This window comes from Acinetobacter seifertii (genome assembly GCF_000368065.1).
In the GTDB taxonomy this organism is placed as follows: domain Bacteria; phylum Pseudomonadota; class Gammaproteobacteria; order Pseudomonadales; family Moraxellaceae; genus Acinetobacter; species Acinetobacter seifertii.
This window is the reverse complement of sequence record NZ_KB851203.1, coordinates 173,015-230,685: the sequence shown is the minus strand read 5'-3', so window position 1 is coordinate 230,685 and position 57,671 is coordinate 173,015. Positions and strand designations below refer to the sequence as shown.

The 57,671-nt window shown below is 37.8% G+C and carries 46 protein-coding genes, 2 pseudogenes and 1 other annotated feature (1 of these 49 cut by a window edge); of the genes and pseudogenes, 15 read left to right on the top strand and 33 right to left on the bottom strand.

From position 1 onward, the window contains the following. Window positions 1-903 carry the 3' portion of a MocR-like pyridoxine biosynthesis transcription factor PdxR gene (gene pdxR / locus F985_RS21120; protein ID WP_004705035.1) on the top strand. It extends 597 nt beyond the left edge of the window, so only the last 903 of its 1,500 coding nucleotides appear in the window; the start codon falls outside the window, past its left edge; the stop codon is at window positions 901-903. A gap of 94 nt (window positions 904-997) precedes the next feature. Here the strand turns inward: pdxR and F985_RS21115 are convergent, their stop codons facing one another. The 3 genes from F985_RS21115 to F985_RS21105 form a co-directional block, all read right to left on the bottom strand. Beyond that, the gene (locus F985_RS21115) at window positions 998-1,699 is read right to left on the bottom strand and encodes an IS1-like element ISPa14 family transposase (protein WP_001223318.1); all 702 of its coding nucleotides are present in this window, start codon (window positions 1,697-1,699) and stop codon (window positions 998-1,000) included. A 65-nt stretch (window positions 1,700-1,764) separates the two neighbouring features. Next, on the bottom strand, window positions 1,765-3,207 hold the full coding sequence (locus F985_RS21110) for an amino acid permease (RefSeq protein WP_004705034.1): 1,443 nt from the start codon (window positions 3,205-3,207) through the stop codon (window positions 1,765-1,767). Between the two features lie 305 nt (window positions 3,208-3,512). Beyond that, complete coding sequence (locus tag F985_RS21105; protein WP_002117406.1) at window positions 3,513-4,061, bottom strand: helix-turn-helix domain-containing protein; 549 nt, start codon at window positions 4,059-4,061, stop codon at window positions 3,513-3,515. 68 nt (window positions 4,062-4,129) lie between these two features. On the opposite strand from F985_RS21105, the gene F985_RS21100 reads away from it, so the two are divergent. Continuing rightward, entirely contained in the window at window positions 4,130-4,825 is a 696-nt protein-coding gene (locus tag F985_RS21100) for an AzlC family ABC transporter permease (protein WP_004705032.1), read from the top strand. Beyond that, the gene (locus F985_RS21095; protein WP_004705030.1) at window positions 4,822-5,145 is read left to right on the top strand and encodes an AzlD domain-containing protein; all 324 of its coding nucleotides are present in this window, start codon (window positions 4,822-4,824) and stop codon (window positions 5,143-5,145) included. The genes F985_RS21100 and F985_RS21095 overlap by 4 nt, the downstream gene beginning before the upstream one ends. A 215-nt stretch (window positions 5,146-5,360) precedes the next feature. On the opposite strand, the gene F985_RS21090 is transcribed toward F985_RS21095, so the two are convergent. From F985_RS21090 to F985_RS21010, 16 genes and pseudogenes are all read right to left on the bottom strand, one after another. Beyond that, window positions 5,361-7,625, bottom strand: a complete 2,265-nt coding sequence (locus F985_RS21090) for a KAP family P-loop NTPase fold protein (RefSeq protein ID WP_004705029.1) — start codon at window positions 7,623-7,625, stop codon at window positions 5,361-5,363. A gap of 279 nt (window positions 7,626-7,904) precedes the next feature. Beyond that, complete coding sequence (locus tag F985_RS21085; protein WP_001988464.1) at window positions 7,905-8,930, bottom strand: IS30-like element ISAba125 family transposase; 1,026 nt, start codon at window positions 8,928-8,930, stop codon at window positions 7,905-7,907. Between the two features lie 159 nt (window positions 8,931-9,089). Then, window positions 9,090-9,794: pseudogene (locus tag F985_RS21080) on the bottom strand (reverse transcriptase domain-containing protein); the annotation flags it as partial. 43 nt (window positions 9,795-9,837) lie between these two features. After that, a protein-coding gene (locus F985_RS21075; protein WP_085945696.1) for an IS3 family transposase occupies window positions 9,838-11,057 on the bottom strand; the annotation gives its coding sequence in 2 pieces (ribosomal slippage) (window positions 9,838-10,781 and window positions 10,781-11,057; 1,221 coding nt in all). Further along, window positions 10,666-10,782 (bottom strand) — a sequence feature (AL1L pseudoknot). It overlaps the preceding gene by 117 nt. A 43-nt stretch (window positions 11,058-11,100) precedes the next feature. Then, window positions 11,101-11,601 (bottom strand): annotated as a pseudogene (locus tag F985_RS21065) (reverse transcriptase domain-containing protein); the annotation flags it as partial. Window positions 11,602-12,286: 685 nt separating this feature from the next. Next, window positions 12,287-13,747, bottom strand: a complete 1,461-nt coding sequence (locus tag F985_RS21060) for a hypothetical protein (protein WP_004705022.1) — start codon at window positions 13,745-13,747, stop codon at window positions 12,287-12,289. 1 nt (window position 13,748) lies between these two features. After that, on the bottom strand, window positions 13,749-14,813 hold the full coding sequence (locus F985_RS21055) for a nucleoid-associated protein (RefSeq protein WP_004705021.1): 1,065 nt from the start codon (window positions 14,811-14,813) through the stop codon (window positions 13,749-13,751). 239 nt (window positions 14,814-15,052) lie between these two features. Then, complete coding sequence (locus F985_RS21050; protein WP_004705018.1) at window positions 15,053-16,291, bottom strand: tetratricopeptide repeat protein; 1,239 nt, start codon at window positions 16,289-16,291, stop codon at window positions 15,053-15,055. Window positions 16,292-16,316: 25 nt separating this feature from the next. Beyond that, window positions 16,317-16,925, bottom strand: a complete 609-nt coding sequence (locus tag F985_RS21045; protein WP_004705017.1) for a sortase family protein — start codon at window positions 16,923-16,925, stop codon at window positions 16,317-16,319. A 564-nt stretch (window positions 16,926-17,489) separates the two neighbouring features. After that, window positions 17,490-17,906, bottom strand: coding sequence for a hypothetical protein (locus F985_RS21040; RefSeq protein ID WP_004705014.1), 417 nt, complete (start codon window positions 17,904-17,906; stop codon window positions 17,490-17,492). A 1-nt stretch (window position 17,907) separates the two neighbouring features. Beyond that, entirely contained in the window at window positions 17,908-20,031 is a 2,124-nt protein-coding gene (locus tag F985_RS21035; RefSeq protein WP_004705013.1) for a hypothetical protein, read from the bottom strand. After that, the gene (locus F985_RS21030; protein WP_004705011.1) at window positions 20,024-21,580 is read right to left on the bottom strand and encodes a site-specific integrase; all 1,557 of its coding nucleotides are present in this window, start codon (window positions 21,578-21,580) and stop codon (window positions 20,024-20,026) included. The genes F985_RS21035 and F985_RS21030 overlap by 8 nt, the downstream gene beginning before the upstream one ends. Then, entirely contained in the window at window positions 21,573-22,799 is a 1,227-nt protein-coding gene (locus tag F985_RS21025; protein WP_004705009.1) for a site-specific integrase, read from the bottom strand. Before F985_RS21025 ends, F985_RS21030 begins: the two co-directional genes overlap by 8 nt. A gap of 155 nt (window positions 22,800-22,954) precedes the next feature. Beyond that, window positions 22,955-23,542: a single-stranded DNA-binding protein gene (gene ssb, locus F985_RS21020; protein ID WP_004705007.1), complete on the bottom strand. Its 588-nt coding sequence runs from the start codon at window positions 23,540-23,542 to the stop codon at window positions 22,955-22,957. 50 nt (window positions 23,543-23,592) lie between these two features. Next, window positions 23,593-24,957, bottom strand: coding sequence for an MFS transporter (locus tag F985_RS21015; RefSeq protein WP_004705005.1), 1,365 nt, complete (start codon window positions 24,955-24,957; stop codon window positions 23,593-23,595). 146 nt (window positions 24,958-25,103) lie between these two features. Further along, window positions 25,104-26,186: a DUF475 domain-containing protein gene (locus F985_RS21010; RefSeq protein WP_004705003.1), complete on the bottom strand. Its 1,083-nt coding sequence runs from the start codon at window positions 26,184-26,186 to the stop codon at window positions 25,104-25,106. Window positions 26,187-26,448: 262 nt separating this feature from the next. Between F985_RS21010 and tenA the strand changes: the two genes are divergently transcribed. The 3 genes from tenA (at window position 26,449) to F985_RS20995 (ending at window position 28,469) form a co-directional block, all read left to right on the top strand. Next, the gene (tenA, locus tag F985_RS21005; protein WP_004705001.1) at window positions 26,449-27,123 is read left to right on the top strand and encodes a thiaminase II; all 675 of its coding nucleotides are present in this window, start codon (window positions 26,449-26,451) and stop codon (window positions 27,121-27,123) included. A gap of 64 nt (window positions 27,124-27,187) precedes the next feature. Continuing rightward, window positions 27,188-27,559: a MerR family transcriptional regulator gene (locus tag F985_RS21000; RefSeq protein WP_004704999.1), complete on the top strand. Its 372-nt coding sequence runs from the start codon at window positions 27,188-27,190 to the stop codon at window positions 27,557-27,559. 103 nt (window positions 27,560-27,662) lie between these two features. Next, window positions 27,663-28,469: an SDR family NAD(P)-dependent oxidoreductase gene (locus F985_RS20995; RefSeq protein WP_004704997.1), complete on the top strand. Its 807-nt coding sequence runs from the start codon at window positions 27,663-27,665 to the stop codon at window positions 28,467-28,469. Between the two features lie 43 nt (window positions 28,470-28,512). On the opposite strand, the gene F985_RS20990 is transcribed toward F985_RS20995, so the two are convergent. The 4 genes from F985_RS20990 to F985_RS20975 all read right to left on the bottom strand — a co-directional run bounded on the left by F985_RS20990 (window position 28,513) and on the right by F985_RS20975 (window position 30,909). Next, the gene (locus F985_RS20990) at window positions 28,513-28,854 is read right to left on the bottom strand and encodes a GlpM family protein (RefSeq protein ID WP_004704995.1); all 342 of its coding nucleotides are present in this window, start codon (window positions 28,852-28,854) and stop codon (window positions 28,513-28,515) included. A gap of 52 nt (window positions 28,855-28,906) precedes the next feature. Next, window positions 28,907-29,260 carry a DUF1304 domain-containing protein gene (locus F985_RS20985; protein WP_002053763.1) on the bottom strand — a complete coding sequence of 118 codons (354 nt, stop codon included), beginning with the start codon at window positions 29,258-29,260 and terminating at the stop codon, window positions 28,907-28,909. A gap of 65 nt (window positions 29,261-29,325) precedes the next feature. Continuing rightward, window positions 29,326-30,303 carry a zinc-binding dehydrogenase gene (locus F985_RS20980; RefSeq protein WP_004704993.1) on the bottom strand — a complete coding sequence of 326 codons (978 nt, stop codon included), beginning with the start codon at window positions 30,301-30,303 and terminating at the stop codon, window positions 29,326-29,328. A 3-nt stretch (window positions 30,304-30,306) separates the two neighbouring features. After that, window positions 30,307-30,909 (bottom strand): TetR/AcrR family transcriptional regulator, encoded by a 603-nt coding sequence (locus tag F985_RS20975; RefSeq protein WP_004704991.1) that lies wholly within the window; start codon window positions 30,907-30,909, stop codon window positions 30,307-30,309. A 297-nt stretch (window positions 30,910-31,206) separates the two neighbouring features. Between F985_RS20975 and uvrA the strand changes: the two genes are divergently transcribed. Further along, window positions 31,207-34,038 (top strand): excinuclease ABC subunit UvrA, encoded by a 2,832-nt coding sequence (uvrA, locus tag F985_RS20970; protein ID WP_004704989.1) that lies wholly within the window; start codon window positions 31,207-31,209, stop codon window positions 34,036-34,038. 37 nt (window positions 34,039-34,075) lie between these two features. On the opposite strand, the gene F985_RS20965 is transcribed toward uvrA, so the two are convergent. Further along, complete coding sequence (locus F985_RS20965; protein WP_004704987.1) at window positions 34,076-35,782, bottom strand: GGDEF domain-containing protein; 1,707 nt, start codon at window positions 35,780-35,782, stop codon at window positions 34,076-34,078. Window positions 35,783-36,778: 996 nt separating this feature from the next. On the opposite strand from F985_RS20965, the gene omp33-36 reads away from it, so the two are divergent. Further along, on the top strand, window positions 36,779-37,681 hold the full coding sequence (gene omp33-36 / locus F985_RS20960) for a porin Omp33-36 (protein WP_004704985.1): 903 nt from the start codon (window positions 36,779-36,781) through the stop codon (window positions 37,679-37,681). Between the two features lie 58 nt (window positions 37,682-37,739). Here omp33-36 and F985_RS20955 read toward each other — a convergent pair whose 3' ends face one another. The 4 genes from F985_RS20955 to F985_RS20940 form a co-directional block, all read right to left on the bottom strand. Further along, window positions 37,740-39,707 (bottom strand): BCCT family transporter, encoded by a 1,968-nt coding sequence (locus tag F985_RS20955; RefSeq protein WP_004704984.1) that lies wholly within the window; start codon window positions 39,705-39,707, stop codon window positions 37,740-37,742. A 166-nt stretch (window positions 39,708-39,873) separates the two neighbouring features. After that, window positions 39,874-40,566, bottom strand: a complete 693-nt coding sequence (locus F985_RS20950) for an ion channel (protein WP_004704983.1) — start codon at window positions 40,564-40,566, stop codon at window positions 39,874-39,876. 170 nt (window positions 40,567-40,736) lie between these two features. Then, window positions 40,737-42,452, bottom strand: coding sequence for a cation acetate symporter (locus F985_RS20945; protein WP_004704982.1), 1,716 nt, complete (start codon window positions 42,450-42,452; stop codon window positions 40,737-40,739). A gap of 1 nt (window position 42,453) precedes the next feature. Further along, window positions 42,454-42,786 (bottom strand): DUF485 domain-containing protein, encoded by a 333-nt coding sequence (locus F985_RS20940; RefSeq protein ID WP_000372818.1) that lies wholly within the window; start codon window positions 42,784-42,786, stop codon window positions 42,454-42,456. Between the two features lie 183 nt (window positions 42,787-42,969). Between F985_RS20940 and F985_RS20935 the strand changes: the two genes are divergently transcribed. After that, window positions 42,970-46,467, top strand: coding sequence for a hybrid sensor histidine kinase/response regulator (locus F985_RS20935; protein WP_004704981.1), 3,498 nt, complete (start codon window positions 42,970-42,972; stop codon window positions 46,465-46,467). A 371-nt stretch (window positions 46,468-46,838) separates the two neighbouring features. After that, window positions 46,839-47,606, top strand: a complete 768-nt coding sequence (locus F985_RS20930) for a hypothetical protein (RefSeq protein WP_004704980.1) — start codon at window positions 46,839-46,841, stop codon at window positions 47,604-47,606. Between the two features lie 42 nt (window positions 47,607-47,648). Here F985_RS20930 and F985_RS20925 read toward each other — a convergent pair whose 3' ends face one another. Beyond that, entirely contained in the window at window positions 47,649-48,299 is a 651-nt protein-coding gene (locus tag F985_RS20925; RefSeq protein ID WP_004704978.1) for a response regulator, read from the bottom strand. Window positions 48,300-48,675: 376 nt separating this feature from the next. Here F985_RS20925 and msuE point away from each other — a divergent pair, with 376 nt between their 5' ends. Together msuE and sfnG are read left to right on the top strand one after the other, a co-directional pair. Further along, window positions 48,676-49,413, top strand: a complete 738-nt coding sequence (gene msuE / locus F985_RS20920; RefSeq protein WP_004704976.1) for an FMN reductase — start codon at window positions 48,676-48,678, stop codon at window positions 49,411-49,413. A gap of 43 nt (window positions 49,414-49,456) precedes the next feature. Beyond that, window positions 49,457-50,569 carry a dimethylsulfone monooxygenase SfnG gene (gene sfnG, locus F985_RS20915; protein ID WP_004704974.1) on the top strand — a complete coding sequence of 371 codons (1,113 nt, stop codon included), beginning with the start codon at window positions 49,457-49,459 and terminating at the stop codon, window positions 50,567-50,569. Between the two features lie 92 nt (window positions 50,570-50,661). Here sfnG and F985_RS20910 read toward each other — a convergent pair whose 3' ends face one another. After that, window positions 50,662-51,075 carry an Lrp/AsnC family transcriptional regulator gene (locus tag F985_RS20910; protein WP_004704972.1) on the bottom strand — a complete coding sequence of 138 codons (414 nt, stop codon included), beginning with the start codon at window positions 51,073-51,075 and terminating at the stop codon, window positions 50,662-50,664. Between the two features lie 105 nt (window positions 51,076-51,180). On the opposite strand from F985_RS20910, the gene F985_RS20905 reads away from it, so the two are divergent. Further along, the gene (locus tag F985_RS20905; RefSeq protein ID WP_004704970.1) at window positions 51,181-51,723 is read left to right on the top strand and encodes a cysteine hydrolase family protein; all 543 of its coding nucleotides are present in this window, start codon (window positions 51,181-51,183) and stop codon (window positions 51,721-51,723) included. A 40-nt stretch (window positions 51,724-51,763) separates the two neighbouring features. Here F985_RS20905 and acs read toward each other — a convergent pair whose 3' ends face one another. After that, the gene (gene acs / locus F985_RS20900; RefSeq protein WP_004704969.1) at window positions 51,764-53,713 is read right to left on the bottom strand and encodes an acetate--CoA ligase; all 1,950 of its coding nucleotides are present in this window, start codon (window positions 53,711-53,713) and stop codon (window positions 51,764-51,766) included. A 294-nt stretch (window positions 53,714-54,007) separates the two neighbouring features. Here acs and F985_RS20895 point away from each other — a divergent pair, with 294 nt between their 5' ends. Together F985_RS20895 and F985_RS20890 are read left to right on the top strand one after the other, a co-directional pair. Continuing rightward, window positions 54,008-54,583 carry a DUF805 domain-containing protein gene (locus F985_RS20895; RefSeq protein ID WP_004704967.1) on the top strand — a complete coding sequence of 192 codons (576 nt, stop codon included), beginning with the start codon at window positions 54,008-54,010 and terminating at the stop codon, window positions 54,581-54,583. Window positions 54,584-54,697: 114 nt separating this feature from the next. Then, window positions 54,698-55,669, top strand: coding sequence for a mechanosensitive ion channel family protein (locus tag F985_RS20890; protein WP_004704965.1), 972 nt, complete (start codon window positions 54,698-54,700; stop codon window positions 55,667-55,669). Here F985_RS20890 and F985_RS20885 read toward each other — a convergent pair. Next, on the bottom strand, window positions 55,658-56,365 hold the full coding sequence (locus tag F985_RS20885) for a 16S rRNA (uracil(1498)-N(3))-methyltransferase (RefSeq protein ID WP_004704964.1): 708 nt from the start codon (window positions 56,363-56,365) through the stop codon (window positions 55,658-55,660). The two genes, F985_RS20890 and F985_RS20885, sit on opposite strands and share 12 nt — an antisense overlap. Further along, a complete protein-coding gene (locus tag F985_RS20880; RefSeq protein WP_004704962.1) occupies window positions 56,362-57,654 on the bottom strand; it encodes a 3-deoxy-D-manno-octulosonic acid transferase in 1,293 nt (430 codons plus the stop codon). The genes F985_RS20885 and F985_RS20880 overlap by 4 nt, the downstream gene beginning before the upstream one ends. Between the last annotated feature and the right edge of the window lie 17 nt (window positions 57,655-57,671).

Here is a 57,671-nt window from a genome sequence, read left to right as displayed (position 1 = left end):
ACCGAAGGCATTCACCAAGCGATTGATTTGGTCTCACGTGCACTCAGTGATATTGGTGATCGAATCTGGCTTGAAGATCCCGCTTATTGGGGAATGCGTAATACCTTACGAATTAATGGCCTCGATATTCAGCCCATGCCTGTCGATGCAGAAGGTATTATTCCTGAAGAAAATCCGGCAAAGCCGCCTAAACTCATTTTTGTCACACCATCACATCAATATCCGCTAGGTTCACATTTAAGCCTAGATCGACGACGCAAACTGATTGAAATTGCACGCCAGCATAATAGCTGGATTGTAGAAGATGACTATGACAGTGAGTTTCGTTTTTCAGGTCAACCGTATCCGTCTTTGCAAGGCTTAGAAAATGATGCGCCTGTGCTGTATATGGGCACGTTTAGTAAAACCATTTACCCCTCTTTAAGAATTGGTTATTTGGTCGTACCTAAACCACTTTTTTCACCACTACGTATTGTGGCAGCCGAGCTTTACCGTGGGGGCCATTTGCTTGAGCAAAAAGCCTTAGCTGAATTTATTCGTGAAGGCCATTACGAAGCGCATATTCGCCGTATGCGCCTACTCTATGGCAAGCGCCGCGACTACTTGGTGAGCTTAATTCAACGCTACCTTGGCCCCGAATTTATTCATGAATATGATGAAGCCGCAGGGTTACATCTGGTTTTAAAACTACCGAACGCTTGCGATGATGTCGCGATTGCGGCGACTGCGCTTGAACGTGGTGTCAAAGTTCGACCACTGTCTCAGTACTACATGCAGTCGCATGCACATGCCGAACGTGGATTGCTCATGGGCTTTGCTTGTGTAAATGAAAAGGATATGGTGATGGCTTTTGGTGTGTTACTTCAATGCTTACGTGAAGCAGGCGTCCCTACGCTGAATTAAAGATTCTTCCGTATTAAGACAAATAAAAAAGAGCCTCACAGTGAGGCTCTTTTTTATTTAAAAATTTGGTGGTGTTTCAAAAAGTATGCTGACATTAAATGAAGCCATTATTGATGTAAAAAAAGGTTAAGTCGAAAGCTTTAAAATGGTTTTCAATCTTTTTTGAAAAATTACAACTCCTTCTAAAACCACGCCTAATTCGATGCCTTATTTTGCAATTATTACCTTCAATACCTACAGTAAAAAATTTACCAATACTTTGCTTGCAGTTTTTAAAAGCAGTTATGAAACTGTCCCAATGATCACTTGCAATTCGGGTGTAGTGAATACCTAATTGTTTAAGCTTTGTTTTCAATCGTTGAACTGTAGCTAAGTCTCTTTTACCCCAAACATAAGCAACAATCTCACCTGTTTCTCGATGGTAGGCGTAAATAAGCCATTGTTTATTATTTTTATTTCCCACAAAAGTCCAAAACTCATCAACTTCAAGAGACTCATAATGACTTTGTTTAGGCTGAATTTGGTAGGTCGATTCGGTTAAAGTACGTAAAACTTTACCGATACTGATTCGCTCAACTTCAGCGATATCTCGTATACCACTACCTCTGACCATCAACTGTAATATTTTTCGAGTAATGCCTGAATTACATCCTAGATAGCTCAGAGCATGGTCACCAATAAACTGACGTTTACAGTCTTTGCACTGATAGTTTTGTTTCCCATCTACTTTGATGCCATTTTTCTTTATACTGTCACTGAGGCAGGTTGGACATTTGATTTCTAGAGTTATTCGCATTTCTCTATTTTATCAAAATTCAACCTGCTTTGTTTCAGCATACTTTTTGAAACACCACCAAAAATTTAAACTAACTTTTCTTCATGGCTATGAGTTAAATGAGTCGCTCTACGCTCTTTCCCCCATCCCAGTTTTTCAGACAGCAAACCGAAGAACACAATAATGCCGAACAATGCTGTAGTGTAAATCACTTCTTTAAAATAGGTGCCTTCAATCAGCATGGTAAGAATTGCACCAATAATTGCAAAGATCACCACGTAAGTTAAGTAAGGGAACATCCACATTTTAAAGTCAATTTTCACGCCTTCAGCTTCTAACTTCTTACGCATACGAAGCTGAGAATAAGCAATCGTCAGGTATACATACAATGTTGCTGCACCTGTTGTTAGCATGAAAAAGTCATACACATCCATACTCTTGGTTGCAGTTAAAATCACGGCAATTACAGAGAAGAAGCATGACACAATCACGCCAACCCACGGACTACTTTTACTGTTTACAGAGCCAAAGCTTTTCGGTGCATCACCACGTTTAGATAATGAGAACAACATACGTGAACACGTATAAAGCGCTGAGTTAAAGCAGCTACATACCGAGGTTAGAACCACAAAGTTTACGATATGACGCGCGCCCGGAATACCAAGAGCAGACAACGTAACGCTATAAGTTCCCCAAGTCGAATCTTTCAAAAGTTCATTGTTGTGAGGAATTAAACATACCGCCACAAACATTGAACCGACGTAGAATAAAATAATTCGCCAAACCACTGAGTTCGAAGCTTTACGAATTTCTTTAGATGGGTTTGCAGACTCTGCCGCCGCTACAGTCACAATTTCAGCGCCAATATAGGCGAACATCACCCCAAGTAAGGCGGTAATAACGGATGAACCACCATTAGGCATAAAGCCTTGAGAGGTTAAATTACTGATACCAGATGCAGCAGGATTACCCCAAGGCCACAAATGCATGATGGCTAAACTACCAATCACCAAGAAGATCACAATCGCAATCACTTTGATGAGAGCGAACCAGAACTCGAATTCACCATAGTTCTTTACGTTCTGCAAATTGACAGCAACCAGTGCACCAATGACGACAGTCATATAGACCCAGATCGGTATAAACGGGAACCAGTTATTTAAAATTTTACCTGCCACATAAGCTTCCCACCCCATGAGCATTGCCAGCGTACACCAGTACAACCACCCAATTGAGAAACCTGCCCAACGACCAATTGCGCGGTCCGCATAAGTTGAAAAAGAGCCACTGTCGGGGTTTAAAACGGCCATCTCGCCTAGCATACGCATGATGAACCAAACGAGTAGTCCACCTAAAGCATAGGTTAAGAAAACCACAGGACCTGTGTTGTAGATGATACTGCCTGAGCCAACAAAGAGAGAGCCACCAATAACCCCTGCTATCGAGATCATGGTTAGATGGCGTGATTTGAGTCCATGTTTTAAACTTTGGGAGTGATTGGCTTCAGAACCATTTTGATGAGCTGCCATATCATTTTCCTTAATATATGGAGGATATCGGCTAGACTCGGAAATCCTCCGAAGCCAAAAAATATCCCCTAAAAATTTAGCCGTTTTGCTCAATTCCTAAAACAGAAAATTCACTGAGCTTATCCGGCGCTTCCGTATGCATACTTCCAATGGCTTTAATTTGTCGTTTCGGCACTCAAGAAACGAGAGCCATTTTTGTAATAAAAGAGAGAGCCAATTGCAAAATTTATACGCAAAATTGGCCCTTTTTATATTGGATGAGGATAAGTAAATTTTAGTTTTTATTTTAATGAGCTTGAAATTCTTTAGTTTTGTTCAGAAATTAATAACGCTTTTGTTCCTGTTTCTAAGGCTCTAAATATATGCTTTTGATCGGCTGGATAACAAATATAGTCTCCAACTCCAAGCTCAACCGCCTCATCAATTAAACCCACTAAAGCTTTGCCTTCGACCACAATAATATGTTCTACAGAACCAACTGGATGTGGCTCTGAAAGACGGTCTTCACCCGGCTCCACAATCAATAAATATACATCACGGCGCGCATGCGGTGGACAAGTCGCCAACAAAATTGCTTTGTAATTGGCAATCTCGGAACTCACCGTTGGCCCATCGCCACAGCGAATGACTTGCACTTGATTACTCGGCTCTTCCATCAGGCGTGCAAATGGAATATTGAGCGCAACACAAAGTGCCCATAAGGTTTCAATGCTTGGGTTACCTTGCCCGGCCTCTAACTGCGAAAGTGTAGATTTGGCAACACCTGCACGACGAGCAACCTCTGCCAATGAAAGCCCTGCTCTTTGGCGTTCACGCGTTAAACCTTTGGCAATAATTTCAATTGGCTGAGACATTCACCACATCCGTTCTATAAAAAAAACGATCGTTCGTTTTGACAAAACAATCAGACTTATTCATTATAATGGAAAATCGTTCGTTATATCATGCTATGTCCACATACGCTCTCATTAAGAAACTTAGTAAAGACACCACCCGCTCGATTTTCTTTGTATGTCTAGCAACAAGTGTTGTTGGTATGTCTTTAGGTTCACTCGCTGCAAGCTATGGCTTAGCACTCTGGATTCCGCTTTGCCTATCTGTCTTTGTGCTTGCAGGAACTGCTGAATTTATTTTTATTGGCTTCTTGGCTGTAGGTGGTAGCCCAATTGCGGCTGCGATTGCAGGACTACTCGTCAATTTAAGGCACTTACCTTTTGGTATTGCGGTCAATGAACTGATCCGAGGCAAATTCTCTCAGTATTTCGGGGCTCATATCATGAACGATGAGAGCGTTTTGTTTGGTATGGCACAGCCTGACTTCGAGACAAAAAAGGCTGCTTACTGGTTATGTGGTATAGGCATTATGCTGACTTGGCCACTGGGTGTCACGGCGGGTTATTTTATTGGAAGTGCTATTCCAGACCCGAAAACATTTGGCTTAGATGCAATTTTCCCTGCCATTTTAATTGCACTGACTTTTAATGCTTTAAAGAATAAATCTACACGAAAAGCTGCATTTGCAGGGTCAACTTTAGCACTGATGACTACACCCTTTTTGGCCTCAGGACTTCCAATTCTGATTTCGCTTTTTGGCTTGATATGGGGTAGAAAGAAATGAGTCAACAGTTACTTATTATTGTAGGAATAGCTCTACTTGCACTTGGAACGTACAGTATTCGTTTTGCTGGCTTTCACTTAGGTGCCAAGTTTTCGTTTTCTGAAAAATACCAAGTTTTACTCTCAAATGGCGCAACCGTTTTGCTCTGTGCCATTGCGGTGACCACTACATTTTTTGAAGGCCAACATTTCGCAGGTTTCGCACGTATATTCGGTGTTGGCTTAGCACTGTTCTTGGTTTGGAAAAAAGTTCCTCTGTTATTGGTGATTTGTTTGGCCGCTGTTGGCACGGCACTTCTACGTTTGCTAGGAATTGAATAATAAAAAAGGCGAGATAAACTCGCCTTTTTTGCAACTTTGATTAAAACGGATATATCCACCAATAAAAAATAAACTATTTAATTACAACTAATTAAGCAATAATGTTAAGTAATATGTTAAATTTAAAAACTAAAAATTAACAAAAACTTGTACTCACAAAATAAGTTAGCCCACAATTGACCTTTCTTAAATTTATTTGATGTATAATTTAGTCCTCACCAATTATCTTCATTACCATTACTAAATTTCACGATACCTTCATTGAATAGCTTTATCGTATATATTTCTTCCGTACTTAATTTCGATTTATCAGCACTATTGATTATTTGTTCAATTTTTTTAACATCATAGAAATCATTTATATTACCAACTTTAATGTAATAATGCTTTTTACTAACTTTACCATCAAAAGATGTACTATACTGAATGCATTGAGATAAGAATTTTAATAAATCTTGAAAATTGGTTGAGATTAAATCTATCCAATTATTTATATCCTGTACTTCTCCCCATTCTTTCCAACGATATAAAAGCGTTAAGAGTGCCTTATTTTCCAATAAACTCTCTTTATTAGAAAATGCAAACACCTTTAATTTTTTCACAAACAGCTCTTTAATTGAAATATAATGAAAATCATCTAATAATATTTCTTTATTTTCATTCCTTTTAGTTTGCTCGGATACAAGTAATTTTGCAATCATCACAAATTCATTTGATTTTTTAAAACATTCTAATATTATTTCACCCCGTTTTTCTATGTTATCAATACGACTAAGAAAGTTATAAATTAGTCGATATATAAAAGATTGAGCACCGAATATATCAAAAAAACTTGTATCATCATCATTCACTAAATCTCCTACGTCTATTAATGTTGATATATAAGGAATAGCTGAATCTTCAACCACTTGATTTTCATAAGACTCAAATTGTGAAAGGAACTCTTTCAACTTATGGCTAGCATTTAACTCTAAAATCTTACTTTTCATTAAATTTTCATTAGCTGTTAAACCAATAAAATCAACCAAATCAGACTTAGTAATATCATTTTCAGATAAGGATAATTGAAAATAATTTTCAAAATTTTTTTTATGACATATTCTACCTTCTGAAAACCAATTATTATATGAAGAATATTCATAGTAAGAATTACCCGTAATCCAGTGAATTGTCGGAAATAATTCATTCAATATTTTCTCTACTCCCTCTCTATTAATTTCTGATGTTTTTGATATTACGGAATTAATTGTTATTTTAAAGGCCTCTTTATTATTTTCCCTACTACTTCCTACTGATTGAAATTGTGTAAATGCATGTTTAGAAATTGACAATTCATTATAGACCTCTGGCTCAAACACACGCAAACATTCTACAGCTATTAAATCTACTGGATTTGCCTCAAAAACAGTTCGTCCCTTTAATAAAGAGAAATGGAATGCTAACGTAGAAGTATATCGATATACATTTCTTAAATTTTTAAAATAATTTTTCAATCCGGCATGATAAAGCTGTGTCCATCGATCCTGATCAAATTGTAAATTAGAATTTTTATCTAATTGTAGAATTTTATTTAAACGATCAAACAAAACCTCATGTACTTGTTCTTGTGAGACTTGAGGAATATTAAAAGGAACTTGAATAATTTTTTCTAAGTAATCTTTTCCAGATTGAGTAGCATCTGTGAGTCTCTGCTCTACAATATTTCTTTGAAATAACAATAGAAAAGTTACATTTGGAAATTCAGTATTTGCTTTTATAAGTTGAAAAATCATTCTTAATTCTGAAGAAGTTAATCTATCTAAGTCATCCATAACTATGAGAATAGGATTTTCAAGCTCTTGTAATTCAACCTTTAATTCACTTCGTATTTCCGTCAAACTTTTTTCACTGTCTTTAGCTTTTTCATCAAAATACCCAGCTAATCTTTTTAAATTTTCTACCCCCCATTTCAAAAAAGGACTTATGGCAACAAATCCTGTAGTGATTAAAGTAATTATTTTTGTGTCATTTAGGAATGCACTGAAAAATCCTATTCCTGCTATTGCAGATACAATAAATGGGAGTGAATTGGATGTAGATGTCAAAATAACTTCACTTGCAGCAAGATAATTACCATATTTTTTGAATGAATCTGCTAACTTTTTATTCTTCTCCGAAGAGCTTTCTTTTCCAATCGATTTAGAAATCTCATTAAAAAATGCTTTTGTTATTTTTTCTTGCGCCGCCCATTCCCATGGTGAAAACTCAATAACTATTGGCTTTGAAGACTTATCCTTAATATATGTTAAAGCCATATTTTTTACTGATGATTTTCCTGCACCCCAATCTCCATACAACGCAACGACAAGGCTATCCTTACCATTCCAGTTACTAATAGCTTCGGCTAAATTTTCCGAAAATTTTGCTCTTCCTAGCAAATCCTCATCAATTTTATGAATTGGACGGTCAGCAGAGAAGTTAAATTTATCTATATTATTCATAAGTAGTAAAATTAAATTTATTTATTTCATATAATATATACCTAAAATTTAACAATGAAACAATCTAAATTTATAAATTCAATATATTTTAAAAATCAATCAATTAAAACTACCTCTTATACAAACATGTAGAATTTTAGTGTTTAATATATTTTGGAACACTCGATGAGTTTATTCAACTTAATTTTTTAAATAATCACATCCGATTTTGACACGACCAAAACAGATAGATATAAATATGAAAATGAGTATTCAATCAATGTCAAAAAAAGGGCGAATTCAAACATGAGGTGCGACAGTTTCAAAAGCCATATGATAATCAACAAGCTGAGCAAATTTCTCTAATGGTGTAAGCCAATCTAACGCCTTTCTAGGACGAGTATTCAGTGACATGGCAACTTGATTTAAATAATGCTGATCTGCCTGATTTAAATCAATCCCTTTAGGTAAATATTGCCTAATTAAACCATTCATATTTTCGCATGTGCCTTTTTGCCAGGGTGAATGTGGGTCACAGAAATATACATCTATGCCTAAATCTTCTTCGAGTATTTTATGTTCTGACATCTCACGTCCACGGTCATAGGTCAACGTTTTACGCAGTTCTGCAGGTAAATATTTCAGAGCTTCAGTTAAAGCCTTGCGCACTGATTCTGCCTTTGCATCAGGTAATGTTGCCAAGATACAGAGCCGTGTATTTCGTTCAATAAGTGTTGCTATCGAACTTTTATTGTCTTTACCTTTAATTAAATCAGCTTCCCAATGACCCGGTATTTTTCTTTCTTGAACTTCGGCTGGGCGCTCATGAATAGTTTTAATATCCTGTAATATAGAATCTTTTTTAGGTTCACCGTTAGCTTTTCGCTTTTTATTTTCATGACGTAGACAGGATAATAAGTCTTTTTTCAACTCACCCTTGGGTAATGCTCGTATCGTTGAATAAATCGTTGTATGGCTTACATTCATTGTTTGATCCAAATCAGGAAATGTCTTTAAACGCTTTGCTATTTGCTGAGGAGACCATAAACAACGGATCGCTTCAACAATAAATTTCCAGAGGATTGAATCGATTTTGAGTTTTCTGTGACCACGTCTACGTCTAGCAAAAGTGTTATCAGAAGCATATTGAGCTTGATAAACGTCATTGATGCTATTTCTTTTAAGCTCACGATAGATCGTACTAGGATGTCTTTTAATAAGTTCAGCAAATTTTCTGGCTGAAAAGCCTTCTTTTCTTGACTCAAGCATTAATGCAGTACGATCTTCAAAGTTAAGATGATGGTATGACAATTTTATATACTCCATAAACCCTTTAAATTAATTAGGTGGTTTATGTCGCACTTCAAGTTTTACTCTGCCAAGGATTAAACTATATTAAAAGATCACTAAAGCAGAAATCATAAAAAAATTTCGAGTAAGCCAAGTAACGTTGAGTAATTCACTGAATAAATCTTAAAATTTTTCTTAGTTACTATCCAACAAGAATTTCATATATTGGGGATGTATTTTCTTAATATCTATTCCTAACCCTTGGAATAGTGAACTAATTGCATCTTCTTTTTCTATTTGTAGTCTATTATTAAAATCATTTAAATTTTTGGAATCAGCATCACTATAACAATGCTGATAGCCTGAAACTATCTGCTCCATCCTAGTGATAGTTTTACTAAAGTTTAGTTTCATTTTAATATTACTTTTGATATCCGTCAGAAAATTTAGATTATCTCTAACATTTTCAATAATATGAGGAGGAATGTACCAGTCATATTTTGAATTTTCATATCGTAAGTCTAATCCTAAAAAATTTACTGTTTCCTTTTCATAAATAATTTGTGTTTTTGACTTTGCATCAATTTCCGGAAGTGTTAAACCTAGGTTATTCAATTCTTTGAAAACTAATTCAAATACCTCTTTACATTGCTGCTCGGAATCAAGAAAAAATATCAGATCATCCGCATAACGGACATGTTTATATTTTTTCTTAATAAGCCAGTTATCAAAATCATTTAAGTAAAAGGATGCTAGTAAAGGTGATAATGGCATCCCTTGCCTGACACCTTTCCCAATCTTAGATTCAATTAACTTTTTATGTGTCTTCGCATATTCATGAGGAATACTTGGGTCACAGCAAATTATGGATTCAAACAAATATAGTATGTCAGTTGGTATATTTTGAACCGTACCGGGTTTGTCGGAGACTTTTTTATTTAAGTTAGGCCACCTGACCTAACGGGTTAATCTTATCATAGTACATTGCTTCAAACTCAAAAGGCGATACATAACCCAGTGCACTGTGTACACGCTTTTTATTGAACCAATCTACCCAGTTTAGTGTCGCAAGTTGTACATCTGCTAAACCTTGCCAATCTGCTTTTAAATATTCAATCACCTCTGTTTTGTATAAGCCATTCACCGTTTCAGCCAAAGCATTATCGTATGAATCACCAGTTGTACCGACTGATGCTCGTAAATTTGCTGCTTCCAAACGATGGGTGTAACGAATAGAAAGGTATTGCACGCCTCTGTCGGAATGATGAATTACATTCTTTGGCATACCGCGAGCATGTAACGCTTGTTCCAGTGCATCAAGGACCATGTCTGTATTCATCCGTGTTGATACTTTCCAGCCAACAATTGCCCGTGAGAAAACATCAATCATAAAGGCGGTATACACCCAGCCTGAATGGGTTTGAATATATGTGAAGTCTGCGACCCACAGCTGATCTGGATGATCAGCACTAAAATTCCGTTTCACCAAGTCGGCTGCTCGTTTTTGATCATCTCTGCTACGTGTCGTTTGTTTGTTCTTACCACGCCAAACACCTTGTATTCCTAGCTGTTGCATCAATCGAGCAACTGTACAGCGCGCAACAATATAACCTTCCCGTTTCAGTTTTTGCCAGACTTTACGTACACCATACCGACCTGAACTTTCCTGCCAAATTCGTTTAATTTGTTCAGCATGATGCAGGTCATGTAGATCTCTTTTCGCTCGATGTTCTGGATTGTCCGCAAGATCTAAAGTTCGATAATAGGTTGAAGTTGCGATTGGTAGAATTCTACAAATCGCCTCAACACCGTATAGGTCTTTATGGTTATGAATGAAATCCACCATTATTTGTGTGGGCGGTCGAGCTCCGCCTGGGCGAAAAAAGCAGCTGCTTTACGTAGAATTTCATTGGCTCGCTGCAGTTCTTTATTTTCGCGTTCAAGTTGTTTAATGCGTTCTTGGTCTGAAAGCTGCTGTACTTTAATTGGATTCTGTTGATTCAAATGCTTCTGATGCCAGGAACGTAGTGTTTCAGGAGTACAGCCAATCTTGGGAGCAATTGCTGTGATTGCAGCCCAAGTAGAAGGATAATCTTTTTCGGATTCAATCAATAATTGAACCGCTCTATCTCTGATTTCAGGGGTGTATTTTACTTTTTTCATCGGGACATTCTCTCAAGAAAAGTGGTCTCCGACAAACCCGGTACGGTTCATTTTGTCGTATCTCCTTTAACAAAGTTGCCCGAACTAAATTATCAAAAAACGATGAAATATCTGTTTTTAAAACAAAGGGCTTTGTATTCCTTAAATCTTTTGCCTTTTGTCTTGCCTGAAATATACCTACACCTGAAACAGAAAAATCGTTAGATTTAAGTATAGCTAACTCATGTTTTAAGTGTTTGGAAATATAATCAATTAAGATCATCTGCACTAGACGATCTCTAACGGTTGGTATGCAAATTAAACGTGGCTTTTTACTAGGATTCTTTTTATTCTCAATAATTACTGGATACAGTTTTTGAAATCTGTAGCTTTGAGTTTCAATAGATTTTATTAAAAGCTCCAATTGAACATTTAAATTATTCTCAAATTCTTTAATTGAAACATAGTTGGTATGATATTTTTTATCATAATTTTTAATATTTTTTTGTTTGAAAAATTTAAATTTTTCATCAAAATTTTCTTTAATAAAGTCTTTAAATAACATGATACTAAATCTCTTTCTTCTCCATTGCGTCCTTGTAAAGCTATCTCGCAACGGTTAAAAAGGGACACATCCATTCAAATGGTAATAGCTCATCTCATCGGTGATAAGACTAGCCAGTCCATCCTCATGGTTCTGTTCTGATGCACATTTCTGTGTTGTCGAGCGAACCAATGGTTTACAACAGTGTGAGCAATAGTAGGGTTTTAACCGACCATTTAGATATTTGAAATATATAAGAGTATTTGTATATCAGCAACATACAATAAACAATGAACTGTAATAAATAGTAAAAAGCCATCTAGATAAATCTAAATGGCTTTATATTTCTAGATATTCAACTTAGGCAAAGCTCTCACAATCTTCATTGTTTCCAAGCTTACAGTGATGACCCCTAATAGCCGTACTCCCCCCGATATATTATAAAATAATCGATCAGTCAAAAAAATTAAATGATTTCCAACAAATATTGCACCTAATAATTCGTTATTAGTTTCATACTAATCAAAGCAAATTATATGAGAGTAGTTTTAAGTTAAGACGGTAAAAATTTTTATTAAAAATTATTGATAATCTTTAACCAGATTGGTATTCATATATTTTCAACTCAAGTAGAAAGATTTAAATATATTTAGGTAATATTTTATTCATCAGCAAAATTATCGAAGTTGTTAATAAGTTTTATCATTTAAGGAGCAATTAAATAATGAATTATTGTTGGTAAATTCCAGATTGTAATTGCAAGAAGCATATATATTAGCCCACAAAGAAACATAGCTATGAAAAGCGTGTTTCTTCTTCTATTTATAGGCTCTATAAATTTCTCTTTATTATCATGTTTTGAAGTATAGTTTTGAAGAATTCCTAACCATTGTTTACTTTCATCATATGATAAGTTAGCATCTCTGTAGTGACTTATTAATTGCAAAGTGCAGGATAATATTAAATAGCCCGATAGGAATTTTAGGAAAGTAGCTAACTCAATACTATTTATTAACTTAGTTAAATTGTTTGTATCAAACTTACTGATGAAAGAGAGAGCAACAAATATTAGAATGCCCAATATATCACGTGTTAGGGATGAAACTAAATCACGGACTTTAGCTGCATACATATCAGCTTGTGATTTCATATCTTTTAATAAATCACGCATTTCTTTATGATAGGCGTCTTTTCGCTCTAAAATAACAAACGTATAACTATCTTTTGCTTGTTGTAAGGCTTCATCTAAGAATAAATTCATCCCTTTAATTAAACTATTACTTGGATCTATATCCATAGAAAGTCGATCCATAATTAACTTTAATCTAGTTTCTGAACGTTCCTCATAGACCCAAATTACAGCTTTGATTAGATTGTTTAATAAATCAACACTAAAAGTATCTGAGTCATCAAACAAGAATAGTTCTTGTCGTTTGACACCACGCAGTGTGACTTTGTAACTATCATTTTCACATTTAAGTTCTTGTACTAGGCATGAGCTTAAAATTAAAATACCTAATTTAATAAAAGGTTTAGCTAGCTCATGATTTAAATTCCCCCAAGTCAGAGTAAATGTTCTAGGCGATATCCTGATGGTCTTATTTACAGTCATCACGTGAATTAAAGCTTGCACTCTTTCATCATCAGGTAAATCATCTAATGAACTATTAGTAGTAGCATTGATCTCTCCAATTGGTAGAATCCAAAGTAACGAGTTCCCAAAGCGTGCCATTTCTCCTCTAACTCTTATAGTGATTGCATTTGAAAAATCTTCACTAGGTGAGCAAGGGTCTATTAATGAGATCCATTCCATCATGGAATGTTTATCATAAAATAGAATAGTCTTTTCATCATTTCTTGCTTTAAGAAGGTCAGCAAGGTTTTTCTTAGCAAGAATTAATCGCCATGAAAAAGTTAGGTATTGCTCTGTATTTAAATATTTATCGTCAAAATTTATATTTTCCTCACCAGCTCTAATAATTAGATCACTAATAAAGTTATTTTGAGCTAATTCTTTGAATAAAATAAATATATTTCTAAAAATATTTACTGTAACTTGATCTAAATTGTTTCCCTTTATTGTTAGGCGTGCATCTGTCTCCTTGAGATTTAAGGAGACTTTTTGTAAATTATCTAGTTCTTTAAATAAATTTTCTAAATTTTTCATTTCAAGGTTTCAGACTTACTTCATCTGTTTCAATGATAATTTTAGAGCCTTGCTGGGTTTTTTGAATTACAAACCCTACCGCTTCGTGACTTCCTTCGAAAGTAATAGTTATACCCTCAGCTGTGATGTAAGTATGCTTTCTATCTTTAGGTTTTATTGAATTGGGCTGAGGAGTAAAAGATTGACCAGCTACTCCTTTTTCATTTAGTTTTTCTTTAAGAGACTGAGAAAAACTAAGTTTTCTATCGGGATTTTCTTCATCTCTAACAATAGTATTAATGAATAGTTCAGTATCAAAAATATCATTATCACATAAAAAGTTTAAAGCTCTTTGTGTATAAGTTGCAGCATCTTCACCGTCAGGTAATTCATCTAGTGGAATTGTTCGTGCCCATTCTTTTACAGTTTGGAACGCAATTTGAGTTAGCTGAGTATTAGTATTGCGCTCTTTTACTCCTAAAAATTTCCTGAAGAAGCCAGCAAGTGTAGGTTTATATATACGATCAAAAGCTAAAACATCCCATAAGAAAACATTACCTATATCTATTAAAGCACTTTTTTGTACTGCTTTTTTACTTTCATTTAGTGCATTTTTTATATCTGTTACTGTAGCTATTTTTTTACCTTCTACTTCCTTATATTCATAAGTAATAGAGGGTTGATTATCCATTTTTACTAGAAAAATTAATTTCTTATAATTATTTGCGCTTGCTAGATATTTTACAACACATACAACAAAAAGCCCACCCGACATTCTTCCTGAATGCTGAAGTGAAAAATTAGCTGCAATTGTTCTTGAAAAGGTATCAAAGTCAGACTCTAGACTTTCACATGATTCTTTAATGTTAGGTATATCTTGACGGAAAATATACTGCGTTCCCTCAGCAATTTCTTTTAAACGTTCAAGGAAAAAGGTTCTTTGATTTGGTTGTAGTTCAACCTCATCCATATAAATTACTTGATCTTCCTCAGTTGAAGCGTCAGGATTAACTATATGAAAAATAAATTTTTCGATCTCAAGAGAGTCTAGATGATCTTGTCTTAAACCGCCTTCTAATTGTGGCATAAATTCCCCTTCTTAATTATTTCTTAGCTTCGTAAGCTGAGTTACCTCAACCTCTAAATTATCCATAAATATATGTTTTTTTAAATACTGACATATCTATAATTCTTTTCAAGTGAAAGTTATGCGACAGATTACGTCAATCGAATAAAATAGATGGGTAAAAAGATACACTATCCTCCAATTCCTAATACTTAAAAAAGAAGGATAGATATCAATTTAGCTATTCTAATTTAAGAGTATTATTTCAGCTTCGAATACAACTTACTCTTACTATCATACTGATATAGTACAATTTTATTTACTTTAACCATCCGATTGTTGTCGTTCATATCCGTTCCCTGATAATGAATCTGGAATGGATAAAATGGTTGTCCATTTTTGTTGACTTGGATTGCGGAAGAATAGCCATACTCTGGTTGTTCTGAAACTTTCCCTTCTTGGAACATTTGTTCAACAATATAACCGCCCTCATTTAACAGAAGAAGTGACCATACGCTTTCCCCATAACCATTTCCGTAATAACCATCAATGGTATAGCTTCCTAGTGTATTGTTTCCAAAAGCTTGTAAGTTCTTTTTAAATTCTTGGGCGTTCCATGAGGTTCGACCATATCCCTCAATACTTTCAATTCCCCCTTGGGCTGTTTTTGAAATCATTTGGAATTGTCCATTGTCCAATTTTTTAAAGAGATATAATTCCAAAGTACCTCGTGTAACATGTGAAATTTCTATCCTGCCTTCGATTGCTAAAGTCACTTCCACAGGGACTAAATAACGGGCTTCCCCCTGCATATTCTGGTAAGTAAAAATAGGGGCGATACTGATCACAGCGTCTGTGAGATCGTCCAAGTCGCTAGGCTTATTAACATAGTAGTATTTGCCACTTCCCCAGTAATCATCTTTTTTTCTTTCTCTGGATGATGTCACCTTGTAAAAACTTTGGGCAATGGTATCTGCACTCAGATTAGGAAGTACCACTTGCTTAAAGCTTTTAGGTTCAAGCGTGGATGTATCATAGTATTTAATAGCAGTTGTGGCTGTTTGTACTGATGACGTTTGAGTGGTATTGAGCTGCTGTGCTTTAGCCTGCAATGTATTGTATAACTTGATTGCTTCTGGTTGTCCCTGCCGTGCAGCACTTTGCAATAAGGCTATACCTTTTTCTGCATCCTGTGGCACAACATCCCCATTAAGATACATGACTGATAATGCGTACTGGGATGGAGCATAACCATTGGCGGCTGACTTGGAGAACCATTCAGCAGCTTTTTTATGATCTATGGGTACGCCATTTTTACCTAGGTAGTAAAGCATCCCCATATTATGGTTACTTTTATTGTTATCTCCCTTTGTTGCTACTTGAGACAAAACATAGTTTAACCCTGTTGATAGGGTTACTTTTTTGGTTTCAGCACATACCGTTGAACTGGTTACGACCATACTAGTAGTCATTGCAATACTGAACATTAATTTTTTCATCTGATTCTTATCCTATATATTGTTGTTATTGATAATGATCAGCCGATAGTAACTGGCGGATTTCACTTGCCACTTTTGGACTACGCCACGGAAATAGTACCTTAAGGCTATAGTTAGGTTTAAATTGATCTCTTGTTCCAATATTGACTTGGAACTCACGCTTCATCGGTGTTCGATATTCACGCTGATTAACATGTGTTCCCATCATCGGGTTACTGATCACAGTAGTAGTGGTTCTGAAGCGATCTTCAACCAAGTTGTAATGACCTACAGAGGTAATGTAATCAAAAGGATATTTAACTAAACGTTGATCAGGCTGATCAAACAGGATAATGGTTTTATCCTGACTGTTAATCCAGACTCCACGATTTTGATAATTAAAGGTTTCACCCTGACGTTTCAGTTGTTCGGTCATCCCATCAAAGAAAGTATTTCCATATTGATAGAGGTAGTAGATGATCACAAACCAGAATAGATCAAAACCAAAGAAGATATATGCGAAAGCGCCAAAAGAAAAAATCTTGGCAACAATTAAAAAGATCACTATTGGTAAGACTACACACTTTAAAAATAGCTTGGATTTCTTTGGGTAGTTTTCGATTGGAATGATTTTTGGTTTGGTTAATTCAGTCATAGTTATTCCCACACATGTTTAATGCAATAACTCAAAATCACAAGGGGGACATAAAAATAGGTATTTTTTATAGGCGTGACTTAGCCATCCACCTTATGAATTGTTCTATTTAAAAATGTTGCTTTTAATACAGCTAATTAAGAATTAGCTCTGTATTCCCCATTGTCTGAAATAATGAGGCTGAACATGTGGCGAGGCACAGAAGAGAAAAAATGAATGAGACATGGTAAAGTCCTATATGCAAATAAAAGTCTACCAAATCACTGCTAAATGATGGTGGTAGAACAAAGAGGGGGTTAGCAGACTGGGCATATAGAACCAGCACGCACGAAGCGTCCCCCTCCCGTTCTACCGCAAAGGGGGAACAAGAAGGTTTCGCACATAATCCATACTTTGATAAGTATGAATCTGGTACGCTATACGCCACGGTCTGCTAAAACCGACTGACAATTTAGGTCAGCAAGGGAATGATAGTTTTTAGCAGCCGTCCAGTCAATTACTTTGATTTTTAGTGGGGTCAGAAAATAGCATTCACTGATCAATTTATCTTATTTATACTTAAAATTAATCCGAACTTTTCTTACTCATCGGCTCATTCAATTTAGCAATACTTAATCCATATTTATGAGCATTGTATTGCCACACTACGAACTGCTCTAACAACATAGCGTTTTCTTTTTCGAGTCTGGCATTCTTGACTTCCAAAGCCTCAATTCTAGTTTGAGCAATTTTTAAACTAGGAGGTAATTTCTGTGTTGTATTACTCTTAACCTGTGTAGATTTTGGTTTTTTGCATTGATCATAGGCATTCTTAATACGTACATATTTCTGTAATGTTTGACGAGTTGGCGCAGGCACAAACTCTAGCTGTAGCTCAATAGCTTTACATAGGAGTTCCCAAGTCAATTTCTGATTTAAAGGCCAATAATCAAGAAGCTCAACAATATTCTCGATGTCTTTATCGGTTAAATGCTGTGCCATATCAAATCCATAAATCCATTTGCAATGCAGGACTGAGCAAATGTGGTTCATCCTCTATCTTTTTACGTTGAGTATTCTCAATAACGGGGATACGTTTACGACCTGCTTTTTGATACGCTAAATCGAGATGCGTAACATCTTCAGAAGGGGGCAGACTCAAAGGTGTTCCATCGGGAATGTTTGGATCATCCAGTAGAGTAATCATCTGTTCACAACGTTTAATTGTAAGCTCTCTAGTTTGCAACCAAACCGTTGCACCAGTAACATTTTTACTAACAGCCTCCTTATCCTTTGCCCATAAGATTTTTTCTTTTCTAAGTCGATCTTGAAGCCGTTTTTTCTTTTCTGCATCACCTTTAATGCAAACATGTTCCGTACAATTCAAACAGTTTCGATATTTTAAGCAAGGTTCATCAATATAGGAATGTGTACAGAGACCAAACTCGGTAGTGTGCATGGACAATGTTGTTTTGGTATTTAGCTCTTGTAGAGTACGAGGTGTAGCGATCTGAAATGTAAATGCACTATCTGTATTTACTGTACCAACCTCATTTTTCTGCATCTCAATTAAGCCAAAATTACGATCTTCAACCGAAGTATGGTCATATACTCGATTTTGCTTCATATCAGCTCGCCCTGACCATTTAGCAAGCAACATGCTATCCATTCCATTAGTATTCGCTATCGTATTCAACAAATGCCTAAATTGGTGAGACGTAATACTATAACTATCAGATCCCCACCGTTGAAAAATAGATTGCACATTTGATAACACATCTTTTCCTCTTAACTTCTTTTTAGTTGGTGATAAGTCTTCATTTAAAGTATCAATATGTGGCATCCATAATTCTGAATAAATAGTTAATTTATTACTATGATATTGGTTTGCGAAACTACAAAATAAAGCTTCTGACCACCTAACCTTAACTCCATTACCAGTTTGAAAAGGTACATAAGGAAAACCTTTGGGCAGTCTCTTTCGCAGGATAATATTTAAATCATTCAAGCAGACTTCGTAATCACTAATAGGAATATCACGACTTATTAAAAACTGTCTTCCACTACTATTTGCTTGACGAGCATCCAATAGTGACGCATCAAAACCCATTGCTAACAACACTTCACTACGTTTTAATAATTGATCATCAGGGACATCAGGACAAAGCTCATGTCTCGGAAATTTATCACTTGTCTCAAGCAAATATGCTAAATGTCTAGGCTTTTCTGACATCTTTTTCAAACGTGCAATTGCCCGTTTGGCCGTTGGAATCATGGCACTCGGAATATATTTAATGTCATACCCATATTTTTTTTGTGCATACCATCTAATACCGAATACTTTTTCAAGATTAGATCCATCTGCCACAAGCCCTAAACTGCTCTTAGAAAGCGGTTGGGCTTCTTCCTCGTGGATACAATTATGCTTTAAGAAAAACAGTTCTGATGCTCGTTCTGGTGCAGATAGAAGCAACCCAACAGCACTGGTGACAAAAATATCTCTATCTGACAACTCAGAATCTTTCCGTGAGAAAATATCAGCTAATGCAAAAATCGCATCCTCATCTGGAAGTTTAGATGCTCTATGTTCCTCGGACTCTGTATCTAATACAATTGATTTATCAGAAGGCTTTTTAATTGGATTTTTCCATTCTGGTAAAGCAACTATTTTTAATTTTTGAATAAAGTCCAATAGAATTTTTAATTGTCTACCTACATGATACGCAGAACTCGCTTTATAGTTTATCTTTGCATTCTCAGCAGCTAAGTCAAAATCTGCAATAACCAATTTAGTTAAATCAACTTCACCATATCGGTCTAAGCATATTTGTTCTATTGCCCGAATTGCTAGAATCGTATCTTGAGTTTTTAACTTACTATTAGTCTTTTGATACTTAACATATGCCTTGGCAAATTCTAGAATCGAATGGTGCAAAAGATTTTCAGGTGATCTATCTTTGGATGAAATACCTGTTTTGACAAAGTTTACTTCGCCTTTCCAATAATTCTCATCAAATCTGATATCTTCATTTAATTCTGATAATTGTTTAACAAAATCAATAAACTGCTTAATTTCAGAGTAAGGAGATTGAATTTTGTCAGATGGAAAATATATTAAATCATCCATGATTGAACTCCTTACAAGCATCAATTACTTGCTGAACGGCAATAATTGTTAGGTCATTCACGGCAGTGACCTCAAGGCTACAGCCCATCGTAATTAGATCATCCCGTTCTTTAATTAATTGCTCTAGAACCAGATGATGCGGTGCATTAGCCCAAGGCATAAACTTGCTACACAGATAACATGCTATCGGCGCATAATCATTACAGTATTGATGCGTACCACATGAGCCAACGTCACAATCCTGTTCTATGCAAGAAATTCGATTAGCATCTTTAATTTGTGATTGTGCCTCCATCTCATCCTTTACAACTATTCCCTGAAAAGCATCCGCATATTTGCGTAAACTCTCGTCCATGATAGATGATATTTGCTGTGCAATTTCTGGCACACTTTGTATATAGCAATGTGCATTTTGGGTGTCATGGTGATCCAATAATTTTGCAATGACATTTACGCCTGCTTTTTGCCTAGCAGCATTTGTACCAAGTGTATAGCGGAACCTATAAGAAGTTACGAATATTGGTTTACCTGTTTCCCTTGAACGAACCCCAAGCTTTCTTACAGCATCTTTTAATTTTTGGGTGAGTTGAACCGTGGGCAAATGAATAATTTCATTTGGTAAAATTTTCGAAATTTCCTTTTCATCGCTCCAATCTAACTCTATTAATTTTTCAAGATCATAAAATAATGGTAGTTCATCAACTTCCTGTTTTAATAATTCTCGATTAATTGCATTACTCAATGTTTGTTCCAGAATCCGAATATGCTCAAATAAAATTTGAGCGATACTTTCACGAATTCCAACTTCACTAAAAGCAAATCGGAATCCACTAGCACCTCTAACTTTAGCTCTCGGAATGTTAAGTATATGAACTTCATTTTTATCATTAAAATTATACTTATCCGATACGTATAAGTCTTTTATCTTTAATCCTGCAATTTGGATTGGTCTTCTACCAGTCGCACAGAAAATACGAATTAAAGCAGCCTCGTAATAAGAAATCTTATTTTCTGCTAAATATTCGTTGGTTCTAGTGATAATTGCTTGAAATTCAAATGGGCTAAATGGGCCTTCATCTGGATCAAGGGAAAGAACTGCTGCTCCTTTTTCATTGCCACTTAATCTCCATGAATCCATTAAATCATAAATTTCATCACCTACTGAGGAAAAACCCAAATCATATAGTTTTTTCAAAAAAACTCTTAGCATTGCTACTTTGTATTCATCCTTTTTTGATGAATAAAAATTTTTATAATTTAAAAGACCTTTAATTGAAAAATGATCTTCTCCTGTAATATCGGAATATTTACCAATATATTCACACATGTTTGCTGTATGTGAACTTGAGCTATACTTAGCAAAATGAGCCAAAGTCATGACAATTTCTGATTGAACAGAAAATTCATAATTTCGTACTCGAGAGATATCTATAGTTTTATTGATATCTAATATCCATTTCTGATCATCGATACTAAATTCATATCCTTTGAATGAGGTAAAGGTATTTTGTGATTCATCGAAACTATCGGTTTGAATTGATTTATTCATTTTCATCCTCAAATTTTTCTTGGATACTTAAATAAATCTCTACAGCACGCTTATTCTCTGCACGTCTTGAATATCTTCTTGCACTTTGTGAGTTAGGTATCCATCCCATCAGATATGCACGATCATTTTCAACTTGTGATTCTGTGGTTTTGCCTTTTTCCACTAGGATTTGTGACTTCTCAGAAAATTTATCATTCCAAGTATGTCTAAATGCATGAGCATGTACATTGAATAGAACAACTTTAGAAATTTCATAAAATATTTTACCTAAAGCATTGATTGATAAAGGCTGGCCTTTATTTGATAAAATCAAAAAGTCTGTTAGCTCTGCATTAGGTACTGTTGACCTATAATTTAAAATATAAGTTTCTAATTTTTTCTTCAGATTTTGATTGACTGCAATTGATCGACTTCTGGTTTTAACCAAAGGTTGATATAGCCTAGAATCACGTTCATCATGAGGATTACGCTTAATAGTAAGATATGATGTAACACCTTGAGAGGGGGTTATATCTGTAATCTTTAAATTTAATAATTCACCTTTACGACATCCAAGATATAAAAACAAATAGATAATTAGCTCATTTCTATAAGTAAGATAATCTGATGTCCAGATACGATTCTGATTATCAGGATCAACCGCCTTGAGAATTTTATTTAATTGATTACTATCAAAAGATTTGTATTCAGACTGAATATCCATGGACTTACGAGGTCTACGAGATTTTAACAAACGTTTTGTACTTGTTATTGCTGATGAATGAAGATGCGTCTCAAACCATCCAATATATTCAGCAAAATTAGTTAACCGCCTATATATTAATTGTTTAGATACATAGTCCTGAGTAACAACCAATTTTGCTCTAGATCGCTCTTTATTATTACTTTTTGGAAAACTTATGATCTTTGTTTTTGAATCTGCCCCACCTAATCGACTGCGATTGAAACTGGTTAAATTTACTATGGCTTCTATTTCGTTTAGTTTTAAAAAATCTTTACTTTTTATCCTTTGTTCCAAGTCAATTCCTAACTTATCCAACAACTGAAAGAGCAACTTAATATCTTCCAAAATAGCTGAAATTGTATTGATTGATTGACTACGATTTCTTAAATGAATGATCGTATATAAATTTGGATAAGTCATAGGAACACCATCACTATTCAAAAGAACAGCGAATCGCTCACCACTACTCATTACAAATCTTTTAACAGACATCATGGTTAAATTTAACAAAATATCTCAGTATCAAATATCATAATATATAAGTAAAAAAATTTACAGAACCATTTCTAGTATCTGTAAATTTTATTTGTAACTAACTACTAATAAAGAATAATTTAATAAACTTTACAAAACATAGTCTCTAGGGTGTGTCAGAACGGTAAATCGTCGTCTAAATCAGCTGGTGCAGACGCTGGTTGTTGCGGCGCTTTAGGAGCAAAACCACCACCTTGCGGGCTGTTGCCACCATTACCGAAACCACCTTGACCACCATAACCACCGCCATTGTTTTGACCGTAGCCGCCACCTTGGTTGTTATTATTTTGATAACCGCCACCTTGTTGAGGTGCGTTAAAACGTGGTTGATTAAAATCATTACCGCCAGCGAAACCTTGTTCACCTTGTTGACGAGCATCTAACATTTGCATCTGGTCGCCACGGATTTCTGTCGTATAACGCTCTTGGCCATTTTGATCTGTCCATTGACGTGTACGTAATGAACCTTCAATGTAAACCTTAGAACCTTTACGTAAAAACTGCTGAGCAATTTCCCCTAAACGGTTATGCAAAACAATACGGTGCCATTCTGTTTGTTCTTTACGTTCACCTGTATTTTTATCAGTCCAAGATTCACTTGTCGCGATCGAAAATTGGGTCAACGACCCCCCATTTGGAAAAGTTTTTGTTTCAGGATCACGACCCAAAGTACCAACCAAAATAACCTTATTTACACCACGCATTAGCTGTCTTCATCCTATAATTTCTATGTTTTACTTTATAAGAGTTATGCTTAAATGGCTACCTCTTTACCAAACAACTGCGTTAAATCACGTCGTGCAGCATCATCAAGAGTCTGTTTATCGACTTTAATATAAGCAACCTGCTGGTCAGGCATCACCACAACTTCTTCAATACCACGAATTGCCAATAGCTGTGTGGTCCACTCATTCACCTGTTGCACTTGCGGTAATGGCAACACAATAGATGACAGATACCGCGGCTGAGCTAAACCAAAACTAATTAGCAGCCATATTATAGCAATCCCTGCTAAGACACTCCATCCAATCGCAGTATTATGTAACATCAATAATTGACCACCTAGCGTGCCACCAAAAAAAGCACCTAAGAACTGGCTACTGGCATTTACACCCATGGCGGTAGCTTTTGACTGGATTGGAGCTGACTTTGACAACCAAGAAGGCAATAAAGCTTCCATTACATTAAAGGCAATAAAGAAAATACCTAAGCCTGCGAGCAAGACATATTTAGACTGATAACCAAATATGAGAAGCAGCAACCCCACAATAATACCTGTAATTGCTGTTAAGAAAATGCCTCGCATTTTGCGATATTTTTCAGCGATGATAATGCTCGGAAATGCAAAAAATAAACTAATCACCAACAGTGGCAAATACACCAAGCCGTGGCTCGCCAGAGGAATATGCGCAAACTCGATAAGCTGTGAAGGCACATAAATAAACATGGCTGTCAGCAATAAATGCAATGCAAAAACCGAAACGTGTAAACGGTTTAAATCACCCATTTGAATGACTTGCTTAAGCTGCGCCATATAACCTTGCTGATAATTACGATGGTGACGAGTCACTTTAGGTACAAGCAATAGCATCGAAATCGCGATTAAACCCATAATTGTGGTCACAAAGAATAGACCAGAAATACCGACAAGACTTGTGAGCCAAGGCCCAAGGCTAAACGCGACAACAAAAGATAAACCAATACTCATGCCCATAGCAGCCATGGCTTTAGTACGCTGCTCTTCACGCGTCACATCAGCTAAAAGTGCCATGACCACTGCCGAAACCGCACCAGCACCAGCGATGGCACGGCCAATAATGACGCCATAAATCGTGTCAGATAAACCCGCAATTGCACCACCAATAGCAAAAAGCAATAAGCCAAAGACTACAAGCGGTTTGCGGCTAAAACGGTCAGCCAGCAAGCTAAATGGAATTTGTAAAATCGCCTGACTTAGACCATATACACCTACGGCCAAACCAATAAGTGCCGGAGTCGCATATTGATATGACTGCCCGACTACAGAGAAGACAGGAATAATCATGAACAAACCCAACATGCGTAGCGCAAAAATACTACTTAAAGCAAAAGTTGAGCGGCGTTCCAAAGCATTCATCATATCAATACACGTTATCAAACTAGGCAAATTATAAGCCGATTCGTTTCTAAAAATACGGGAGAGATGATTTAAAATAACGATTTCGGCTTAAAAAAATAAAGAGGCATTTAGCCTCTTTATAATATCGAACTTTACTGAAAATTAGCTTAAGGCGACTCTTGCTCGCGCTTGGTATATTGAATTGAAGCAATGACAGCCCACACAATAAACGCTACACCGATTAAACCTGTGACCACTTCAGGTACATGCACACCTGTACCGCTTGCAATCATAATGAATGCTAAAGCACCAATTGCGTAATGCGCACCATGTTCCAAAAACACGTAAGCATCTAGCGTACCTTTTTCAACAAGATAAACAGTCATTGAACGAACAAAAATAGCACCAATCGCAAGACCCAGCATAATCACAACAACATCGCTGGTAATTGCAAATGCACCAATCACACCGTCAAAACTAAATGATGCATCTAATACTTCAAGATATAAGAAACCGCCTAAACCAGCTTTAACCACACCAGACGCAGCACCCGAGCCATCTTGTAATACAGCATTACCATTTTCATCAATTTCAGGCTCACCACCTAGCAAGTGACTTAATACTTCAACACCAATATAAACCACAATGCCCCAAATACCGGCCATGGTCACGGCTAAACGTTGATGATCATCTACATAACCTGCCATCACAATTAAAGCGATTAAAGCAAGGAATACTGACATTGCTGGTACGCTAGCCAAACTCGTAAGTTTAGATTCAAGCCATCTAAACCAATGCGTTTCTTTTCCGTCATCGAAGAAGAAGTTTAGGAAAACCAACAACAGGAATGTTCCACCAAAAGCTGAAATTTCAGCGTGGTGTGCCATTAAGCGCTCAGAATAAGTTTTCGGATCATTGAGTGCCAGTTTTGCAACTTCAATTACCCCCATATCTGCGGTTACTGCAACAATCACAACAGGGAAAATCAAACGCATACCAAAAACGGCGATTAAAATACCCACCGTTAAAAAGATCATTTTCCAGAACGGATCCCAATTACGCAAAACCGATGCATTCACGACAGCATTGTCAAAAGATAAAGAAACCTCCATTACAGCTAAAATTGCGGTAATGGTTAAAGCTTTAAGCATGGTAGACACGCCAGCTTCAGGCCCATGGGTAAAACCCCAATACGCGGATAGTGCTAAACACACCACCGTAAAAAATATCGAAAATCGGAAATGCTTCATGGATCAGACCTATACCAAGAACTAAATTTAATCTTTCTTAAAACCGCGGTTATTATATCGATAATTAATCACAAAACGATGTTGTTTTGTGCCGTTATTCTCTTTACTTTATCCCTCTGTTTAATAAAGAAATTTATAATTCTTAATTAACTGGTTAATCGTATTAAATATTTTCTTTCGATATATCTATTATTATTATTTTTGTATTTTAAAATTGATTTAAAATCTGGTTCAGCTGTCTTATTTTAAATGGAATGAATTTATGCTTTTTTCTCAAGAACTCTGGCAACGTAATTTAAATTTATATCAAAAAATTCTCGACCTGCCTTTTAATCAGGAACTTGCTAGCGGTACTTTAGATAAAGAAGCATTTTGTCATTATGTTATTCAAGATGCTCAATATTTAGTGGCGTATGGGCGTGTACTTGCTGTTGCCGCAGCCAAAGCCTTTGATGCTGACGATATTATGCAGTTTTCTGATGCCGCAAAAATCGCAATTGTGGTTGAACGTAGCTTGCATGATGACTTCATGAAAAACTTTGGCGTAACCAAAGAAGAATTTCAAAATACACCATTAACCTTGGCAGGCCATCATTACACTTCATTTTTAACCGCAACGGCTTGGTCAGAGAGCTACCCTGTTGTACTTGCTGCACTTTTACCTTGTTTCTGGATTTACGCTGAAGTTGGTAAAGATATTGTAAGCAAATCAGTTGCTAATAATCCTTACCAAGCATGGGTTGATACCTATGCTGGCGAAGAGTTCCATACGGCTGTTCGTAATGTGATTGCGACTGTAGACAAAGTCGCAGCACGTTGTGATGCTGACACATTAGAAAAAATGCATGCCGCCTACACAATGGGTGCAAAACTTGAGTGGTTATTTTGGGACAGTGCTTACCATCAAAGACAATGGTTAGGTTTAGATCACATTTAAAACTTTAAAAGAATCGATCAGTGTATTCATACCTGATCGATTCTTAATAAAATGCGAGATAAGTATGTATATCGGCGAATTAGCATCTTTAACTGGAGCCACTCCTAAAGCCATTCGGCATTATGAAAAATTAGGCTTACTACCAGTCGCAAAAAGAAAAGGCAATTATCGTATTTATGAAGAGATTGATGTCAAATCAGTTAAGATGATTCGCCTTGCACAAGCAGTCGGATTTAGCCTTTCTGAGCTTTATGAGTTGTCAGCTTTAAAATATAAAAATAATCGCTTTCCAGTAGAAATTGCGCAGCAGCTTATTCAAAAAAAGAATCAACAAATTATTGAACAAAAAGAAGCATTAAATCGTTTGCAACTAGATTTAAAACAACTGGAAGATGAGATTATTGAAACTTATATTACCAGTAAAATTTCTGCTTAAAATGATGCATAAAAATCTAAAAATAGCTTTTGAATTTAGCGCTTGACTCTGCCCTTAGGGACAAGGTTTATCGTAAGGACTTCATGTATTACGGATAAATAAAATGAGCGCTCATCTTTCTACATTTAAAAATTCAACAGCATTAATAACAGGAGCATCTTCAGGAATAGGTAAAGCGTATGCTAAAAAAATTGCATCTTTAGGAATCCATCTGATTTTAACAGCACGCTCCGAACAAAAACTAAATGATTTAGCCGATGAACTAAGAAAAAAGTATAGTGTAAATGTTGAGGTGATTGTTTTAGATTTAGCTCAACCCAATTCAGCTCAGACCTTATTTAATGAAGTACAGGCAAGAAAATTATCGGTAGAAATTTTAATTAACAACGCAGGGTTTGGAAAATGGACCAAGTTCCTTGATCAATCGATTTCTACCTATCAAGAAATGATTACACTTAACATCAGCAGTGTAACGTCTTTATGTTATCTGTTTTTGCCACATATGCTTTCGAACAAAAAAGGCATCATGATTAATATTTCGTCGACAGGTGCCTTCCAACCTCTCCCTTATATTGCTGTTTACGGCGCAACTAAATCTTATGTTTTGCAGTTTACTGAAGCACTTGCAGGGGAATATGGCACTTCGGGTGTTAAGTTTATCGCTGTTTGCCCAGGCAATACCGAAACCAATTTTACTCAGGTCGCAAATGCTGATACCAGTGGAATGAAAAGCTCTACGGTAGATGACGTTGTCTCTGCAACAGTTAGAGCGTTAGATAAAAATAAAGCAACAGTAGTGGTGGGATGTAGCAACTATTTGACGTCTCAATTGCCCCGCATTCTTTCCCGCAAAAAAATGATTAATTTAGTCGAAGGTATGCTCAGAACGCGTATTGTTGAGCAGTCATAAAAAATGCTTCAATTTAAAAGATTAAGGGATTTCTCTTAATCTTTTAATGCTGAAATAGCTGCCAGCCATAAATTAAACCTGCCGCAGCGACCACCCAACAAAGGGTTGCCAACCCTAGACACGACCACATCGACATGCGTGTTGCGAGCATATAAACAGCCACTAAATAAATGGCATAAGGAATAAGTGACCATAGACCAAATAGAGCCGTTTTTTGTAATGCTTCGGCTCCTTTTTGCTGATAGACAATCACATGAGCAATCAAAGCAAAGGTAGGAAAAAGTGGGACTAAACCTGCAATATAAAATGCCTTACTTTTCGATAAAATCGAAATAATGAGGACAACCCCAGCCCCCAACATACATTTTAAAAATAACGCCCACATGTGCCGATCCTACCTGATCATTTCCATTTCAAAACGCTGTATTTTGCGCTTTTTAAAGAAAATTAACAGCGACTAAAGCAATCAATGCAGGAACTGCCTGAATATAAATAATCTTTTTACTGGCAGTCAGCCCACCATAAATACCTGCAATCAGTACACAGCCTAAAAAGAAGTTGGCAATTGATGTCGCAAACGGTGCATCAGCCAATAAAGACCAAAATAAACCCGCCGCTAAAAAGCCATTATAAAGACCTTGGTTCTGTGCCATCACTTTGGTGAGTTTTGCTTTTTCAGCATTATTTCCAAAGGCTTTCATGCCATAAGGCTTGTCCCACAAAAACATCTCTAACACTAAAATATAGACATGTAATATCGCGATAAGCGCAATGAATATTTGTCCGATCATATAGTTTTCCTTTTTATTTTAAAGATATGAAAAAAGACCAGTCTCTCGACTGATCTTTTAGTGTGTTACGGCTTTAATAATACTTTGCCTTGTCGAGCACCTTCCGTTGCTCTTTGGGCAGCTGTTTTAATCTCATCAAAACTAAACACACCTTCTACAGGTAGAATTAATTTTTTCTGAGTCGCTAGTGTTAATAACTCAACAATCAGTTCCTTTTTACGTTCTGCTGGCATTTCTTTATTGACCACACTCGCCCAGAACCCTTTTACTGTTGCTTGTTTGAAAATCAAATCGCCCGATGAAATCTGCATGGTTTCGCCAGTCATACTGCCAAACGAAACGAGCAAGCTATTTTCACTGAGTAAGTGCAGCATTTCACCACTTGCGGTTCCACCAATCGAATCTACACCAGCAATCAGAGGTTGGTCACCGTGAATCTGTTTAACTTGTTCTTTCCAGTTAGGTTGATCGGTCGCAACAACATGTTGAATGCCTAATGCCTGCATTTCTGCAATTGCATCCGTACGACGAACCAGATTAATCACAGATAAACCACGTGCCTGAGCAATCATCGCAACTGTTTTACCGACTGCACCGTTCGCCGTGTTTTGAATGAGCCATTGACCCGGTTGAACATTTACAAAGTCCAATAACATGAGAGCACTAATTGGCATACCAATCAGCTGTGCTGCTGTCTCATCATCAATTTCATTATTTAAAGGAATAAGGCCTTGAGCTGGTGCAATAAAGTATTCAGCCCAACTTCCATGTACAGCCGCAACTGCAATACGCTGCCCTACTTGTACATGAGTAACACCTTCACCCAAGGCATCAACAATACCAACGCCTTCACTACCACCAATCGCAGGTAATGTCGGCTTGTAGCCATAGCTTCCACGTACTGTCCATACATCATGATTATGAATTGGAGACATGATGGTTTTAATACGCACTTCGCCTGCTTTTGGTTCTGGCTTTGGCATATCTGCCTGCTCTAAAACGTCTACAGGTTCGCCAAAATTACGATGGATAATACTTCGCATGCTTTATTCCTCTATCGGTTTTAAGAGTTGTTGGGTGGTTTCTAAGGCTAGGTGTAAATGTGCTTTGTCTTGCGACAATTTTGTGAGTAAAGCAGCACCTAACCATAACTGATACATAACTTGCGCAGTTTTTAAAGGCTCAATGTGTTTTGGAATTGACCCTTCTTGTTGCCCATCTTTGAGTAGCAAAGCCAAACGTTGCGTTAGTTTGTGCACACCGTCATTCAGAATTTGGCGCATATCTTCTGATAAGTCAGAAACCTCTGCTGCCAGTTTCACAATCAGACAGTTTTCAGCCCAGCTACCATTTACCGGATCATCAATCCATGCCTTCCATAACGCCATTAACCGCGCATGAGCACTTTGCTCACTGTGCTGCCAAAGTTGTTCTACTCTAACTTTATAGTCAGCCATGTATTGCTCGAGCAACGCACAACCGAATGCCTCTTTCGAAGCAAAGTAGTGATAGAACGAACCTTTAGGTACGTCACAAGCCTTTAAAATTTCTTGCAAACCGACACCGACAAAACCTTTGTGTAATACCAGCTCAAAGCTGGTATCTAAAATGTGTTGTCGCGTGCTTTCGCTTTTGTTTAATCGTTTCATGCATGTACCATACTCCTCTAATAGACCAGTCGTCTAGTGAAATTATGTTACGCGTTAAAATTTTGTTGAGAGTAGAAATGTAGAACGAGGAGTGTTAAAAATACAATCTGCTTATTTAAACAAATTTTGTCGATTGTCGTTTAACCGTCACAATTTGTCGCTTTAAATCATTTTGTAGCACTTGAACAATTTTAAATCGTTATCATATATAGGGTCTGTTGTTTATAAATAGCCATATCTCCCTGTGACTAATCAAACAACACCTAAATTTTCATCAATACATAATTGAGATGTTTTATGAGCCAAAGTCATATCCGTATTCGAGGCGCACGTACCCATAACTTAAAAAATGTGTCACTCGATATTCCACGCGACAAATTTGTGGTGATTACGGGGCTATCAGGTTCAGGAAAATCTTCTCTTGCCTTCGATACCTTGTACGCCGAAGGACAGCGCCGTTACGTCGAATCGCTTTCAGCGTATGCCCGCCAGTTTTTATCGCAAATGGAAAAGCCTGAAGTCGACTCGATTGAAGGTTTGTCCCCAGCAATTGCCATTGAGCAAAAATCTACTAGTCATAACCCACGTTCAACGGTGGGTACGATTACCGAAATTTATGACTATTTACGTTTGCTTTATGCACGTGTTGGTACACCATATTGCCCTGAACACGACTTGCCGATGGTTGCGCAAACCGTTTCTGAAATGGTCGATGCGGTAAAAAACCTTGAGGAAGGCACAGCACTCATGTTACTTGCCCCAGTGGTTCGTGAACGTAAAGGTGAATACAGTAACCTGTTCGAACAACTACAAGGCCAAGGTTTTGTACGGGCGCGTGTAGATGGTGAAATCATTGATATTGATACGCCACCAGAACTCGACAAAAAGAAAAAGCACACCATCGAAGTTGTGGTTGACCGTTTTAAAGTGCGTGATGACTTAGGCAACCGTATTGCTGAATCATTTGAAACCGCACTTCGTTTAGGTGGCGATATTGCTGTTTTATCGTGGATGAATGGCGAACACCCAGATCGTGTTTTTTCTGCAAAACACTCATGCCCTGAATGTGACCGTGCTGTGGCAGAGCTTGAGCCACGTTTGTTTTCATTTAACAACCCGTTCGGTGCCTGCCCTGTTTGTGATGGCTTAGGTACACGTAGCCACTTCAGCTCTGAAAAGCTCATTCCAAATCCTGATCTCGCAATTAGTGAAGGAGCTATTCGTGGATGGGATCGTCAACGTCCATATTACTATTCAATGCTACAAAAAGTTGCAGACCATTTTGGTTTTCAACTTGATACGCCTTGGAACCAGTTAGATAAAGACACTCAAAAGAAATTCTTACAAGGCACTGGTAAAGAAAAAATCGATTTAAGCTATATAGATGAACGTGGTCGTAAACATAATCGCGTGCAACCTTTTGAAGGAATTTTGCCGCACCTTGAACGTCGTTACCGTGAAACTGAAAGTAACTATGTACGTGATGATTTAGCTCAATATCTCTCTAATGCAGCGTGTGATGCATGTGATGGCTCACGTCTAAATGAAATTTCACGCCATGTTCGTGTAAAAGACAAAACTATTGCTGACATTACCCGCATGTCAATTGGCGATGCCGAAAGTTACTATCAAGATTTAAACCTTGAAGGTGCTAAAGGTGAAATCGCCGATAAAATCTTTAAAGAGATTCGTGAACGTTTACATTTCTTGGTGAGTGTTGGACTTAACTATTTAAGTTTAGCTCGTTCTGCCGAAACGTTATCGGGTGGTGAAGCACAACGTATCCGTTTAGCCTCACAAATTGGTGCAGGTTTAATGGGCGTCATGTATGTACTCGATGAACCATCTATTGGTTTGCATCAACGTGATAACGATCGTTTATTACAAACCCTGATTCGCTTACGTGATTTAGGCAACACGGTATTAGTTGTTGAACACGATGAAGATGCCATTCGTGCAGCCGACCATATTATTGATATCGGGCCGGGTGCGGGTGTACATGGTGGTGTGATTATTGCTGAAGGAACTTATGATGAATTGGCTGAACATGCCGACTCACTCACAGGACAATACCTTTCTGGCAAACTCAAAATTGAAGTGCCAAAAAAACGTACTGAATCGCCACGTCCAGATGAAGTCATCAAACTTTCAGGTGCAGCAGGCCACAACTTAAAAAATGTCGATTTAACCATTCCACTTGGCATTATGACCTGTGTGACTGGTGTTTCAGGTTCGGGTAAATCAACACTAATCAACCGTACTTTGCTTCCATTGGCTGCAACACAGCTCAACGGTGCAACGACTTTAACGGCTGAAAAGTTCGACTCAATTGATGGTCTACAACATCTAGATAAAGTCGTTGATATTGACCAAAGCCCGATTGGACGTACGCCACGTTCTAACCCTGCAACATATACAGGGTTATTTACACCAATCCGTGAGTTATTTGCTCAAACGCCAGAAGCGAAAGCTCGTGGTTATAGTGCAGGCCGTTTCTCGTTTAACGTGAAAGGCGGACGCTGTGAAGCCTGTGAAGGCGACGGCATGATTAAGGTCGCAATGCACTTCTTACCAGATATGTATGTGCCTTGCGATGCCTGTCATGGCAAACGTTATAACCGTGAAACGCTTGAAGTCGGCTATAAAGGCAAAAACATTTCTGATGTTTTAGAAATGACGGTTGAAGATGCTGCTGAATTCTTTAGTGCCATTCCAGTCATCCACCGCCGCTTAGAAACCTTAACTCAGGTGGGCTTAGGCTATATTCGTTTAGGTCAGGCTGCAACTACACTTTCTGGTGGTGAAGCCCAACGTGTAAAACTCGCACGTGAGTTAGCTAAACGAGATACGGGTAAAACTTTATATATCTTGGATGAACCAACAACAGGTCTACATTTCCATGATATTGCCAAGTTGCTCGATATTTTGCATGAGCTACGTAACAAGGGTAATACCATTGTCGTAATTGAACATAACCTTGATGTGATTAAAACAGCGGACTGGGTTGTGGACTTAGGTCCTGAAGGTGGTTCAGGTGGCGGTATGATCATTGCCGAAGGCACACCTGAGCAAGTGGCTGAGGTTGAGATTTCCCATACGGGTCGTTTCTTGAAACCGATGTTGAAGTAAGAAATTTAAAAAAGCCGGAAATTAGTTTCTGGCTTTTTTATCCCTCTACGACATTTCGCCCCCGAGCTTTAGCTCTTAAAAGTGAACGATCTGCTTTTTCTAATAGCTCCATCCAGCTTGTCGCTCCTATCGCAAAACCAATACTGACAGAGATATGCAATTTTTCATCCGAGCCAGATAAATCAATTCCTTCTAAAGAAATCGCAATACGAATTTTTTCTGCCAATAGACGGGCATCTAAAAACGGTATCTGCTCTAACAAGATTAAGAACTCATCACCACCATAACGAACAATTAAATCTGAAGCACGCACATTCGCTTTTAACTGATCTGCAATACGGCTAATGACTTGATCACCTACAATATGACCATATTGATCATTCACATCTTTAAAGCGATCTATATCAATAATCATCAAACAGGTTTTTGAAAACTTATTTGGATAACTCTCAACAATTTTTAAATATTCAGCTAGAGCCAAACGATTAGATACACCAGTTAAAGGATCTGTATTGGCTATATTTTTAAGTTGAAATTCAAATGCATCTCTTTGCTTAAGCATTTTTTGCAAACGATCAATTGCCTCAAACAGTGAAATAAACTCACCCTTTTTAGAGTTCAAATCATCTACTGGATAGTCTGTACTCTGAGACAACTCAAGAATTAAAGTACGCGCTTGAATAAGAGGTTCAAAGACTCTTCTCTTTGCATAAATTAAAGTGAGTAAAGCAGCCGCTAAAGATATGCTCGAAATAAGCAAAGTCAGAAAGAATTTCTTTTTTGCTAAGTATTTCTCTTGAACCGCAATTGAGACACTCTTATTAAGTAGAAACTTTTGTAAATCAATAACGGTCGTAAATTTACCAACAATATGGTCGGTAAGTTGATTAGCTGTTAAGTGATAAGCCTCATGTTTTTGGCTTTCATCTAAAAGCTGACCAACAATAGGCACGCCTTTATCCAAAAACTCAGTTTTAACTCTTGAATAAAGACGATGATATTCTTGAGTCTTGGCCTGTTCAGACTGTAATGTGTCTACAAGCGCCCATAAATATCGCGCCTGTTGTTGAGTCTGCAAAGAACGGGCCCGATTGTCATTAGGAATCGTTTCTTTAAACGTGATCGGTGCAATAACATTGGATGCAGTGCGACCAGCCTGATCCCGCATATCGGTTAATACAACAATCAAAGTAAAATAGTTATTAATTTGGCTGTCTTTACTTTTTAACTGTAACATCAGCTTTTGCAACACATCTCGGCAGCTATCCCAAGCACCAAACATCGCTAAAATTGCATTATCAAGCTTTTCGGAAGTTCTCGCCTGCTGGGGGGTAGCAACATAATCATCTACAACTGTACGTGCGCGCTTTAAGTCACTCTTAAATTTAGTATTTAAAATATCAGCTAAATCCGAATAGCCCTCTTCTCTTAAAACTCGAATCGTTTCATCAATTTGTTGATCGACAGTAAGACGATATTGTTTTAAATTCTTTTGGTTTTTTAGAAAGTCAGCAGAGTTACTCGACATTAATTTATTTGCTGGTGCACGTTCTTTTGATACTTTATTTGCAACTTCAGCAATTAATTTTAAGCTTTTGATTTCAATCAAAGCTTGTTTGGTTTTTAAATATTCTTGATAGCTACTGACAATAAGAGGCGCAGCCATAAACAGTAACGACAGAATAATGACCAACATAAAGAAAAATAGTCGATTACTGATATGTTCTGAACGTAATCCTGACATTTCTAGTTGGTACTCCGTAAATGTCCTACCATAATCACTGCTAAAGAATGAAGTAAGTAATGCTCATCCTAGCACTTTACTGAACAGAAGTTCAGCAACAAAGCTCAGGTAATATGATTAAGGGCGTCATCTTTACATTTCATAAAATATCTCATCGAATATGTAAATGATGGAATGACTATATTAAATCTCTATTTTACAAATACAGTAAGCTTCATAATTCTATAAAAACCTGCTTTTGTTGTTAAATGGCTCTCCAAACATCAGAAACCCAACATTAAATTGGATTTATTTTTATACAAAGAAAAAACGTTAAATTTCATGTAATTTTTTTAACAAATATTAATGTTTTCTTATAGATAAAAAAAAGCTCAACCTTGGGGAAAGCTGAGCTCGTAAAGTCTGATGTGATGCCACATCGTATCTGGTAAAGTCTTACTAACTTTAAAAATGTTAGATAGTAAACTTTGCAATTGAATTGTGTGACTTATCTCTAATTTTGTAAAGTTGATTAAATTGATCAGAATTAATTTTTTAATCGTTTTTTTGATTTAAAAACGTATTTTTTTTGCCTTATTCAATTATATAATAATTCAAAATAGATAGATTATTTAGATAAACTTATCAAAATAGTGTTAACCATTACTCAAAATTTATAAAAACTGAAACAAGAACAATATTTGAGTGGTTATTTAATAAGCAAATCGACACATTAGTTAACGTTAAAACCGATTAATAAAATCATTTTTTCCAATTATAAATGTAATTATTTTTAAATCATTTGATGCTAAATCCATATGAAGCTTAAGGTTTAGCTTCTTGTTAATGCTAATTTTTTTAGTTGGTTGACATAAACCAATTCGATTGATGGTTATTTAACCATTTTTAACATAAGTGTCAAATTTCCTTAACATTACAATTCAACTATTATTGACTTCATAAATTGTTACAATACAATGACCCCAGCTTTATCTCTTGTTAACGCTGGAAATGATTATGAAAAAACTTGGTTTAGCCACTGCTGTATTATTAGCCATGACCGGTGCTCATGCTTATCAATTTGAAGTTCAAGGTCAATCTGAATATGTTGACACAACTGCAAACGATAAAAACTTCACTGGTGACGTTGCTGGTACATACTACTTAAAAAATGTTGATACCACTAAAGGTCCTTTAGCTGAAGCAGCTTTCTTGAACCAAGCTTCTAGCGTGTCTTTAGGTTACAGCTACCAACAATATGACCAAAACAACGGCTTAAACTACCGTGTAGGTACATACGGTGTTAAAGGTGAGGCATACGTTCCAACTCCTTACCTTCCTGTATATGCTAGCGCTACTTATAACCACACTGACGTTGATGGTAAAAACGCGATTTCTCGTGATGACCAAGGCGACCGTTATGCATTAGAAGTTGGTGCAATGTTGTTACCTAACTTCTTGATGACTGTTGGTTATACAAGCGTTGCTAATCAATTCGCTTTAGATAACTTCGGTATCATCAGCAACGGTATCTACTCTGCTGTTAACCAAACTGCTGCAATCCAAAACGATCAAGATGCTGTTACAGCTCGTGCTAAATATGTAGGTCCAATCGACGGAACTAACATGGCAATCGGTTTTGAAGCTGCTGGTGCTTTCGGTCAAGAAAACCAATACGGTTTAAAAACTGACCTTTACTTAACTCCTAAGTTAAGCGTTGGTGCTGCATTCATCGGTAACGACGGCGTAGCAAACATCAAAGGTAACGACCTTGGTGAATTCCGCCAAGCTTGGGGTGGTAACGTAAACTACTTCATCACTCCAGCAGTAGCTGTTGGTGCGTCTTACATGAAAGCTGACGTTAAAAATGCAAGCAACGATACTCAAACTATCGGCTTAAATGCTAAATTCCGCTTCTAATTTAATTTAGAAATTGAATTCAAAAAAAGGACTCTATCGAGTCCTTTTTTTATGGTTGTTAACTTCGTACGATATTTAAGAAATGTAAATGACGCTCATACTGGTCAATAATATCCTGAATCAAATCTTCTTGAGTCCAGTCCATTACATCATAGTTTTGTCCGCCCTCTCTCAAAAATACCTCGGCTTGGAAATATTGCCCGTCTTCAGCTTCTGTACGCCCAATTAAAAAACTTGGTGGTACTGTTTCACGTGAAACAACTTTATAAATAAAATTAATTTCATGATGGTGATCCACTCGAAGTTGCATACCATCTTCAACTTCACTAATCGATACCTCAAGGTGACGACGCTTAAACTCATGCTTAATATTTTCAAAAGCACTATAAACTTGCTTTTCAATATATTGCTTAACCTCTTCTTCACTATGTGGATAGTGCATGATTAGGCCTAAACGTTGCTGCCAACTTCTCGGATTATGAATTGCACGTGGGGTAATTCTAGCTTCCTGAATTGCTTGCATTTTCGTGACATCAAGATGCAAAGCTTTTATTAATCCCCAGCTCATTAAAAGCATGACCACAGTAAATGGTAATGCACTCATAATGATTGAAGACTGCAATGCAGCAAGTCCACCTGCTAAAAGTAAAATAATAGCCAGCACTGCCATGAGTACTGTCCAAAACAAACGTTGCCACGTCGGTGAGTTATCAGTTTTTGCTGTTAAGTAATCAGTAACCAGCGCACCAGAGTCAGCCGAAGTTACAAAGAAAAGAATAACTAATATTGTTGCAATAATATTCATGACACCAGACCAAGGTAAGTGTCCTAAAAATTCAAATAATGCAACTGAAGAGTCTTGCTGAACAGCCTGAATGAGAGTGGTTTGATGTTCCTGAATAATACTAAATAATGCAGCATTTCCTAAAAAACCCATCCAGATAATGGTAAAACCGGTCGGAATAAGTAGAACACCTACAATAAATTCACGGATAGTACGTCCACGTGAAACCCTTGCGATAAACATACCCACAAATGGTGACCATGAAATCCACCAAGCCCAATATAAAATAGTCCATCCCCCAATCCATCCATTTGGCTGATAGGCATATAAATTGAATGTCATGGTAAATAGGTTAGAAATATACTGACCCGTGTTTTGAATAGTAGTTTGCAGTAAATAAATACTAGGCCCAGCGATAAAAACAAATACTAATAAGATTAAGGCTAAAACTAAGTTTAGCTCTGATAAACGTTTGACCCCTTTATCAAGTCCTAAGAACACAGATAATGAAGCTAAAATACTCACAAAAATAATGAGCAAAACTTGAATATGAGTGCTTTGCTCTATACCGAGTAAATAATGTAAACCAGAGTTAATTTGAGTAACACCAAAACCCAGAGAAGTCGCTACACCAAATACGGTACCAATGGTCGCAAAGATATCAATGCTGTCACCCCAAGGTCCATAAATCTTTTTACCAATGAGTGGATAAAGAGCAGAACGGGTCTTTAGGGGTAAATTATGACGATAAGCAAAATATGCTAATGCTAAACCGACCACTGCATAAATTGCCCACGCATCTAAGCCCCAGTGGAAAAAAGTCACACGTAAGGCTTGCTGGGCTGCATCAATGGTCTGTGCATCTCCACTTGGTGGATTGACATAATGCATGACAGGTTCAGCAACACCAAAAAACATTAAGCCAATACCCATACCCGCAGTAAACAGCATGGCAAACCATGAACCGTTACCATATTCAGGCTGGCTATGGTCAGGCCCTAATTTAATTCGTCCAATCGAAGAACAGGCAATATAAATGAGCAGAATAAGAAAGAAAGCAACCGATAAAACATAAAACCAGCTAAATGAATCAGTGATCCACTGTTTTAAATGCTGCGTTAGAAGTTCGAAAGAACTCGGAGCAATCACAACTACTGCCAAGAACAAAGCAATAATGATGACCGTACCCAAAAAGACATTGGGATTAACATTTGCGAACCAACTCGTTTGTTTGGAAGGCATAAATCCTCCATGTTATTTTTAATGAAAATGACAGGCATAAAGCCAATAAAGACATTCAGGAATGAATAAAGCTATATCTTTCAATAGAGAAAGCTGATAATACTTTAAATAAACTTAAAGAATATTGCAGTTACAAAGGTGTAAATAAATTGAAACACCTCCTTCTTTATTTATCAGAATTCTTTTTGGGTGCATGTGAGATGTACTGTAATGCAATTAAACGCGTAACGATAAGTGCTAGATACATCACCCCACAAAACATTTGTAGCATTGCTAAAACACGTGCTGGTGGGCTAAGAGGCATTAAGTCGGACAGCCCTGTTGCTGACTGCAAACTAAAGCTTAAAAACAGTAAATCTAGCCAGGTTTGTATATGATGGACATGGTTTGGATTTTGAAAGCTATTGGGAATTAATAGCTGACAAATGTTGTATAAAAACGCAAAACCCCAAGCGATTAAGGTAAAAACAGCTGCGGCTGCAAAGAGTTCATCTCGTGTTAAATATCTGTCGGCAAACATATAACGAAACAAGCCATAAGCTGCCGAAAAATAAGCTAAAGCTTCACAAGTATGGGCAAAAATTTGGATCGTTAAATTGCCATAGCCTAATAAAATAAATGCTGAAGATAGAATTGCTCCACTTACAAATGTGAGTCCTAAAAAAGTAAACATCGGGGTTTGACGAATAACCTTAGCAATAATAAGTAAAGCGAGAACTCCCAACGCCCAAGTGAAGGTTCTATATGCCTCATTATCAAAAGTCAGCATGGCCAAAATAAGTAAAATGAATTGCACAAACAGCAACCATGCTGAAGGCAGCAATCGAAAGCTTGCCCAGAACTCGATGATAGATCGCATTTAATTATTTTCCGTTTTTTCGTTATGTTTTGAATTATAGAAAATCATACTGTACAAAAAATAGGATAAACAAGTTGTTCTTTATTAAGGAGCTTCTTATTAATAACTATATCGGAGAAACAAAAAAAGCCCCGCAGGGCTTTTTATGAAATATTTAATACGTTTTGATTTTAGTGATCTGATGCACCAGAAGCACCAATACCTGTCATTGAACGTACATATTGTGCATCGAAAGCAGCACGTTCTTTTTTCGCACGTGCTGAGTTATCAGTCACGGAGAAGAACCAGCAGCAAAGGAATGACAGTGGCATAGCAAATAATGCAGGACCGTTGAATGGGTTGATTGGTGTATCAGAGATTTTTAACGTATCTACCCAAACTGCTTTAGATAAGATAATCAGTACAACTGCGGTTACTAAACCAACCACTCCACCAATTACTGCACCACGAGTGGTTAAACCTTTCCAGAACATTGAAAGCACAAGTACTGGGAAGTTTGCACAACACGCTACAGAGAACGCTAAGCCCACCATGAACGCTACGTTTTGCTTTTCAAACAAGATACCCAAAATCATGGCAAAGATTGCTAAACCAAGTGTTGCAATTTTTGACATACGGAGTTCAGAAGCTGGAGTCGTTTGACCTTTCTTAAATACGTTAGCGTATAAGTCATGCGAAATTGCAGATGCACCTGAAAGTGTTAAACCAGCAACAACAGCAAGAATCGTTGCAAACGCTACCGCTGAAATGAAGCCCATGAATAAGTCACCGCCTAAAGCGTCACTTAAATGCACGGCTGCCATGTTGTTACCACCAACAAGCTCAAGCTTGCCTGTCATAGCCATTTTTGCAACATCAAGGAACTGTGGGTTGTTTGATACGAACAGGATCGCACCAAAACCAATAATGAAAGTTAAAAGATAGAAGTAACCAATGAAACCTGTTGCAACTACAACCGACTTACGCGCTTCTTTTGCATCTTTCACGGTGAAGAAACGCATAAGAATATGTGGAAGACCTGCTGTACCAAACATGAGTGCTAAACCAAGAGATAAGGCATCAATTGGGTTTGCTGCAAGTTTACCCGGACCCATAATTTTAGAAGCGTCTTCAAAGCTGATGCTATGAACTTTACTAAATACTTCAATTGATTGGGTAAACATGTTGCTGAAACTAAATCCAACTGCTTTCATAACCATAAATGCCATGAAGGTCGCACCGCTCAGTAACATCACTGCTTTAATGATTTGTACCCACGTGGTTGCTAACATGCCACCAAAAATTACATATGCCATCATTAAGAGACCAACGATGACAACCGCAATGTTGTAGTTCAAACCAAATAGCAATTTGATGAGCTGACCTGCACCTACCATTTGCGCAATTAAGTAAAACGCGACAACAACAAGTGAGCTAAAAGCAGCTAAAGTACGAACTGGTTTTTCTTCAAGGCGGAATGACACGACATCGGAAAGGTTATATTTACCGAGGTTACGTAAGCGCTCTGCCACCAAGAATAAAACGATTGGCCAACCGACCATAAATCCGAGTGAATAAAGCAAGCCATCAAAACCAGAGCTAAACACCATTGCGGAAATACCAAGGAATGACGCCGCTGACATATAGTCACCTGCAATCGCCAAACCATTTTGGAAACCACTAATTCCCCCACCCGCAGTATAGAAGTCTTGTGCTGATTGAGTTTGTTTTGCAGCCCATTTAGTAATGAACAGTGTGAAACCAACAAAGATGACAAACATGATAATGGCATGCCAGTTGGTTGCTTGTTGCTCTGCTTCACCTAAGTCTGGGCTTGCCATAGCAACAGTTGAATATAGCGATGCTGCACCCATTAGGGCTTTCGCTTTTAATGAATTCCATTTCATATTAGTGTAGTCCTTTCTCGTGCGTGATGGCTTCAACTTCCTTCAACGCTTCTTCACTCAATTGGTCAAGGGTATTATTTGCGATATAGGAATAGACACCACAGAGTAGGAAAGATAAAACAATAATTCCTAAACCTAGCGGGATACCCCATGTCGTTACACCACCACTAAAGGAACTCATCAAAAATTCTTTGTTGTAGCCCACAAGTAGCATAAAGCCCACATATAGCACTAACATGATGATTGTGAGCGTCCAGCTTAATGCACTTTTTTTCTTGACCATTTTTTGAAACTTTGGATTGCGTAGAATCTGTTCTACTTGGCTCTGATCCATAACCAAACTCCTTACCTAGTGCCCAACCTTGGTCACTTTTTTTTAATGTATTTTTTCATAATTAAAGTTAGCAAGATTCCAGCTTAGTCGTAACTTAGACTTTGGTCGTTAAAATTTAATCAATTTATAGCTTTGTTTCGGCATAGGTTATGATAGACACAAGGTTTCACTTACGTAGGTCATATGAACAGCTGGCTGATTATTGGGGTTCTCACTCTTTATATTGCGCTTTTATTTGTTTGTGCTTTTTTTGGTGAGAAGCATGCCAGTCGTCTCGGCACACGTGGCCGCATGTTTTTATTTAGTTTAACTTTAGGTGTTTACTGCTCTTCATGGACATTTTATGGCGCAACTGGCGCTGCCGTTCGAGAAGGCGTTATCTTCCTACCTATTTATTTAGGGCCACTTTTATTTGTCTGGTTTGGTTATGACATCTGGCGGCGTTTAGGCCGAGTTCGTCAGCACCATGCGATTTCCTCGATCGCTGACTTTGTCGCAGCACGCTATGGTAAAAGTGGTGTACTCGCCTCGTTAGTGACTATTCTTGCCGTTATCGCGATTATTCCTTACCTCGCATTACAGCTCCGTGCCATTGCTTTAAGTACTTCTGTCATTATGGAGCAAAACTCGCACATTCATACCACTACCAATAGCGTGTTATTGCTCACCAGTGTACTCGCAATTTTGGCCATGATTTTTGGTACACGGCAAATTGCAAACACGGAACAACATGGCGGCCTTATGCTTGCTGTTGCATTTGAATCGTTCGTGAAGTTATTTGCCTTATTGTGTGTGGCTTTATTTTTTATTTTTGAATCACCAGCTAACCTGAGCCAAATGACCTCTGATGTGAATCAGACTTTTCAGGAAGTACAGCTCTTTGGTGTCCCTGAAACTTTCTGGATTCAAACTTTGCTGGCAGGCTTAGCGATTATTTGTTTACCACGTCAGTTCCACGTGGCAGTGGTTGAACTACGCGATGAAAAGCATATTCGTGGTGCTCGTAAGTGGTTCGCGGTTTATCTCATTTTGACTATTCTTGCGATTATTCCAATCGCAAGTTGGGCTTTGCATGCTGCACCAAAATTCCTGACCGTACCCGATGTGGCTGTGCTGTCCTTACCTTTAAGTTATAACCAAGAGTGGCTCGCTTTATTGGCCTTTTTGGGCGGCTTTTCAGCCTCGACAGGTATGTTATTGGTGTCATCAGTTGCATTGTCTATCATGCTCAGTAACGATTTGATTATGCCTGCCTTATGGCGTTTTAAATTGCTGTCGCGTCACGACAAACATTTACCTAAAGTTCTAAAGTTCAGCCGTCGTATTAGTATTGTCGCAGTAATGCTACTCGGCTTCTTATTTTTCCATTTCTTTAATGATATTAACCAGCTTTCAGTATTTGGATTATTGGCATTTAGTGCTGTAGCTCAGTTTGCACCTGCACTGATTGGTGGGCTGTATTGGCGAGGTGGAAGTCGTCAAGGAGTTTATGCAGGTCTCATCGTTGGATTTTTAATGTGGAGTTACACCTTACTCTTTCCAACCATATTACGTAGCTTACCAGAAGCCTATCAGGAAACTGCACAAAGTATTTTGCTCTTCGGCCCATTTGGCATAAATGCTTTACGTCCAGAGTCACTTTTTGGTTTTGAGTCATTTGCTCCTTTAACTCATGGCGTGATTTGGTCGCTCGGTTTAAATATTCTGTTATACATCTGGATTTCAAAAATTTATCGACCAAGTGTGGCAGAACAAATTCAGGCAGAAAGCTTTTTTTATTATGAAACCAAGCCTTTACCTTCACCGCATACCTCTACCGATTTAACTTACCTTCCACATGACGCAGCTCGCTTAAAAGTGGGTGATCTATTTGCCTTAGCCAAAAGAATTACAGGTGAGCAGCCAACCACACAAGCATTCGAGAACTTTTGTGAGCAAAACCATCTCACACTCAATCCAAATACGATTGCCAATGGCATGTGGTGGCGTTTTACTGAGCAATATCTAGCAGGTATTATCGGTGCAGCTTCTGCACGTACCTTGCTAACCACAGCAATGATCAATAACGGCCTCGCTTTAGGCCAAGTCGCTAATATTTTAGACCAAGCCTCACAATGGCAACGCTTTAATCAGAACCTACTTATGACCATGATTGACCACATGACCCAAGGGGTGAGTGTAGTTGATAAAAATATGTGTTTGGTCGCGTGGAACAATCAATATTTAAAACTATTTGGCTATCCAAAAGACCTTGTTTATGTGGGCTGTCCTATTGCCGACCTAATTCGTTATAACGCTGAACGTGGCGAATGTGGTCCCGGTTCAGTCGAAGAACATGTGCGCAAACGTCTTCACTGGATGAAAGTCGGCAGCGCTCATGAGTTTGAACGTATCCGTAAAGACGGCCGCGTAATTCAAATGCGAGGTAACCCAATTTCAGGCGGTGGCTTTGTCACCACATTTGCTGATATTACCGCTTTCCGTGCGAACGAAGCCGTACTTGAAGCTCGCGTAAAAGACCGAACTCAACAGCTTGCTGATGCTTTATCTGAGCAACAACTTGCACGTGAGCAAGCCGATATGGCCAATATGTCCAAGAGTCGATTTATTGCCGCGGCAAGCCACGATCTTTTACAACCCATGCACGCTGCTCGTCTGTTTAGTACTGTTCTTGAGCAAAGTATTTCGACAGAAGAAGAACGCCAAACCTTACAACAACTTGACCGAGCACTCTATGGTGCCGAAAGTATGCTGTCTGCCCTGCTCGATATTGCTCGTTTAGAAGGTGGCAGTATCCAGCCAAAAAGACAGCCTTATCCTTTGCATGATTTACTCAGTGACCTTGAGTTGCAGTTTAAATCGATTGCTGCTCAGCGGAACATTTCATTGAAAGTTCATGATGTATCGTTCTGGATTGATACCGACCCACAGTGGATTCGTCGTATTATTCAAAACTTTGTCAGCAATGCCTTACGCTACACCGCCAAAGGCCGAGTAGTCGTAGGTGTGCTCCGTTCTGCACAGCAGCCGAATCATATTCGAATTGGCGTTTGGGATACTGGCCCTGGTATTGCCGAAGAACAACGAGTTAAGCTGTTCCAAGAATTTGAACGTTGTGGGCATTTATCACCTTGGGGTGAACAAGGCTTAGGACTAGGGCTTGCGATCGTACAACGTATGACTGGCTTGCTCAATTACCCAGTTCACGTTTACTCAGAGTTGGGCAAAGGCTCATGCTTTATGATTGAGGTACCTATTGTCGAGCCACCAAAAGTTACAACACCAGCTGTACAAGCTGTGCCTTTAAAAACCAAAGCGTACCGTATTTTGTGCTTAGATAATGACGAAACGATTTTAGAGGGTATGAGTAGTTTATTAGGGCGATGGGGTTATCAGGTATTCAAAGCTACTGAACCTGAACAGGCTTTAGACATTATTCAAAAAGAGAATATTCAGGTTTGGCTCATCGACCAACACTTAAATAACAATCAACTTGGTGTTGATTTTATTAATCAAAATCGTCAACACGATGTTCCAGTTGCTTTAATTACTGCTGACTCTCATCCTGAGTTACCACAGCAATTAAAAGAATTAAATATCGTTTTACTGAAGAAACCACTTAAACCTGCCTCATTAAGAGCTTGGTTATCTGGACTTAAAATTGCCAACACAGCTGACTAATTATTTTCATCCCCCAAGCTTTCTATAGGTTTGGGAGATATTTTTTGGCAAAAATTATGTGGTTAATTTAAGCAAATAGGCAGAACTGCTCAAAAAGTCTTCTTTTAGGCCATGAATGATTGACCAAAGTTTCCAATGCTTACTTTCCTATGGCAAAGCTCACCTTTTTTGTAAGTGAACACGTGTACACCTAGTTACAATTTAATAAACCAATGTTTTTTAAAAATATTATTTACTTAAAAACACCGTATAAGACTTTAGTCGTATTCTACTTGCATTCTTCATAGCACATAAATATCCCAAACGTATTTTATATTTGAACTTACTTCTGCCTATAGCCAGCTCTTGAATTAAAGCAAAGGACAACTGCCATGAATATTTCTGATAACAACCCGCAAGGGCAACTTTCATCTCAACAGTTTTATCGTCAATATAGTGCTAATGCCTTACTTCCAGAATTAGATTGGCAAAGTATTTTTCCTCATAGCAAGCTTAGCGAATCGCATATCAAAGCACTCAATACAATTTATCAGTGTACTGTACCACTCGCGCTTAATGTATTTCATGATCTAAATTTTGATGTATTTGCACCTGCTGCTTATCATCCTCAAGGTTTAGGTTTATTTGATAAGTTAGCTCAACAGGAAGAGAATTTTCTAAAAGTTCTTAGTGCTGAAAGTGAAAATCTTGACCATGACACACGTCATCAAATCTGGAGTATGCTTCTACGTGGTGGCGCTGTTTTAGTTTTCAAAGCTTGGCTAGGTCATGTCAAACTTGGCGAAAACCTGTTAGATATGACTCAGTTTGATGAGCTTTCTGACTTACTGTTTATTAAAACACCTCCACATCAACTTGCTGAACGTCTGCATGTTGATGAAAAAGCAAAACTCGACCATATCTTCTTAATGTATGGCAATGACATTTTCCTTGATCGATTCAACAGTCTGGAAACAGCTGCTCTGTTTGTTGATTTAGGTGTTTATGATGCAGCTTTCTTAAGCTTGCGTGATGACCGTGTAGCTGAATATTTAAAAAGTAAAGGCTATGTGACCCAAGAACAGATCGATGATTTGCAATGTGCTCTTAACCCACTGTACTGCGACAGCCTCACACCTAAGCAAGATTGTCTTGCCTAAGTGGAAAATAAAAAAGACCTCAATTGAGGTCTTTTTTTATTTTTAAATTTTCTTATCTTCAATATTTAATGCGCTAATTGCTAATACAGCTTGGGTACGATTTTGTACACCTAATTTTCTAAAAATAGCGGTTACATGCGCTTTAATGGTTGCTTCTGAAACATCGAGTTCATAGGCAATCTGTTTATTTAGCAAACCTTCAGCAACCATCATTAAAACACGGAACTGCTGAGGCGTTAAAGACTGAATACGTTCCGCTAAAGCAGTTTCATCTGCCGCTCTCGGATCAAGATTAAGATTTGACGGTAGGTTTGGTGGTAACCAAATTTCGCCATCTAAAACTTGACGAATCGCTTCACCAATATGACTTGGATGAGCCGATTTAGGAATATAACCCATCGCGCCATGCGCAATTGCACGCTGAATAATTGAAGTTTCTTCATGCGCAGAAACTACAATAATTGGAATAGCAGGATACTGAGCTCTTACATAAACAAGAGCGGAGAAACCTGAAGCACCCGGCAAATTTAAATCGAGTAACACTAGGTCAGGTTCTGCCCCATTTTCCAAACGCTCATAAAACTCATCAACCGAAGCTGTTTCATGAATTTGTGCCTGTGGCAGGCTATAACGTACTGCTTGAATTAAAGCATGACGAAACAAAGGATGATCATCAACGATTAAAATATTCATAAGCGATTAAAGTAATCTTGAGCATAAGTATGGCCTATTGTAACCCTACTATTTAGATGAAAGATACGTTCATCGTATCCATTTTTATGCAAAATATTGATAAATGCATAACTTAGACAAAATTTTTCAGATGTTTTTTAACTTTTAATAAAAATTAATCTGTTTTTTATATAAGCTTCTTTTTTATTATAAAAAATATATCACCTATAATTATATAAAATAAAAACAGCAGCTTAATAGAAAACCAAACTATAAAAATCCATTATTAATCTTTTATATTTAAAACTGATAAGGTTGACCAATTTCGTTATTTTACAGTTTATCGTTGATGTTGATTAATAAGTCCAATGTTCTTTTTTAGGCTTAGGACCAAATTATGACTGGTATCACATCACCAAAACCTTTAAATATTGTTGCCGTTTCTGGTGGCTTAAATACCCCATCTAAAACCGAAAGTCTGGTTCAAGCCATTCTTGATGAATTATCAGAAGCAATCGATGTTAAAGTTCATTTTATTAAATTAAGCGAAATTGGGCCATTACTTGGCGGTGCATTTTATCGCAATCAACTTCCGCAGCGTGTACAAGATGATCTTGCAGCGGTTGAAGCAGCAGATGCCCTAATTGTCGGTACTCCTGTTTACCGTGCCTCTTTTACTGGTCTTTTCAAACATTTCTTCGATTTTGTTGAACAAACAGCATTAGTCGATGTCCCTGTACTTTTAGCAGCATCGGGTGGTAGTGATCGCCATGCTTTAGTACTAGAGCATCAGCTTCGTCCATTATTTAGCTTCTTCCAAGCACAAACTTTACCAATTGGCGTATATGCAACAGATCGCGACTTTACCCCTGAATATACGGTGAAAAGCGAGCAACTAACTGACCGTATTACGCTAGCAGTGGCTCGTGCATTACCAATTTTAGAATGGGCACCAGCAAAAGGTAAACGTGCAGAAGTGATCAAATCTAAGACTCAGCAAGCAAATCAAGAACTTGGTATTAACAAGCAAATTGAGCAAGAAGAAGTATTACCTTCAGCAGCTGTACCAAACCTTGATGCAGCAGAGTCTCGTTTGCATCATAAGTCTGGTAAATCATTAACGCATGTTGCCTAAGCGCAATATAGCTAAATAAAAATAACGAATGGGAGAGCGCACCATGACGCAATTACAACAACCGATTAAATTTGCTTATTGGGTACCGAACGTAAGCGGTGGCCTTGTTGTGAGCAACATCGAACAGCGTACAGACTGGAGTTATGACTACAATGTTCGACTTGCTCAGGCAGCTGAAAACAATGGTTTTGAATATGCGCTCACTCAAATTCGTTTTACGGCGGGCTATGGGGCAGAAAACCAGCATGAATCCGTGAGTTTCAGTCATGCATTACTGGCAAAAACTGAAAAGCTTAAGGTGATTGCGGCGATTCTGCCCGGCCCTTGGAAACCGGCACTTGCAGCTAAACAGCTCGCGACAATTGATTATCTAACGGAAGGCCGTATTGCGATTAATGTGGTGAGTGGCTGGTTCAGAGGCGAGTTTGATGCGATTGGTGAGGAATGGCCAGAGCATGACGAGCGCTATGTCCGATCTGAAGAGTTTATTCGTACGCTAAAAGGCATTTGGACCACAGATAACTATAGTTTCGATGGTAAATACTACCAGTTCCAAAACTACACACTTAAACCAAAACCTCTGCAAAAGCCTCATATTGAAGTGTTTCAAGGAGGTAGTTCACGGGCTGCACGTGACATGGCTTCACGCGTATCTGACTGGTATTTCACCAACGGCAATACTGTCGAAGAAATTCAAAAACAGGTCGAAGACATTCGCACCAAAGCTAAAGCCAATAATCATCACGTCAAAATTGGTGTAAATGCGTTCATTATTGCTAGAGATACCGAAGAAGAAGCAAAAGCGGTACTTCAAGAAATTATTGATAAAGCCAACACTGAAGCCGTAAATGCTTTTGGCGATGCAACTCGTGAAGCAGGTGCAGCATCTCCAGAGCAACAAGGTAACTGGGCAAAATCAACTTTTGAAGATTTAGTGCAATATAACGACGGTTTCAAAACCAATTTGATTGGTACACCTCAGCAAATTGCAGAGCGTATTGTGGCGCTTAAAAATGTAGGTGTCGATTTGGTTCTTTCAGGATTCTTACACTTTATTGAAGAGGTGGAATATTTCGGAGAAAAAGTTCTGCCGCTCGTTCGTGAGTTAGAACTTCAACAGGAAAAGGAGGTAGAAATCCAAGCGAAATCAGCCTAAAAAACTCCAGTTAAAAACAGCGCAAGATAATAAAAACAACAAACTAAAATAAAGTTTTATTGGCTCCAAGACTCGGCTTGGAGCTTTTATTTTTAAGGTTTCTCAACTTCTCGAACGACAGTTTCAACTGAATAGCGACACCATTTTGAAAGAACCTCAATAAATTCATTTAATGCTGCAGGTTCAAAATGACTGACAATCATGTAGCAAGCATTGCCCATGACTTTAAAGCATTCATCTATTTGTTCGTATTGCTTCACTAAATTTTCAATTTCTTCAAAAGAGCGCTGTTCATTTAGATGCAAATGAATAAATTGTTTATGCGAATATTGAACGGCAATGGTGTAATTTTTGATAACCCCTGCATCCATTAATTGAGCAATTCGAGTACCCACCGCCTGCCCCGTCCGGTGAACTCGCTGCCCGATTTCTTTATTGGTTAAGCGGGAATCTTGCTTGAGTAATGCAAGAATTTTTAGATCAATCGGGTCTAATTCAATATTCATTTTTCATGGCGAAAGAAAACTGGCGTTAATGCTTTCATAGGACTATAGCCGATTTTGCCAGTAGAGAATAACCTTGTTTTATCTTATACAAACAAGAGTGTTCTCATGAAACAAGCACTATTAGTTATCGATGTTCAAAATGATTATTTTAAAAATGGCAAAATGGAATTGGTTGGACCAGATCAAGCGCTCGATAAAATAAAGCAGCTTGAACAATATTTTAACGAGAAAAATTTACCGATTATTTATGTGCAACATATTAACCCGCCACAAGCGAGTTTCTTTCAAGAAAATACAGATGGGGTTTTACTTCATCCTGAACTTAGTACTGGCAGTGATTCATTAATCGTGACAAAGCATTATCCAAATAGTTTCTTAGAAACCAATTTAGAAGAACTTTTAAAAGCACATCAAATTGAACAACTTATTATTACAGGCATGATGACGCATATGTGTATTGACTCAGGGACACGTGCAGCCAAAGAACTTGGCTATCAACCCATATTAATTGCAGATGCTACTGCAACACGTGACTTAAGCTATGCTGGAAAGACTACAAAAGCTGAAGACGTACAAACAGCTTTTTTAACTGCGCTGAGTACGTTTGCGAATGTACAAAATACTGCTGACTTTTTAGCAAACTCTTAATGAATCTCAATAAAAAAGCCCCAAATGGGGCTTTTTAAAATTAGTTTTGCTTATCGGGATAAACCGTTGCAATTAACTGATCTACTACAGCCGGTTCAGCCAAGGTTGAAGTGTCGCCTAAACTATCAAGCTCGTTTGCCGCGATCTTTCTTAAAATACGGCGCATAATTTTACCCGAACGGGTTTTCGGTAATGCAGGTGCCCAATGCAGTGCATCTGGCGAAGCTACTGGTCCAAGTACTTTACGCACCCAGTTGATTAACTCTTTACGCAGTTCTTCCGACTCTGGCACACCCGCCTGTAAGGTCACAAAAGTACAAATACCCTGTCCTTTAATGTCATGGGGCATGCCCACTACCGCTGCTTCTGCTACTGACTCATGCGAAACAAGAGCACTTTCAATTTCAGCCGTACCTAAACGATGGCCTGAAACGTTTAAAACATCATCAACACGACCTGTAATCCAGTAATAACCATCTTGATCACGGCGAGCACCATCACCTGTAAAATAAGTATTTTTAAAGGTAGAGAAATACGCCTCAATAAAGCGATCAGGATCACCCCAAATGGTACGCATCTGACCCGGCCATGAATCTTTAATTACAAGGTTACCTTCAGCCGCACCTTCTAACTCATTACCTTCACCATCTACAATGGCGGGTTGAATACCAAATAACGGACGTGTTGCCGAACCCGGTTTTAATGCTGTTGCACCCGGTAATGGCGCAATCAAAATACCACCTGTTTCAGTTTGCCACCATGTATCAACAATCGGACAGCGGCCTTCACCAACGACATTGTAGTACCAGTTCCAAGCCTCTGGATTAATAGGTTCACCAACCGAACCAAGTAAACGTAAACTGCTACGATTACTTTCGCGTACATACGAATCGCCTTCTCGCATCATGGCACGAATCGCAGTTGGCGCTGTATATAGAATAGAGACTTTGTGTTTATCGACCACATGACCAAGACGTGCCCATGTTGGATATTGAGGTACACCTTCGAACATTAAGGTAGTCGTACCATTTGCCAACGGACCATAAATCAGATAACTATGCCCTGTAATCCAACCAATATCGGCTGTACACCAATACACATCATCTTGTTTTAAATCGAAGACTTCTTTAAAAGTACTGGTTACATAAACCAGATAACCGCCTGTGGTATGCAATACCCCTTTCGGTTTACCTGTTGAGCCTGAGGTATAAAGAATAAATAAAGGGTCTTCTGCCTTCATTGGTTCTGGAGGACAGTTGGCATCTACCTCCATAATAATGAGGTGATACCACAAATCACGGCCCGGTTTCATTTCAATCGGGTTTGCATTGCGGTAAACCACAATCACATTTTCAACACACTCGGTACCTGGCAACGCTAAAGCCAAATCAACGTTTTCTTTGAGGGGTAATAGTTTTCCAGCACGTAGGCTTGAGTCTGCAGTAATTACAAGTTTAGCTTGGCTGTCTTCAATACGACTTGCCAACGAGTCTGGCGAGAAGCCACCAAATACCACGCAGTGAACAGCACCAATACGTGCACAGGCTAACATCGCAATTGCAGCCTCAGTGACCATCGGCATATACAACACAACACGGTCACCTTTACCAATGCCATATTTCTTTAAAACGTTGGCAAAGCGACAAACTTCATCGTGTAATTCTTTATAAGAAACGATTTTATGACGAGAAGGATGGTCTCCTTCCCAAATAATGGCGGGTTTATGAGGATGTTCTTTAAGATGCCTGTCCAAGCAGTTTGCTGATACGTTCAACTCGCCATCGGCAAACCATTCAATCTTGAAATTGTCTTTGTCAAAACTGGTATTTTTAACTTGGGTAAATGGCTTTATCCAATCGACAATTTTAGCTTGCTCTGCCCAGAATTCATCTGGGTTCTCGATAGAGTGTTGATAACGTTTAAAGTAGTCTGCTTCAACAGTACGAGCTGTTTTTTTAAATTCCTCTGGTACCGGATAGATCTCATTCATACGCAACTTCCTTGATCTTGTGCATCCCATCTCGAGACTGTGGCTATTATTTTACTGGATCTTATTTGTATGCCTTTTCAGTATGGTGACTGTTTCAAAGCCTAGACAATCCGACTTTGGTCACATATTAACCACTTACTCAAACATACGAAATTGTGAACATTTTTATAAAATTAAGTTGATTTAAAACATTTGTCTATAGCTTTTACTTTTATAATTTTTTAAAGATTTGATGGTTTTGACCATCAACAAAGATTATTTTACCTTTTAGACGCAGCACAGGAATAAAATAATATGTTTGCCGAAACGCCCTCTTCACGTCCACCACAACTTCCATTTAAAGACAGTCCTTTTTCAATTCATGGTCGCTTTAACCGCATGAGTTATTTGGGTGGCTATGGCCTAATTTATTTAGTCACCCTCATAGGTTATTTCATTTTGGCTTCATTTCTTGGAAGTTTTCAGCTTTCAAGTAATCTATTTAATTTTGAGTTTTACAGTTCTCTTTCTGGCGTAAGTGCTTTAGTGGTCTGGGCTTTTTGGCTATTTTTGATTTATTTAAATATTGTTCTGGTTGTTCGACGTTTGCACGATCTAAATAAGAGTGGCTGGATGGGATTACTATTGTTCATTCCCGTCATACAGTTCTTTTTCATGATCTATTTACTACTTGCTTCTGGTACAGCAGGTCCAAATCAATATGGTCCAGCTCGACCTTCAACATTTATAGAAAAACTGATGGCTTGGCTTATTTTATTCGCTATTTTAATTAGTCTCATTTCCACAGCAGGCTTTTTTTATTATTTCTCTGGGACCGATACCCTAGAAACACCAACACAAATCTTACAAAAAGGAACGCAATACTTTTAATTAAAAAACACTTTATTATTTAGTTGAACTCATTATAGTAGGCGCACATTTTATCTCCTACTATGATGGAAGCTGAAAAATAGCTTTCATGAATTTATTCAATCGAGACTTGCCGTGGCTGATGAACAAAAATCCTTAACGGATGTTGCAAAAAATACAGGCGAACTGTTGCAAGAAGCGGGTACTAAAACCACTCAAACGGTTTTAGCACATACCGAGAAATATCATGATGCATATACCACTATCGACAAAATTGTAGATAGTTTCTGGGAACGTGTACCTTATATCTGCATTGCGATTACCGTTTTTATTATTTTTTGGCTACTGACCAAATTATTTAAGTTCTTTGTTCGTAAGACTTTAGAAAATCGCTCTTATACTCGCCAAAATCTGGTACTTGTTTTAAACCGTGTCGGCAGTACAACAATTTTATTCTTTGGTTTCTTAATTGCTCTCGTCATTATGATTCCAGGGTTCACGCCGGGCCAACTCATGAGTGCATTGGGTATTGGTTCGGTCGCAATTGGTTTTGCATTTAAAGATATTTTCCAAAACCTGCTTTCAGGTATTTTGATTTTATTGAGCGAGCCATTCCGTATTGGCGATTCGATTGTAGTGAATTCACTTGAAGGGACTGTTGAAGATATTCAGATTCGTGCAACCTTCTTACGCTCACCAGACGGCCGTCGTATCGTTATTCCAAACGCAACTGTTTATACGAGTGCTTTAACGGTAAATACGGCTTACCAACAACGACGCTGTGAGTTCGTAGTCGGTATCGGTTATGACGACGATGAGCAAAAAGCGAAACAAATTATTTTAGATATTCTCAATAATGACCGAAATGTACTGAGTCAGCCTGCTTTCTCGGTTAACGTGACAGCTCTAGCAGACTTCTCGGTTAACCTTACGGTACGCTGGTGGATTAACACCACTGAGACAGATATTTCATCATCTACAAGCACTATTCAAGCCGAAGTAAAACAAGCCTTCAATGCAAATGGCATTAATATTCCTTACCCAATTCAGGAATTAAAAATGGCTGCAAATCATTTGCCATTGAATGCTGAGAACTCAGCTAAATAAACGCCCTAAAATATAAGAAATAGACGTTTCTGTTCTTAAAATACGGTTGCCTAAGCTCACAGCTTGGCAGCCGTTTTTTGTGAGTAAATCAACTTCATAGGGAATAAAGCCACCTTCGGGACCCACGACAATACTGCAAGCATGGTCAATACCGTTCGGCATACTCTCATCAGCATAAGGGTGAGCCACATAGGCAGGAGATGTTTCTGAAATGAGGGTTGGCAAAACGTCTTCAACAAAAGGTTTAAAACGTTTATACATTTGAATTTCAGGAACGATGGTGTCACCTGCTTGTTCAAGTCCAAGCGTAACGTAGTTATCTATTTGCTGTAAAAATGGGGTTTGCCAATAGCTTTTATCAACTCGATAACTATGAATTAGGCTTATCTTTTCAACACCTAAAGTCACACTATCCATAATTAAACGGCGTAAAACTTTAGGTCTTGGTAAAGCCACAATTAAATGAACTGGAAGTTTTGCCGGTACTGCTTCTTCACGAATAGGGCGTATACACACTTCTTGCTCATCAATCGAAACAATTTCTGTGACATAACGCGCGCCATTACGAATACCAACTTTCAGATTTTGGCCAACCGTAATATCAAGATGTTCACGTAAATGTTGTAATTGGCGCTTTGAATGAATCGACCAGATTTCTGACTGAGTATCTTCAGGTCCTAGTAAAACAATATTCATGGTTTTTCGGCCAAATACCTGTTAATCACCCCTATATGTTTTTGTAGCGAACCTTGATTACGCTGCAATACTTTATGCGCCTGTGTAACGAGCTGTTCAGTAGCTTCAGGTTCTGCAAGACAAGCTAGCCAGATATCAACGACCTGCTGTGCATCTTGAGCAATAAGTACCCCATTTTCATCAATGAACTCATCAACAATTGTTTGAAAGTTGAAATAACGAGGTCCTACCACTGTAGGTACATTTAAAACCATAGGTTCTAAAATATTATGTCCACCACCCGGCTCATTTAAAGAACCACCTACAAAGCACACCTGACTTAAGGCGTACCATAACCAAAGCTCACCCATGCTATCGGCCAAATAAACCTGCGTGCTGGCATGAATACTTTGCCCCATGCTTCTACGATGCGTAACTAAATTTAAATTTTGAGAAATTTCAAATACTTCATCGAAGCGTTCAGGATGACGAGGCACAACTATGCATACCAACTCACGATTGGAATTTAAATGAGGTGCAAGTGCCTCCAAAATTTGTTGTTCTTCGGGTGCATGTGTACTGGCAATCGTCACAACCTGACGGTTTTCCAAATACCACTGCTGATGCAATTGGGCAGCTTGTTTTATAAAAGCCTCGGGCGCATGAATATCAAACTTAATATTTCCAACGACCTGACTTTTATGCTCATCTAAACCAAGCTCGACATAACGCTGACGGGTTGCACTATCTTGTGCTAATACCCAGTCGATTTGCTTTAACATACCGGCAGTTAAACTTGAGACTTTGCTATAACCTTTTGCTGACTTTTCAGATAGGCGAGCATTAAGCAACAAACAAGGCACATGCTGTAACTTGGCTTGATCAATTAAATTTGGCCAAAGCTCTGTTTCAACTAGTGCTAAAAGTCTCGGTTGGTATGACTCGAAAAATTGTTTTAAAAGCGGTTTTTGGTCTACAGGCAAATAAACTGCTTGGAATAAATCTAGATAGGGCTCTTTTAAAAAAAGTGACTTGGCACGTGCCTGACCTGTTTTTGTAGTATTGGTCACTAAAACCGGCTGCCCAAGTTTGAGATAGTGCTCGATTAAAGGCTGTGCAGCATTGGTTTCCCCAACTGAAACAGCATGAAACCAGATGGATTTTTGGTTTTTAGGATCTTCAAACGGCCCAAATCTTTCCAGACATTCCTGATGATATAATTCCAGACTTTCTGCACGTCTTTTTATTCGCCAGCGATAAAACGGTTTTAATAAATGGAGTGCTGTGTTGTACCAAAATGGGGTCGCCAAGCGGTTTGCCTCAAATA

What these genes read in the sequence shown, in the direction of transcription:
- F985_RS21115 (WP_001223318.1), bottom strand. Translation starts at nt 1,699, where the DNA reads ATGCGAATAACTCTAGAAATCAAATGTCCAACCTGCCTCAGTGACAGT.
- F985_RS21110 (WP_004705034.1), bottom strand. Translation starts at nt 3,207, where the DNA reads ATGGCAGCTCATCAAAATGGTTCTGAAGCCAATCACTCCCAAAGTTTA.
- F985_RS21105 (WP_002117406.1), bottom strand. Translation starts at nt 4,061, where the DNA reads ATGTCTCAGCCAATTGAAATTATTGCCAAAGGTTTAACGCGTGAACGC.
- F985_RS21100 (WP_004705032.1), top strand. Translation starts at nt 4,130, where the DNA reads ATGGAAAATCGTTCGTTATATCATGCTATGTCCACATACGCTCTCATT.
- F985_RS21095 (WP_004705030.1), top strand. Translation starts at nt 4,822, where the DNA reads ATGAGTCAACAGTTACTTATTATTGTAGGAATAGCTCTACTTGCACTT.
- F985_RS21090 (WP_004705029.1), bottom strand. Translation starts at nt 7,625, where the DNA reads ATGAATAATATAGATAAATTTAACTTCTCTGCTGACCGTCCAATTCAT.
- F985_RS21085 (WP_001988464.1), bottom strand. Translation starts at nt 8,930, where the DNA reads ATGGAGTATATAAAATTGTCATACCATCATCTTAACTTTGAAGATCGT.
- F985_RS21060 (WP_004705022.1), bottom strand. Translation starts at nt 13,747, where the DNA reads ATGAAAAATTTAGAAAATTTATTTAAAGAACTAGATAATTTACAAAAA.
- F985_RS21055 (WP_004705021.1), bottom strand. Translation starts at nt 14,813, where the DNA reads ATGCCACAATTAGAAGGCGGTTTAAGACAAGATCATCTAGACTCTCTT.
- F985_RS21050 (WP_004705018.1), bottom strand. Translation starts at nt 16,291, where the DNA reads ATGAAAAAATTAATGTTCAGTATTGCAATGACTACTAGTATGGTCGTA.
- F985_RS21045 (WP_004705017.1), bottom strand. Translation starts at nt 16,925, where the DNA reads ATGACTGAATTAACCAAACCAAAAATCATTCCAATCGAAAACTACCCA.
- F985_RS21040 (WP_004705014.1), bottom strand. Translation starts at nt 17,906, where the DNA reads ATGGCACAGCATTTAACCGATAAAGACATCGAGAATATTGTTGAGCTT.
- F985_RS21035 (WP_004705013.1), bottom strand. Translation starts at nt 20,031, where the DNA reads ATGGATGATTTAATATATTTTCCATCTGACAAAATTCAATCTCCTTAC.
- F985_RS21030 (WP_004705011.1), bottom strand. Translation starts at nt 21,580, where the DNA reads ATGAATAAATCAATTCAAACCGATAGTTTCGATGAATCACAAAATACC.
- F985_RS21025 (WP_004705009.1), bottom strand. Translation starts at nt 22,799, where the DNA reads ATGATGTCTGTTAAAAGATTTGTAATGAGTAGTGGTGAGCGATTCGCT.
- ssb (WP_004705007.1), bottom strand. Translation starts at nt 23,542, where the DNA reads ATGCGTGGTGTAAATAAGGTTATTTTGGTTGGTACTTTGGGTCGTGAT.
- F985_RS21015 (WP_004705005.1), bottom strand. Translation starts at nt 24,957, where the DNA reads ATGATGAATGCTTTGGAACGCCGCTCAACTTTTGCTTTAAGTAGTATT.
- F985_RS21010 (WP_004705003.1), bottom strand. Translation starts at nt 26,186, where the DNA reads ATGAAGCATTTCCGATTTTCGATATTTTTTACGGTGGTGTGTTTAGCA.
- tenA (WP_004705001.1), top strand. Translation starts at nt 26,449, where the DNA reads ATGCTTTTTTCTCAAGAACTCTGGCAACGTAATTTAAATTTATATCAA.
- F985_RS21000 (WP_004704999.1), top strand. Translation starts at nt 27,188, where the DNA reads ATGTATATCGGCGAATTAGCATCTTTAACTGGAGCCACTCCTAAAGCC.
- F985_RS20995 (WP_004704997.1), top strand. Translation starts at nt 27,663, where the DNA reads ATGAGCGCTCATCTTTCTACATTTAAAAATTCAACAGCATTAATAACA.
- F985_RS20990 (WP_004704995.1), bottom strand. Translation starts at nt 28,854, where the DNA reads ATGTGGGCGTTATTTTTAAAATGTATGTTGGGGGCTGGGGTTGTCCTC.
- F985_RS20985 (WP_002053763.1), bottom strand. Translation starts at nt 29,260, where the DNA reads ATGATCGGACAAATATTCATTGCGCTTATCGCGATATTACATGTCTAT.
- F985_RS20980 (WP_004704993.1), bottom strand. Translation starts at nt 30,303, where the DNA reads ATGCGAAGTATTATCCATCGTAATTTTGGCGAACCTGTAGACGTTTTA.
- F985_RS20975 (WP_004704991.1), bottom strand. Translation starts at nt 30,909, where the DNA reads ATGAAACGATTAAACAAAAGCGAAAGCACGCGACAACACATTTTAGAT.
- uvrA (WP_004704989.1), top strand. Translation starts at nt 31,207, where the DNA reads ATGAGCCAAAGTCATATCCGTATTCGAGGCGCACGTACCCATAACTTA.
- F985_RS20965 (WP_004704987.1), bottom strand. Translation starts at nt 35,782, where the DNA reads ATGTCAGGATTACGTTCAGAACATATCAGTAATCGACTATTTTTCTTT.
- omp33-36 (WP_004704985.1), top strand. Translation starts at nt 36,779, where the DNA reads ATGAAAAAACTTGGTTTAGCCACTGCTGTATTATTAGCCATGACCGGT.
- F985_RS20955 (WP_004704984.1), bottom strand. Translation starts at nt 39,707, where the DNA reads ATGCCTTCCAAACAAACGAGTTGGTTCGCAAATGTTAATCCCAATGTC.
- F985_RS20950 (WP_004704983.1), bottom strand. Translation starts at nt 40,566, where the DNA reads ATGCGATCTATCATCGAGTTCTGGGCAAGCTTTCGATTGCTGCCTTCA.
- F985_RS20945 (WP_004704982.1), bottom strand. Translation starts at nt 42,452, where the DNA reads ATGAAATGGAATTCATTAAAAGCGAAAGCCCTAATGGGTGCAGCATCG.
- F985_RS20940 (WP_000372818.1), bottom strand. Translation starts at nt 42,786, where the DNA reads ATGGATCAGAGCCAAGTAGAACAGATTCTACGCAATCCAAAGTTTCAA.
- F985_RS20935 (WP_004704981.1), top strand. Translation starts at nt 42,970, where the DNA reads ATGAACAGCTGGCTGATTATTGGGGTTCTCACTCTTTATATTGCGCTT.
- F985_RS20930 (WP_004704980.1), top strand. Translation starts at nt 46,839, where the DNA reads ATGAATATTTCTGATAACAACCCGCAAGGGCAACTTTCATCTCAACAG.
- F985_RS20925 (WP_004704978.1), bottom strand. Translation starts at nt 48,299, where the DNA reads ATGAATATTTTAATCGTTGATGATCATCCTTTGTTTCGTCATGCTTTA.
- msuE (WP_004704976.1), top strand. Translation starts at nt 48,676, where the DNA reads ATGACTGGTATCACATCACCAAAACCTTTAAATATTGTTGCCGTTTCT.
- sfnG (WP_004704974.1), top strand. Translation starts at nt 49,457, where the DNA reads ATGACGCAATTACAACAACCGATTAAATTTGCTTATTGGGTACCGAAC.
- F985_RS20910 (WP_004704972.1), bottom strand. Translation starts at nt 51,075, where the DNA reads ATGAATATTGAATTAGACCCGATTGATCTAAAAATTCTTGCATTACTC.
- F985_RS20905 (WP_004704970.1), top strand. Translation starts at nt 51,181, where the DNA reads ATGAAACAAGCACTATTAGTTATCGATGTTCAAAATGATTATTTTAAA.
- acs (WP_004704969.1), bottom strand. Translation starts at nt 53,713, where the DNA reads ATGAATGAGATCTATCCGGTACCAGAGGAATTTAAAAAAACAGCTCGT.
- F985_RS20895 (WP_004704967.1), top strand. Translation starts at nt 54,008, where the DNA reads ATGTTTGCCGAAACGCCCTCTTCACGTCCACCACAACTTCCATTTAAA.
- F985_RS20885 (WP_004704964.1), bottom strand. Translation starts at nt 56,365, where the DNA reads ATGAATATTGTTTTACTAGGACCTGAAGATACTCAGTCAGAAATCTGG.